General features: G+C 52.5%; 62 protein-coding genes, 4 tRNA genes and 3 rRNA genes (2 of these 69 running past the window's edge). 44 read left to right on the forward strand and 25 right to left on the reverse strand.

All coding sequences use genetic code 11. The annotated features are described in order from the left end of the window. Positions 1-1084, reverse strand: partial view of a RecQ family ATP-dependent DNA helicase gene (locus SYNCC9902_RS09290; protein ID WP_011360601.1) — the 5' portion only. Its footprint begins 377 nt before the window's first position; only the first 1084 of its 1461 coding nucleotides appear in the window; its start codon is at positions 1082-1084; the stop codon falls past the left edge of the window. Between the two features lie 69 nt (positions 1085-1153). Next, positions 1154-2116, reverse strand: a complete 963-nt coding sequence (locus tag SYNCC9902_RS09295) for a hypothetical protein (RefSeq protein ID WP_369776187.1) — start codon at positions 2114-2116, stop codon at positions 1154-1156. A gap of 178 nt (positions 2117-2294) precedes the next feature. Between SYNCC9902_RS09295 and SYNCC9902_RS09300 the strand changes: the two genes are divergently transcribed. Next, positions 2295-2504 (forward strand): photosystem I reaction center subunit IV, encoded by a 210-nt coding sequence (locus SYNCC9902_RS09300; protein ID WP_011360603.1) that lies wholly within the window; start codon positions 2295-2297, stop codon positions 2502-2504. A 5-nt stretch (positions 2505-2509) separates the two neighbouring features. Further along, a complete protein-coding gene (locus SYNCC9902_RS09305; RefSeq protein ID WP_011360604.1) occupies positions 2510-3346 on the forward strand; it encodes a DNA-formamidopyrimidine glycosylase in 837 nt (278 codons plus the stop codon). On the opposite strand, the gene mtnA is transcribed toward SYNCC9902_RS09305, so the two are convergent. Beyond that, positions 3343-4350 carry an S-methyl-5-thioribose-1-phosphate isomerase gene (gene mtnA / locus SYNCC9902_RS09310; protein ID WP_011360605.1) on the reverse strand — a complete coding sequence of 336 codons (1008 nt, stop codon included), beginning with the start codon at positions 4348-4350 and terminating at the stop codon, positions 3343-3345. The genes SYNCC9902_RS09305 and mtnA overlap by 4 nt on opposite strands. Positions 4351-4400: 50 nt before the next feature. Between mtnA and mtnB the strand changes: the two genes are divergently transcribed. Next, entirely contained in the window at positions 4401-5021 is a 621-nt protein-coding gene (gene mtnB, locus SYNCC9902_RS09315; protein WP_011360606.1) for a methylthioribulose 1-phosphate dehydratase, read from the forward strand. Next, entirely contained in the window at positions 5018-5755 is a 738-nt protein-coding gene (gene mtnC, locus SYNCC9902_RS09320; protein WP_011360607.1) for an acireductone synthase, read from the forward strand. Before mtnB ends, mtnC begins: the two co-directional genes overlap by 4 nt. Before the next feature lie 113 nt (positions 5756-5868). Here mtnC and rrf read toward each other — a convergent pair. The 5 genes from rrf to SYNCC9902_RS09345 all read right to left on the reverse strand — a co-directional run bounded on the left by rrf (position 5869) and on the right by SYNCC9902_RS09345 (position 11220). Further along, a 5S ribosomal RNA gene (gene rrf, locus SYNCC9902_RS09325) occupies positions 5869-5985 on the reverse strand. Positions 5986-6090: 105 nt separating this feature from the next. Then, positions 6091-8958 (reverse strand): 23S ribosomal RNA (locus SYNCC9902_RS09330). A 436-nt stretch (positions 8959-9394) separates the two neighbouring features. After that, positions 9395-9467: transfer RNA gene (locus SYNCC9902_RS09335), tRNA-Ala, on the reverse strand. Between the two features lie 9 nt (positions 9468-9476). Then, positions 9477-9550, reverse strand: a tRNA-Ile gene (locus tag SYNCC9902_RS09340). A 184-nt stretch (positions 9551-9734) separates the two neighbouring features. Beyond that, positions 9735-11220, reverse strand: a 16S ribosomal RNA gene (locus tag SYNCC9902_RS09345). The 16S, 23S and 5S rRNA genes sit together here with 2 tRNA genes alongside, the layout of an rRNA operon. Before the next feature lie 687 nt (positions 11221-11907). Here SYNCC9902_RS09345 and SYNCC9902_RS09350 point away from each other — a divergent pair. Next, positions 11908-13365 (forward strand): glycoside hydrolase 100 family protein, encoded by a 1458-nt coding sequence (locus tag SYNCC9902_RS09350; protein ID WP_011360608.1) that lies wholly within the window; start codon positions 11908-11910, stop codon positions 13363-13365. Positions 13366-13442: 77 nt separating this feature from the next. Here the strand turns inward: SYNCC9902_RS09350 and petD are convergent, their stop codons facing one another. Both petD and petB read right to left on the reverse strand, forming a co-directional pair. Next, positions 13443-13925 carry a cytochrome b6-f complex subunit IV gene (gene petD, locus SYNCC9902_RS09355; RefSeq protein WP_011360609.1) on the reverse strand — a complete coding sequence of 161 codons (483 nt, stop codon included), beginning with the start codon at positions 13923-13925 and terminating at the stop codon, positions 13443-13445. A gap of 39 nt (positions 13926-13964) precedes the next feature. Further along, complete coding sequence (gene petB, locus SYNCC9902_RS09360; protein ID WP_009789041.1) at positions 13965-14621, reverse strand: cytochrome b6; 657 nt, start codon at positions 14619-14621, stop codon at positions 13965-13967. A gap of 67 nt (positions 14622-14688) precedes the next feature. Here petB and ctpZ point away from each other — a divergent pair, with 67 nt between their 5' ends. The 7 genes from ctpZ to SYNCC9902_RS09395 all read left to right on the forward strand — a co-directional run bounded on the left by ctpZ (position 14689) and on the right by SYNCC9902_RS09395 (position 19404). Next, positions 14689-15978, forward strand: coding sequence for a carboxyl-terminal processing protease CtpZ (ctpZ, locus tag SYNCC9902_RS09365; protein ID WP_011360610.1), 1290 nt, complete (start codon positions 14689-14691; stop codon positions 15976-15978). Beyond that, entirely contained in the window at positions 15975-17252 is a 1278-nt protein-coding gene (locus SYNCC9902_RS09370; protein ID WP_011360611.1) for an HD domain-containing protein, read from the forward strand. Before ctpZ ends, SYNCC9902_RS09370 begins: the two co-directional genes overlap by 4 nt. Then, the gene (gene minC, locus SYNCC9902_RS09375) at positions 17249-17908 is read left to right on the forward strand and encodes a septum site-determining protein MinC (RefSeq protein ID WP_011360612.1); all 660 of its coding nucleotides are present in this window, start codon (positions 17249-17251) and stop codon (positions 17906-17908) included. The genes SYNCC9902_RS09370 and minC overlap by 4 nt, the downstream gene beginning before the upstream one ends. Positions 17909-17965: 57 nt before the next feature. After that, the gene (gene minD / locus SYNCC9902_RS09380) at positions 17966-18778 is read left to right on the forward strand and encodes a septum site-determining protein MinD (RefSeq protein WP_011360613.1); all 813 of its coding nucleotides are present in this window, start codon (positions 17966-17968) and stop codon (positions 18776-18778) included. A gap of 4 nt (positions 18779-18782) precedes the next feature. Continuing rightward, positions 18783-19070 carry a cell division topological specificity factor MinE gene (gene minE / locus SYNCC9902_RS09385; protein WP_011360614.1) on the forward strand — a complete coding sequence of 96 codons (288 nt, stop codon included), beginning with the start codon at positions 18783-18785 and terminating at the stop codon, positions 19068-19070. Positions 19071-19090: 20 nt separating this feature from the next. Continuing rightward, on the forward strand, positions 19091-19321 hold the full coding sequence (locus SYNCC9902_RS09390; RefSeq protein WP_011360615.1) for a response regulator transcription factor: 231 nt from the start codon (positions 19091-19093) through the stop codon (positions 19319-19321). Between the two features lie 11 nt (positions 19322-19332). After that, positions 19333-19404, forward strand: a tRNA-Thr gene (locus SYNCC9902_RS09395). Between the two features lie 12 nt (positions 19405-19416). Here the strand turns inward: SYNCC9902_RS09395 and SYNCC9902_RS12790 are convergent. From SYNCC9902_RS12790 to SYNCC9902_RS09415, 5 genes are read right to left on the reverse strand one after another with little or no spacing between them, the layout of a single operon-like run. Then, positions 19417-19587, reverse strand: a complete 171-nt coding sequence (locus SYNCC9902_RS12790; protein ID WP_011360616.1) for a hypothetical protein — start codon at positions 19585-19587, stop codon at positions 19417-19419. Beyond that, positions 19584-20192, reverse strand: coding sequence for an L-threonylcarbamoyladenylate synthase (locus SYNCC9902_RS09400; protein WP_011360617.1), 609 nt, complete (start codon positions 20190-20192; stop codon positions 19584-19586). Before SYNCC9902_RS09400 ends, SYNCC9902_RS12790 begins: the two co-directional genes overlap by 4 nt. Beyond that, positions 20189-21097 carry a peptide chain release factor N(5)-glutamine methyltransferase gene (gene prmC / locus SYNCC9902_RS09405; RefSeq protein WP_011360618.1) on the reverse strand — a complete coding sequence of 303 codons (909 nt, stop codon included), beginning with the start codon at positions 21095-21097 and terminating at the stop codon, positions 20189-20191. Before prmC ends, SYNCC9902_RS09400 begins: the two co-directional genes overlap by 4 nt. Next, positions 21082-22149, reverse strand: a complete 1068-nt coding sequence (locus SYNCC9902_RS09410; protein WP_011360619.1) for a DNA-processing protein DprA — start codon at positions 22147-22149, stop codon at positions 21082-21084. The genes prmC and SYNCC9902_RS09410 overlap by 16 nt, the downstream gene beginning before the upstream one ends. A gap of 28 nt (positions 22150-22177) precedes the next feature. Continuing rightward, on the reverse strand, positions 22178-22636 hold the full coding sequence (locus SYNCC9902_RS09415; protein ID WP_011360620.1) for an acyl-CoA thioesterase: 459 nt from the start codon (positions 22634-22636) through the stop codon (positions 22178-22180). A gap of 39 nt (positions 22637-22675) precedes the next feature. On the opposite strand from SYNCC9902_RS09415, the gene SYNCC9902_RS09420 reads away from it, so the two are divergent. Then, complete coding sequence (locus SYNCC9902_RS09420; RefSeq protein WP_011360621.1) at positions 22676-23524, forward strand: universal stress protein; 849 nt, start codon at positions 22676-22678, stop codon at positions 23522-23524. 3 nt (positions 23525-23527) lie between these two features. Here the strand turns inward: SYNCC9902_RS09420 and psbM are convergent, their stop codons facing one another. Together psbM and SYNCC9902_RS09430 are read right to left on the reverse strand one after the other, a co-directional pair. Next, positions 23528-23632 (reverse strand): photosystem II reaction center protein PsbM, encoded by a 105-nt coding sequence (gene psbM, locus SYNCC9902_RS09425; protein ID WP_009789028.1) that lies wholly within the window; start codon positions 23630-23632, stop codon positions 23528-23530. Positions 23633-23691: 59 nt separating this feature from the next. Further along, the gene (locus SYNCC9902_RS09430) at positions 23692-24168 is read right to left on the reverse strand and encodes a 2Fe-2S iron-sulfur cluster-binding protein (RefSeq protein WP_041425536.1); all 477 of its coding nucleotides are present in this window, start codon (positions 24166-24168) and stop codon (positions 23692-23694) included. A gap of 185 nt (positions 24169-24353) precedes the next feature. Here SYNCC9902_RS09430 and psbB point away from each other — a divergent pair, with 185 nt between their 5' ends. The 12 genes from psbB (at position 24354) to SYNCC9902_RS09490 (ending at position 34271) form a co-directional block, all read left to right on the forward strand. Further along, complete coding sequence (psbB, locus tag SYNCC9902_RS09435) at positions 24354-25913, forward strand: photosystem II chlorophyll-binding protein CP47 (RefSeq protein ID WP_011360623.1); 1560 nt, start codon at positions 24354-24356, stop codon at positions 25911-25913. Positions 25914-25934: 21 nt separating this feature from the next. Next, a complete protein-coding gene (locus SYNCC9902_RS09440) occupies positions 25935-26030 on the forward strand; it encodes a photosystem II reaction center protein T (RefSeq protein WP_011360624.1) in 96 nt (31 codons plus the stop codon). Positions 26031-26242: 212 nt separating this feature from the next. Next, positions 26243-26719, forward strand: coding sequence for a transcriptional regulator NrdR (gene nrdR, locus SYNCC9902_RS09445; RefSeq protein WP_011360625.1), 477 nt, complete (start codon positions 26243-26245; stop codon positions 26717-26719). Positions 26720-26833: 114 nt separating this feature from the next. Then, positions 26834-27937 (forward strand): 30S ribosomal protein S1, encoded by a 1104-nt coding sequence (locus SYNCC9902_RS09450; protein ID WP_011360626.1) that lies wholly within the window; start codon positions 26834-26836, stop codon positions 27935-27937. A 7-nt stretch (positions 27938-27944) separates the two neighbouring features. Then, a complete protein-coding gene (locus tag SYNCC9902_RS09455; protein WP_011360627.1) occupies positions 27945-28718 on the forward strand; it encodes an HAD family hydrolase in 774 nt (257 codons plus the stop codon). Between the two features lie 24 nt (positions 28719-28742). Continuing rightward, positions 28743-29969, forward strand: a complete 1227-nt coding sequence (gene metK / locus SYNCC9902_RS09460) for a methionine adenosyltransferase (protein WP_011360628.1) — start codon at positions 28743-28745, stop codon at positions 29967-29969. Positions 29970-29976: 7 nt separating this feature from the next. After that, positions 29977-31233 (forward strand): FGGY-family carbohydrate kinase, encoded by a 1257-nt coding sequence (locus SYNCC9902_RS09465; protein ID WP_011360629.1) that lies wholly within the window; start codon positions 29977-29979, stop codon positions 31231-31233. A gap of 148 nt (positions 31234-31381) precedes the next feature. After that, on the forward strand, positions 31382-32284 hold the full coding sequence (locus SYNCC9902_RS09470; protein ID WP_011360630.1) for a phycobilisome rod-core linker polypeptide: 903 nt from the start codon (positions 31382-31384) through the stop codon (positions 32282-32284). A gap of 246 nt (positions 32285-32530) precedes the next feature. Continuing rightward, complete coding sequence (locus SYNCC9902_RS09475; protein ID WP_011360631.1) at positions 32531-32800, forward strand: DUF2470 domain-containing protein; 270 nt, start codon at positions 32531-32533, stop codon at positions 32798-32800. Positions 32801-32852: 52 nt separating this feature from the next. Then, on the forward strand, positions 32853-33554 hold the full coding sequence (locus SYNCC9902_RS09480; RefSeq protein ID WP_232179213.1) for a ComF family protein: 702 nt from the start codon (positions 32853-32855) through the stop codon (positions 33552-33554). Positions 33555-33584: 30 nt separating this feature from the next. After that, a tRNA-Phe gene (locus tag SYNCC9902_RS09485) sits at positions 33585-33657 on the forward strand. A 416-nt stretch (positions 33658-34073) separates the two neighbouring features. Beyond that, positions 34074-34271 carry a hypothetical protein gene (locus SYNCC9902_RS09490; protein WP_041425180.1) on the forward strand — a complete coding sequence of 66 codons (198 nt, stop codon included), beginning with the start codon at positions 34074-34076 and terminating at the stop codon, positions 34269-34271. A 49-nt stretch (positions 34272-34320) separates the two neighbouring features. On the opposite strand, the gene SYNCC9902_RS09495 is transcribed toward SYNCC9902_RS09490, so the two are convergent. Beyond that, positions 34321-34554, reverse strand: a complete 234-nt coding sequence (locus tag SYNCC9902_RS09495; RefSeq protein ID WP_232179214.1) for a hypothetical protein — start codon at positions 34552-34554, stop codon at positions 34321-34323. A gap of 521 nt (positions 34555-35075) precedes the next feature. Here SYNCC9902_RS09495 and SYNCC9902_RS09500 point away from each other — a divergent pair. Further along, the gene (locus SYNCC9902_RS09500; protein WP_011360635.1) at positions 35076-35315 is read left to right on the forward strand and encodes a hypothetical protein; all 240 of its coding nucleotides are present in this window, start codon (positions 35076-35078) and stop codon (positions 35313-35315) included. 1 nt (position 35316) lies between these two features. Here SYNCC9902_RS09500 and SYNCC9902_RS09505 read toward each other — a convergent pair whose 3' ends face one another. Beyond that, entirely contained in the window at positions 35317-35760 is a 444-nt protein-coding gene (locus SYNCC9902_RS09505) for a hypothetical protein (RefSeq protein WP_011360636.1), read from the reverse strand. A 233-nt stretch (positions 35761-35993) separates the two neighbouring features. Between SYNCC9902_RS09505 and SYNCC9902_RS09510 the strand changes: the two genes are divergently transcribed. The 11 genes from SYNCC9902_RS09510 (at position 35994) to SYNCC9902_RS09555 (ending at position 44827) form a co-directional block, all read left to right on the forward strand. Continuing rightward, a complete protein-coding gene (locus tag SYNCC9902_RS09510; protein ID WP_011360637.1) occupies positions 35994-36638 on the forward strand; it encodes a TVP38/TMEM64 family protein in 645 nt (214 codons plus the stop codon). Between the two features lie 286 nt (positions 36639-36924). Beyond that, a complete protein-coding gene (locus tag SYNCC9902_RS09515; protein ID WP_011360638.1) occupies positions 36925-37350 on the forward strand; it encodes a hypothetical protein in 426 nt (141 codons plus the stop codon). A 9-nt stretch (positions 37351-37359) separates the two neighbouring features. Next, positions 37360-37932 (forward strand): phycobilisome polypeptide, encoded by a 573-nt coding sequence (locus SYNCC9902_RS09520; RefSeq protein ID WP_011360639.1) that lies wholly within the window; start codon positions 37360-37362, stop codon positions 37930-37932. A 72-nt stretch (positions 37933-38004) separates the two neighbouring features. Continuing rightward, positions 38005-38769 (forward strand): phycobilisome rod-core linker polypeptide, encoded by a 765-nt coding sequence (locus tag SYNCC9902_RS09525; protein ID WP_011360640.1) that lies wholly within the window; start codon positions 38005-38007, stop codon positions 38767-38769. A 7-nt stretch (positions 38770-38776) separates the two neighbouring features. Next, positions 38777-39481, forward strand: coding sequence for a pentapeptide repeat-containing protein (locus tag SYNCC9902_RS09530; RefSeq protein ID WP_011360641.1), 705 nt, complete (start codon positions 38777-38779; stop codon positions 39479-39481). 165 nt (positions 39482-39646) lie between these two features. Then, positions 39647-40531 carry a phycobilisome linker polypeptide gene (locus tag SYNCC9902_RS09535; protein WP_011360642.1) on the forward strand — a complete coding sequence of 295 codons (885 nt, stop codon included), beginning with the start codon at positions 39647-39649 and terminating at the stop codon, positions 40529-40531. A gap of 58 nt (positions 40532-40589) precedes the next feature. After that, entirely contained in the window at positions 40590-42230 is a 1641-nt protein-coding gene (locus SYNCC9902_RS09540; RefSeq protein WP_011360643.1) for a phycobilisome rod-core linker polypeptide, read from the forward strand. Positions 42231-42318: 88 nt separating this feature from the next. After that, a complete protein-coding gene (locus SYNCC9902_RS09545; protein WP_011360644.1) occupies positions 42319-43053 on the forward strand; it encodes a phycobilisome rod-core linker polypeptide in 735 nt (244 codons plus the stop codon). A gap of 302 nt (positions 43054-43355) precedes the next feature. Next, entirely contained in the window at positions 43356-43892 is a 537-nt protein-coding gene (locus SYNCC9902_RS12165) for a phycobiliprotein lyase (protein ID WP_011360645.1), read from the forward strand. A gap of 14 nt (positions 43893-43906) precedes the next feature. Beyond that, positions 43907-44521 carry a chromophore lyase CpcT/CpeT gene (locus tag SYNCC9902_RS12170; protein ID WP_011360646.1) on the forward strand — a complete coding sequence of 205 codons (615 nt, stop codon included), beginning with the start codon at positions 43907-43909 and terminating at the stop codon, positions 44519-44521. Beyond that, entirely contained in the window at positions 44522-44827 is a 306-nt protein-coding gene (locus tag SYNCC9902_RS09555; protein ID WP_011360647.1) for a hypothetical protein, read from the forward strand. Between the two features lie 2 nt (positions 44828-44829). Here SYNCC9902_RS09555 and SYNCC9902_RS09560 read toward each other — a convergent pair whose 3' ends face one another. The 3 genes from SYNCC9902_RS09560 to SYNCC9902_RS09570 are packed head-to-tail and all read right to left on the reverse strand — an operon-like array spanning position 44830 to position 45703. Beyond that, positions 44830-45051 carry a Nif11-like leader peptide family natural product precursor gene (locus SYNCC9902_RS09560; protein WP_011360648.1) on the reverse strand — a complete coding sequence of 74 codons (222 nt, stop codon included), beginning with the start codon at positions 45049-45051 and terminating at the stop codon, positions 44830-44832. 35 nt (positions 45052-45086) lie between these two features. Further along, on the reverse strand, positions 45087-45383 hold the full coding sequence (locus tag SYNCC9902_RS09565) for a Nif11-like leader peptide family natural product precursor (RefSeq protein WP_041425183.1): 297 nt from the start codon (positions 45381-45383) through the stop codon (positions 45087-45089). Then, positions 45383-45703: a hypothetical protein gene (locus tag SYNCC9902_RS09570; RefSeq protein WP_011360650.1), complete on the reverse strand. Its 321-nt coding sequence runs from the start codon at positions 45701-45703 to the stop codon at positions 45383-45385. The genes SYNCC9902_RS09565 and SYNCC9902_RS09570 overlap by 1 nt, the downstream gene beginning before the upstream one ends. A gap of 159 nt (positions 45704-45862) precedes the next feature. Here SYNCC9902_RS09570 and SYNCC9902_RS09575 point away from each other — a divergent pair, with 159 nt between their 5' ends. From SYNCC9902_RS09575 to SYNCC9902_RS09595, 5 genes are all read left to right on the forward strand, one after another. Then, positions 45863-47059, forward strand: coding sequence for a HEAT repeat domain-containing protein (locus SYNCC9902_RS09575; RefSeq protein WP_011360651.1), 1197 nt, complete (start codon positions 45863-45865; stop codon positions 47057-47059). A 191-nt stretch (positions 47060-47250) separates the two neighbouring features. Then, positions 47251-47787: a bleomycin hydrolase gene (locus SYNCC9902_RS09580; protein WP_011360652.1), complete on the forward strand. Its 537-nt coding sequence runs from the start codon at positions 47251-47253 to the stop codon at positions 47785-47787. A 43-nt stretch (positions 47788-47830) separates the two neighbouring features. Next, entirely contained in the window at positions 47831-48328 is a 498-nt protein-coding gene (gene mpeA / locus SYNCC9902_RS09585) for a class 2 C-phycoerythrin subunit alpha (RefSeq protein WP_011360653.1), read from the forward strand. Positions 48329-48564: 236 nt separating this feature from the next. Beyond that, positions 48565-49449, forward strand: a complete 885-nt coding sequence (locus SYNCC9902_RS09590) for a phycobilisome rod-core linker polypeptide (protein ID WP_011360654.1) — start codon at positions 48565-48567, stop codon at positions 49447-49449. A gap of 148 nt (positions 49450-49597) precedes the next feature. Further along, entirely contained in the window at positions 49598-50494 is an 897-nt protein-coding gene (locus SYNCC9902_RS09595) for a HEAT repeat domain-containing protein (RefSeq protein WP_011360655.1), read from the forward strand. Positions 50495-50500: 6 nt separating this feature from the next. Here the strand turns inward: SYNCC9902_RS09595 and SYNCC9902_RS12175 are convergent, their stop codons facing one another. Then, entirely contained in the window at positions 50501-51130 is a 630-nt protein-coding gene (locus SYNCC9902_RS12175) for a HEAT repeat domain-containing protein (protein ID WP_011360656.1), read from the reverse strand. Between the two features lie 68 nt (positions 51131-51198). Next, positions 51199-52365 carry a HEAT repeat domain-containing protein gene (locus SYNCC9902_RS09600; RefSeq protein WP_232179215.1) on the reverse strand — a complete coding sequence of 389 codons (1167 nt, stop codon included), beginning with the start codon at positions 52363-52365 and terminating at the stop codon, positions 51199-51201. A gap of 295 nt (positions 52366-52660) precedes the next feature. On the opposite strand from SYNCC9902_RS09600, the gene SYNCC9902_RS12180 reads away from it, so the two are divergent. Beyond that, on the forward strand, positions 52661-52936 hold the full coding sequence (locus SYNCC9902_RS12180) for a hypothetical protein (protein WP_011360658.1): 276 nt from the start codon (positions 52661-52663) through the stop codon (positions 52934-52936). A 10-nt stretch (positions 52937-52946) separates the two neighbouring features. On the opposite strand, the gene SYNCC9902_RS09605 is transcribed toward SYNCC9902_RS12180, so the two are convergent. Beyond that, positions 52947-53372: a DUF2656 family protein gene (locus tag SYNCC9902_RS09605; protein ID WP_011360659.1), complete on the reverse strand. Its 426-nt coding sequence runs from the start codon at positions 53370-53372 to the stop codon at positions 52947-52949. A gap of 92 nt (positions 53373-53464) precedes the next feature. Between SYNCC9902_RS09605 and SYNCC9902_RS09610 the strand changes: the two genes are divergently transcribed. Next, a protein-coding gene (locus tag SYNCC9902_RS09610) for a HEAT repeat domain-containing protein (protein ID WP_011360660.1) crosses the window boundary here: on the forward strand, positions 53465-54010 show its 5' portion. It continues 336 nt past the right edge of the window; the window shows 546 of its 882 coding nt (coding positions 1-546); its start codon is at positions 53465-53467; the stop codon falls past the right edge of the window.

A 54010-nucleotide genomic window follows, 5' to 3' on the forward strand; every position in this document is an offset into this window, starting at 1 on the left:
GCTGCTGAGCAAGATCAAGGCGTCGTCGCTCCTCTAAGGAGGGACTCGAGCGCCCGGAAGCCTGCATCGCCCAGCTCAACGTTGTGCGATCGCCTGGAGAGAACAACACAAGGCAACTAGCGGGTTGTCCGTCGCGTCCTGCACGCCCGGATTCCTGCAAATAGCCCTCAGGGGTCGCCGGTAGATCGAGATGGAGCACGAGGCCTACATCACCACGATCCACCCCCATGCCAAAAGCCACGGTTGCCACAAGAACCGGGCGCTTCTGCTCCAAGAAACGCGTCAGAGCCGTTCGCCGGGTGTCTGGGTCCAACCCAGCGTGGTACGGCGTGGCATCAACCTTCTGCTCCCGTAGCCGCTCTGCCCAGAGCTCGACGGAACGGCGTGTCCGGGCATAGATCAAAGCAGCCCCTCGGGATTGCTTAAGGGCCTCCAGTACCTGCGGCATTGGATCCCTGGGTCGACGTTGCATCGTGTAGTTCAAGTTGGCGCGCCGAGCCGAGCTCACCTGCACCAAGGGACTGCGGAGATCGAGCAAACGAAGGATGTCGGCCCGCACCCTCGGAGCCGCCGTGGCACTTAAGGCCAGCATCGGGACACCTGGGCAGAGTCGACGAATCATTCCCAAACGTCTGTAGTCAGGCCGGAAATCGTGACCCCAGGCACTAATGCAATGGGCTTCATCCACGGCCAATGCCACGAGACGCCCCTCAGATGCATGGTTTTCCAACATTTGGCGCGTCGCTTCTCCCTGCAAGCGCTCCGGCGCGATGTAGAGCAACCTCAGGGATTCATCCCGCAAACGCGCCATGGCCTGCTGCCGTCGGCCTGGATCGAGGCCTGCATGCAGACAGGCAGCTGTGATCCCACGTTTCTGGAGAGCCAATACTTGGTCCTCCATGAGCGCCACAAGCGGCGAAATCACAACCACTAGGCCATCACGCACCAACGCTGGGAGCTGATAGCAAAGCGACTTGCCTCCTCCCGTTGGCAACACCGCCAACGCATCTCGCCCTTCTAAGACGGCTTCAACAACGGCACGCTGACCAGCTCGAAAGCGATCCCACCCGAAGTGAGTCTGCAAAGCGCTTTCAAGAGAATCCAGGACACACCAGATCTAGTGGTCCCAGAATAACGAGCACAAGATCTGGTGTTAAGCCAAGGGGGGTGGATCCAGTTGTTCTGGGGATTCCTCCACCAATTGCAGCCGCACACGCTTTCCACCTGCCAATTCCCCCAACGACACCCGCATCGTGGCCCCACTCAAAGACTGCAAGGCATTGAGCACATCACGCAGGTAGGGCGTACTGCTGCCACTTTCCACCCAAAGGCGTTCGTGCAAACCGCCAAGACGTCTCCAGGAGGTGTGCAGCTTGAGTACCGCCGACTCCAGGGCCTGAGCCTGGCCCACCGCATCCGCAAGCAAGCCAAGAGCATCCAGACGTTGCGCCTCTTGCATCGCTTTGTCTAAATCGAGTTCCCCCTGCTGAAAAGCACGAACAGCGGCTCCGGATTCATTGGCCTTCGTAATCCAACGCGCCGTACTGGTGACGTCTTTAATGCGATCGAGCTCAGGTTCATCTCGAAGCACCTTGCGGAAATCCTCCTGTTGCGGCTCAGGCAACTTGGCGAGCTCCCGCACAAGAGGAGCTACAGCTCTTGGCGGAAGAAGGTTCTCTTGGGTGCGCTGACGAATCTCTTCCGGCAGCAGCGGACTCGTCGCCGCAGTGAATTCATCCGTTAATCGACGCACTTGCTTCCGCGTGATCTCCTGCCCTTCATTGGCAGCCTCCGAAATCATCAGCTGCACTTCTGGAACGGCCTGGGCCGTTTCCATGAAGGCGCGTTTTGAAAATTGATTGACGCTGCTTTCCTCAAGAGCACCCTCCGTGAGCATCGCGTCCGCCGCCTCAGCCAACTGAATCAAGCCATAGGCCCTTGTTTTGCTGATTTCATTTTCGCGAAGCCATTGAAGGAAACCTGCTCCACGCCCCTCACCACCTCTTTTTTCCCGGTCACGAACGGCTCCAAGAATGCGGCCGCGCCAAATTTCAGTTTGCAGATCAAAGCGATCACAGATGGCCCAGGCCTGCTCTAGGCGGGCCAGAAACTCCATGGTGCTGATGTCATCGCTCTCTGGATCTGGAAGGTCCAGCTGCAATGAGGGTTGATCAGGCACAACAGATGTGGTCAAGTGCAACGCCAAGGAGGAACCGACGACATTCTGTGACGTAGCGGTCTCTTGCCGCATCCAGCGAGATACGCTCAAAACTGCATCCCTTCTATGCACAGCGATGGCGATCTCCCGCGGCGCCAAGGTGCGCATCAAGCGTCCCGAGTCCTACTGGTTCAACGAAGTTGGCACTGTTGCCACAATCGACACGTCTGGAATCCGTTATCCGGTGGTTGTTCGCTTTGAAAAGGTGAACTACAGCGGCATGCAAGGCGTTGATGGCGGCATCAACACCAACAATTTCGCCGAGTCAGAACTCGAGTCCGCCTGAGGCCATTGCCTGAGCTACCTGAAGTTGAGACGGTTCGCCGAGGATTAGCGGACCGTCTTGAATCGTTTGAAATCGCTGAAATCGAAGTCTGCCGTGCGAGGGCAATCGCGAGTCCGGGCGGAGTCGATCACTTTGTGGCGGGCCTGAAGGGTGCCACGGTTGGAGCCTGGTCTCGCCGAGGCAAATACCTCATGGCACAGCTCGAGCCCAATCGAGGTAGCTGGGGCGTGCATCTGCGAATGACCGGCCAATTTCAATGGCATGCCACGCCAGCAGCACCATGCAGTCACACGCGCGTGCGTTTTTGGAATCAACACAACGAGGAACTGCGGTTTGTTGACTTGCGCAGCTTCGGAGAAATGTGGTGGATACCAGAAGGCGACGACCTCGACAGCGTGATGACCGGCCTTAAACGACTGGGGCCAGAACCCTTCAGCGATGCATTTACGGGTGCCTATCTCAAGCAACGGCTTAAGGGTTCAGCACGACCCATTAAAACCGCACTGCTGGATCAATCTCTGATTGCCGGAGTAGGAAACATCTATGCCGATGAGAGCTTGTTCGCGGCCGGAATTCCACCTCTCTCACCATCGGGGAAGCTCACGATCGAACAACTGATCCGACTCCGAGATGAACTGGTCAACGTGCTGCACATCAGCATCGGGGTTGGAGGAACAACCTTCAGCGACTTTCGAGATCTTGAAGGCGTCAATGGGAACTATGGGGGGCAGTCGTGGGTGTATCGCCGGAGCGGACAGCCTTGCCGCAAGTGTGGAACGCCCATCAGCCGTGAAAAGTTGTCGGGCCGGAGCACCCACTGGTGCCCGAGCTGTCAGCGCTAATTCGCAAACGGCAGTGAAGCTATGGACTCTCTCGAGGGAGATCGAATCACACCAAATTCAGTTATTAGACCAGTAATCAAGTGGGCTGGCGTGATGTCAAAAGCAGGATTCCAAGCACGCACACCCGAGGCACAGACAAGTTCACCCCGGAAATGAGTGATTTCATCCTCCGGACGCTCCTCAATGGTGATGGCATCACCATCAACGGTGGTGATGTCGATACTGCTGCTGGGAGCACAGACGTAAAAGGGAACCCCATGGGCTCGCGCAGCAAGGGCGAGGTTGTAAGTCCCAATTTTGTTAGCCACATCTCCGTTACCAGCAACACGATCACAACCGACCAAAACAACGTCCACCTGACCACGACGCATCAACAAACCACTCGCTCCATCAACAATCACGGTTGCTGGCACACCACAACAACCGAGTTCCCAAGCGGAGAGAGCGGCCCCCTGCAGGCGCGGGCGGGTTTCATCCAGCCAGGCATGCTTCACAATTCCTCTCTGATGGCCGGCCACGATCACACCAAGAGCCGTACCGACTCCAGCCGTGGCGACCGCACCGGTGTGACAGTGATGAAGAACACGACAATCCTCCGGCAAAACTCCAACGCCGTGATTGACCAAAGCCTGGGTGAGAGCACGATCCTCCGCTTCGATTGCGGAGGCGAGGCGCTCAAGTTGATGAACGTCAACCCAACCATTGGACTTAGCGGACGTTTGCATCCGATTAAGGGCCCAACTCAAATTGACGGCGGTCGGCCTGGACGCACGTAAGCCTTCAATGGCTTGATCAAGATCGTCTCCAGCCTTGGCTGCCAACACAACACCCCACGCGGCCGCAACCCCAATGGCAGGTGCACCACGAACAGCCATCGAACGGATCGCCTCGCTGACTTCGCGCCAATGGGTGAGCTGCCGATACACAACCGTGTGGGGCAGGCAACGCTGATCGAGCAAATCGAGGTGATCGCCAGTCCAGCGCAAACTCCGAGGAAGCGTCAAAACAGGGGGTTAGCTTCTACTTGTATAGAAGACAACACCACTCCGAAGGCGTGAACACGATCCAGGAGCTCCGCGAACAGCTAGCCAAAACGATTGGAGACTTGCATGGACGTAGATGGTGCGAGGGCACAGGCGGCAATTTCAGTGTTGTGGTTCAACACGATCCCATCCATCTACTCATGGCTCCCAGCGGCGTAAACAAAGGGCGGCTGGAACCAGCTGAACTCGTCATTGTTGACGAACAGAACAATGTGATTGAGGGACGGGGACGAGCGAGCGCAGAAACAACACTGCATTTAGAAATCATTAGGCAATTAAAATGTGGAGCAGTACTTCATACGCACTCCATTGAAACCACTGTCCTCTCAGCTCATTACGCAAGGGTCGGGACAATCCAATTAGAAGGATGGGAAATGCTCAAGGGATTAAAAGGAATTACATCCCATGAAACAACAATCGACATTCCAATCATGTCTAACAATCAAAACATAGAAGAACTCAGCCAGACGGTTCGGCCGTATCTCAGTAAAACCATTCCAGGAATACTGGTGGCAGGCCATGGCCTTTACGCTTGGGGCGATTCATTAGCAGAAGCTCAAAGACATGTGGAGATCCTAGAATTCTTATTCTCAGTCTTATTGAAGAAAAAACTATTGCAACTCAGCCAATGATTAGCCATATCTTACTCGACATCGAGGGGACAACATGTCCGGTTACATTTGTCACAGAGACCCTCTTTCCTTATGCACAATTAGCACTAAAAGACTTTCTAGAAAGACACAAAGATGATCCGTCTATAAGTCAACTAATCAACAATGCAGAAGACGAATGGATGCAGGATCAAGACAAACAAAGTGCCACACTCAGGCATTCATCCGAAGAAATACAACAACCTAAACATCTAAAGATCGAATCTTACCTTCAGCTTTTAATAGCATCAGACAAAAAATCAACAGCCCTTAAAGATATTCAAGGCAAGGTATGGAAAGAAGGATACACAACAGGCAAGATCACTTCAGAGCTCTTTGAAGATGCCTATGAAGGCCTAAAAAAATGGCATAAACAAGGATTTACGCTGGGCATATACTCTTCAGGAAGCGTCGAGGCACAGCGCTTGCTATACAAGTACACAAGCAAAGGAGACATTGAGAATCTATTTAGCCACTGGTTCGACACCCACATTGGCAACAAGAAAGAACAAAGAAGCTACACGGCAATTGCATCATCAATGGCTTGTAAGCCTCAAAATATTCTCTTCATTAGCGATAACAGCGACGAATGTGATGCCGCGAAGGGTGCTGGACTATTCACCCTTTACAGCTTGAGAGAAGGCAATCCACAACAAGAGCCAAGAGATCATCCCATAATTATCAATCTTGGAGACGTCGATCAGTGGCTCAAATAAAGACTGAAATCCAAGTGTAGGGGCACAAAAAAACCACCTCCGTGGAGGTGGTTTCTTCGTAAAAATAATCAGACCGTGATGGCCTTCAGATCATTTTTTTTTGAGAATGTTTTACCTGGCATTGAGCTATTTTCTCAGGGGGCTACCCCCCAAATATCGTCGCCGCTGATGCGTTTCACAACCGAGTTCGGGATGGATCGAAGTGGTTCCACACCGCCATGAACACCAGGATAGATACATTCTCAGAGGGTGAACCCTGAGAACTGCATAGGATTACAACTTACGTTGCGCGTCTGAATCAACAAAGAATTTGTCTTCAGGCAAGAACCAAAATGTTGGTCAAGCCCTCGGTCTATTAGTACTCCTCCGCTGCATCCATTACTGGACTTCCACGTAGAGCCTATCAACGGGTGTTCTTCCCGTGACCTTACTGGGTTACCCCATGGGAACACTCATCTTGAGGTGGGCTTCCCACTTAGATGCTTTCAGCGGTTATCCACTCCGCACATGGCTACCCAGCGTTTACCGTTGGCACGATAACTGGTACACCAGAGGTGCGTTCCTCCCGGTCCTCTCGTACTAGGGAGAAATCCTCTCAATGTTCCTACGCGTACACCGGATATGGACCGAACTGTCTCACGACGTTCTGAACCCAGCTCGCGTACCGCTTTAATGGGCGAACAGCCCAACCCTTGGGACCGACTTCAGCCCCAGGTTGCGATGAGCCGACATCGAGGTGCCAAACCTCCCCGTCGATGTGAACTCTTGGGGGAGATCAGCCTGTTATCCCTAGAGTAACTTTTATCCGTTGAGCGACGGCCCTTCCACTCAGAACCGTCGGATCACTAAAGCCGACTTTCGTCCCTGTTCGACTTGTAGGTCTCACAGTCAAGCTTCCTTCTGCTTTTGCACTCGTCAGCTGATTTCCAACCAGCCTGAGGAAACCTTTGCGCGCCTCCGTTACCTTTTAGGAGGCGACCGCCCCAGTCAAACTGCCCACCTGATACTGTCCGCTCCCCGGATAACGGGTGAACGTTAGAATCCTAGCTCTGAAAGAGTGGTATCTCACCATTGACTCCCTCGTACCCACGAGCACGAGATCAACATCTCCCACCTATCCTGCGCATTCAGAGCCCGGACACAATACCAAGCTACAGTAAAGCTTCATAGGGTCTTTCTGTCCAGGTGTACGTAGTCCGCATCTTCACAGACAATTCTATTTCGCCGAGCCTCTCTCCGAGACAGCGCCCTGATCGTTACGCCTTTCGTGCGGGTCGGAACTTACCCGACAAGGAATTTCGCTACCTTAGGACCGTTATAGTTACGGCCGCCGTTCACCGGGGCTTCAGTCGCCAGCTTCGCTTACGCTGACCGGCTTCCTTAACCTTCCGGCACTGGGCAGGCGTCAGCCCCCATACATCGTCTTGCGACTTAGCGGAGACCTGTGTTTTTGGTAAACAGTCGCCAGGGCCTCTTCACTGCGACCACATTGCTGTGGCACCCCTTCTCCCGAAGTTACGGGGCCATTTTGCCGAGTTCCTTAGAGAGAGTTACCTCGCGCACCTCGGTATTCTCTACCACCCCACCTGTGTCGGTTTCGGGTACTGGCAATCATGTCTTAACGGGTATAGAGCTTTTCTTGGAAGCATGACGTCACCAACTTCGCTGCCGTAGCAGCTCGTACTCACGCCTCAGCTCGGAACGTTTTCACCGCTCCTCAACGCCTCGAACGCTTGAACCAGTAACCAACATCTGGCTTGGCTAGCCTTCTCCGTCCCTCTTCCCAAAACATGACCGGTACAGGAATGTTGACCTGTTATCCATCGACTACGCCTTTCGGCCTCGCCTTAGGTCCAGACTAACCCTCCGCGGACGAGCCTGCCGGAGGAACCCTTAGGGTTTCGGTGCATGGGATTCTCACCCATGTTTTCGCTACTCAAGCCGACATTCTCACTTCTATGCAGTCCACATCCGCTCACGCTAATGCTTCGCCCCACATAGAACGCTCCCCTACCATAAAATCCGCAGCTTCGGTACAACACTTAGCCCCGTTCATTTTCGGTGCAGGATCGCTCGACCAGTGAGCTATTACGCACTCCTTTGAGGATGGCTGCTTCTAGGCAAACCTCCTGGTTGTCTATGCAATCCCACCTCCTTTATCACTTAGTGTTGATTTGGGGACCTTAGCTGGCGGTCTGGGCTGTTTCCCTCTCGACCATGGAGCTTATCCCCCACAGTCTGACTGCCTCGCTACACACAGGGTATTCAGAGTTCATCTCGATTTGGTACCGCTCTCGCAGCCCGTACCGAAATGGTGGCTTTACCCCCCTGCTGGAGCACGAGACGCTACGCCTCAACGTATTTCGGGGAGAACCAGCTAGCTCCGGGTTCGATTGGCATTTCACCCCTAACCACAGCTCATCCGCTGGCTTTTCAACGCCAGTCGGTTCGGACCTCCACTTGGTATCACCCAAGCTTCATCCTGGCCATGGTTAGATCACCCGGGTTCGGGTCTATAAACACTGACAAACGCCCTATTCAGACTCGCTTTCGCTATGGCTCCACCATTTCCGGTTTAACCCGCCAGTGCCTATAAGTCGCCGGCTCATTCTTCAACAGGCACACGGTCACCCTATGAGTAGGGCTCCCATTGCTTGTAGGCTCACGGTTTCATGTTCTATTTCACTCCCCTCCCGGGGTTCTTTTCACCTTTCCCTCGCGGTACTGTTTCGCTATCGGTCACACAGTAGTACTTAGCCTTACGAGGTGGTCCTCGCGGATTCACACGGAATTTCACGTGCTCCGTGCTACTCGGGATACAGCTAGCTCAGTTCAGTTTTCAGATACGGGGCTTTCACCCTCTGTGGCGTGCCATTCAAACACTTCTCCTAACATTCCTGATACACGTTGCTGTCCCACAACCCCGATGGTCGAAACCATCGGTTTAGGCTCTTCCCCGTTCGCTCGCCGCTACTTAGGGAGTCGTTTTTACTTTCCTTTCCTCCAGCTACTAAGATGTTTCAGTTCGCTGGGTTGGCTCGCGCCAGCCTATGTATTCAGCTGGCCGTATAAAAGGGTTGCCCCATTCGGAAATTCCCGGATCAAAGCGTGCTTCCAGCTCCCCGAGACTTATCGCAGGTAACCACGTCCTTCATCGCCTCTGTGTGCCAAGGTATCCGCCGTGAGCCCTTTGTAGCTTGACCAATTAACCTCTTAAACGCTTACTGCGGTTGAAAGCAGATTCTTCTGGTTTCATCAACAACTTTCGTTGCTCATAAAAACAAAATCAAACTCTGATTCGCTCGACACGAATCAAAGAACATCTAAGAGTCTCGGCTCTTGCTCAAAAGAATTTTCATTGTTCTAATTCTAAATTCCCTTTCGAGAATTCAGGCTTAAAACAATGCATCTGTAAGATGCTTTGTTTTTCCAGACTTACCTATGCAGTTGTCAAGGTTCTACTAGACATCAAATTAATCTTTCGATTAATCTGAGCCCAGCATCTTATCAACCAATCAAGCAAAAATTGCTTATCTGGCATGACAGGAAGCTGGGGTCCAATCTAGTGGACACATCTAAATCACATTCCCTCGAGTTCATCCTCCGGGTAACCGGACAATGGAGATTGAGTTCGGTCAGTGGAGGTTAGGAGACTCGAACTCCTGACATCCTGCTTGCAAAGCAGGCGCTCTACCAACTGAGCTAAACCCCCAACACCGAATGGGCCATCCTGGACTTGAACCAGGGACCTCACCCTTATCAGGGGTGCGCTCTAACCACCTGAGCTAATGGCCCAGGGGACTCTTCCCTTGCGGGGTGTGACCTAGACAAAGTTTAGGAACTGAACATCTCTTTCAATCTCTTGATGATTGCTCATCATTCTTTGAAAAAATGTTGAGGTACCGATCGACCTAAGGTGACAGGATTTCGGCCTAAGAATAAATTACTCAGACATCAAAATCATTGTTTTGTCTCCCTGTTAGGAGGTGATCCATCCGCACCTTCCGGTACGGATACCTTGTTACGACTTCACCCCAGTCATCAGCCCCACCTTCGACGTCCTCCTCCACAAGGGTTGGAGTAACGGCTTCGGGCGTGGCCAACTTCCATGGTGTGACGGGCGGTGTGTACAAGGCCCGGGAACGTATTCACCGCAGTATGCTGACCTGCGATTACTAGCGATTCCTCCTTCACGTAGGCGAGTTGCAGCCTACGATCTGAACTGAGCCACGGTTTATGGGATTTGCTTGTCCTCGCGAACTTGCTGCCCTTTGTCCGTAGCATTGTAGTACGTGTGTAGCCCAGGATGTAAGGGGCATGATGACTTGACGTCATCCACACCTTCCTCCGGTTTATCACCGGCGGTCTCTCTAGAGTGCCCAACTAAATGCTGGCAACTAAAGACGTGGGTTGCGCTCGTTGCGGGACTTAACCCAACATCTCACGACACGAGCTGACGACAGCCATGCACCACCTGTCACTGCGTTCCCGAAGGCACTCTCTCGTTTCCAAGAGATTCGCAGGATGTCAAACCCTGGTAAGGTTCTTCGCGTTGCATCGAATTAAACCACATACTCCACCGCTTGTGCGGGCCCCCGTCAATTCCTTTGAGTTTCACACTTGCGTGCGTACTCCCCAGGCGGAACACTTAACGCGTTGGCTACGACACCGAGGGGGTCGATTCCCCCGACACCTAGTGTTCATCGTTTACGGCCAGGACTACAGGGGTATCTAATCCCTTTCGCTCCCCTGGCTTTCGTCCATGAGCGTCAGTGATGGCCCAGCAGAGCGCCTTCGCCACTGGTGTTCTTCCCGATATCTACGCATTTCACCGCTACACCGGGAATTCCCTCTGCCCCTACCACACTCAAGCCCCTCAGTTTCCACTGCCATGATGGAGTTAAGCTCCACTTTTTAACAGCAGACTTGAAGGGCCGCCTGCGGACGCTTTACGCCCAATAATTCCGGATAACGCTTGCCACTCCCGTATTACCGCGGCTGCTGGCACGGAATTAGCCGTGGCTTATTCATCAAGTACCGTCAGATCTTCTTCCTTGATAAAAGAGGTTTACAGCCCAGAGGCCTTCATCCCTCACGCGGCGTTGCTCCGTCAGGCTTTCGCCCATTGCGGAAAATTCCCCACTGCTGCCTCCCGTAGGAGTCTGGGCCGTGTCTCAGTCCCAGTGTGGCTGATCATCCTCTCAGACCAGCTACTGATCGATGCCTTGGTGAGCCATTACCTACACCAACTAGCTAATCAGACGCGAGCTCATCCTCAGGCGAAATTCATTTCACCTCGCGGCATATGGGGTATTAGCAGCCGTTTCCAGCTGTTATCCCCCTCCTGAGGGCAGATTCTCACGCGTTACTCACCCGTCCGCCACTAACCCGAAGGTTCGTTCGACTTGCATGTGTTAAGCACGCCGCCAGCGTTCATCCTGAGCCAGGATCAAACTCTCCGTTGTAGATCAACCCCTTTTGGCTTTCACCTCAGATTGACTTGCTTCACCCACACATAAGCACTGGCGTACTTACTGCAGTTGTCGCCACCTTGTCTTCTGACAGATCAAGGGTTCTTAAGAGTGCACTTCTGATTTCTCATCGTGACTTTCCAGGATCTCAGATCCGGTCGTTGCTCCACACTGCGCACACCGACAACGCAAAGGCTCGTGAAAACCTCCTTGTTGTAAGCGCAATGCTTCATTGCAACTTAAATTTTTGACGGGACCTCACACCTTTATCGCAATTTCATTTGAATCCAAATCACATCTCGCGACGCGACTCAAACTCAAACGCGATAAAAGCGTCAGTTCCTAAACTTTTCAATTGTCCAGGTGCGACCAACTCGTATCACTCCCTCTCGGAAGCTGACGGCTGATCAACGCGGTCGTTTCCAACCGCTTTTGAAACTTACAACACCGTCGGATTTCTCCCGCGGCCTCGTAAGCCGACCTCAGAACATCTAAAGGCCTTCGCCTTCAGCGCTTCGGTCTTGCGCGCTCGTCTCTCGACTCCCGCGCAAGACAAAAACATAACACCCCTCGCACCCTCAATGCAACTGCTTGGCAGTGGAAGCATCTCCAGACTTGCTTCCACTGGCGGAACCCTTTGCCATCACTAGGTTTCAAGAAGAAGCCTGCACCTGGAGTGCCATGGGGACGCGATTTACAGAAGAGAGTCAGCGATTTCGTCCCAGTTCCAAAGAAGACCAAGTGGTCCAAAAGGCCCAAGAGCACTTCGAACGCACCCTCATATCGATTCAGGGACAACTCGCCGGAAGCGTTGCAGCTCTTGAAAGTAGTTACGCCGATTCGGAGCTGAACTACGGCGAAATCTTTGTCCGAGACAACGTCCCGGTGATGATTTATTTGCTGGTACAGGGACGCTTCGCGATCGTGAAGCAATTTCTGAAGGTTTGCCTCGACCTCCAGAGCACGAGTGTCCAAACCCGTGGGGTTTTTCCGACAAGTTTCGTTGAAGAAGAGGGGAATCTGGTTGCTGATTACGGCCAGCGCTCTATTGGGCGGATCACCTCTGTGGATCCAAGCCTGTGGTGGCCGATCCTTTGTTGGATTTACGTCAAAAGAAGTGGCGACACTGATTTTGGGCGGAGCCCAGAAGTGCAGCGCGGAATCCAACTCCTTCTTGATCTGGTACTGCACCCCAGCTTTGAAGGAACACCTGTGCTGTTCGTACCGGACTGCGCCTTCATGATCGATCGTCCGATGGACGTTTGGGGCGCACCACTGGAAGTGGAAGTGTTGTTGTACGGCGCACTACGAAGCTGCGTTGAACTCATGGAGCTTTGCCAACGCCACGACACCAGCGCACTCCTGGCAGAGCGTCTCCGCCTAAGTCGCAAATGGACCCATGACCTGCGGCAATTTCTGTTGAAGCACTACTGGGTCACCAGCAAAACCATGCAGGTTCTCCGGCGTCGTCCCACGGAGCAATACGGAGACAACCAGCACCAAAACGAATTCAATGTTCAACCTCAGGTGATCCCTGATTGGCTTCAGGACTGGCTTCAAGATCGAGGTGGATACCTCATCGGCAACATTCGAACTGGCAGGCCGGACTTCCGTTTCTACAGCCTGGGCAATTCGCTCGCCTCGATGTTTGGACTGCTCACGGCACCACAACAACGGGCCTTATTTCGGCTGGTGCATCACAACCGTGATCACCTCATGGCACAAATGCCAATGCGAATCTGCCATCCCCCAATGGCAGGGGTGGAGTGGGAAAACAAAACGGGGTCCGACCCTAAAAACTGGCCTTGGAGTTATCACAACGGTGGGCATTGGCCCAGCCTGCTTTGGTTTTTTGGATCATCAATCCTTCTCCATGAACGGCTGCATCCCAATGCTGACGTGTTGTTAATGAGTGAAATGACCACACTCCTCGACGAGTGCTACTGGAGCCATCTCAACCAACTCCCGCGGCAACAGTGGGCTGAATATTTCGATGGGCCAACGGGAACATGGGTGGGACAACAATCAAGGACATTTCAAACCTGGACCATCGTGGGGTTCCTCTTAACCCACCATTTCCTCCGAGTGAATCCCGATGACGTCTTAATGCTGAATCTGGATGCTGGCCTCGGCCGCTAATGCAGAGACCCAAAAGGTCATAAAAAAGCCCCCAGCTCCTGCGAGCTGGGGGCTTTAGTGATCCGTTTAAGTACGGCTCAGAACAATCCGAGTGTGAGTGACTTATCGATTGGCATCGCAGCACCAATACCCAAGTAAATGGTGGTGAAGGTTCCAAACAGGAACACAGTCATGGCCACTGGACGGCGGAAGGGATTTTGGAACTTGTTGAAGCTCTCAATAAACGGTACAAGCATCAATCCCAAGGGGACCAAGGTTTGTAGAGCAATTCCAAGAAGCTTGTTTGGAACAACACGCAGAATCTGGAACACCGGATAGAGGTACCACTCGGGCAAAATCTCTAGTGGTGTAGCGAAAGGATCTGCTTTGTCGGCCAACATTGCAGGGTCGAGGACTGCCAGTCCAACAACACAAGCGATTGTGCCCAAGATGACGACCGGGAAAATATAGAGAAGGTCGTTCGGCCAGGCGGGTTCACCGTAGTAGTTGTGACCCATGCCCTTGGCGAGCTTGGCCCGCATTTTGGGATCGGAGAGATCAGGCTTCTTGAGAATGTGCATCAGTTAATCCAAGTGTTGAAAGAACGGAAGGAACAACGATCACAAGGGACCGGAAATACCTTGCTTACGGATCATCAGGAAGTGCATGAGCATGAACACCGCGAGGAGCCAAGGCATCACGAAGGTGTGAAGGCTGTAAAAGCGAGTCAGAGTCGCTTGACCAACGCTTTCTCCACCGCGGAGTAACTCAACCATGAAGTCGCCAACCACGGGAATGGCCGCAGGAACGCCGGAGACAATCTTCACAGCCCAGTAACCAACCTGATCCCAGGGAAGGGAGTAGCCAGTAACACCGAACGAAACCGTGATCACAGCCATGGTGACACCAGTCACCCAGGTGAGCTCACGAGGACGCTTAAAACCACCGGTGAGATAGACCCGGAACACATGCAAAATCAGCATGAGCACCATCATCGAGGCACTCCAACGGTGCACCGAGCGAATCAGCCAGCCGAAGCTGACATCAGTCATCAGATACTGAACAGAGGTATACGCCTCAGCAACTGTTGGCTTGTAATAGAAAGTCATCGCGAACCCTGTCGCGAACTGGATCAGGAAGCAGACCAGCGTGATGCCACCCAGGCAATAAAAGATATTGACGTGGGGGGGGACGTATTTTGTGCCGATGTCATCAGCAATGTCCTGGATTTCCAGACGTTCCTGGAACCAGTCGTAAACGGGCGAAGAGTTCGCCATGCACAAGCGGGCTCGGGTTGCGAAAGTCTACGGAGCACGCTTCAACCAACGAGGCGAAAGGACTGTGATGTATCCAACTGTTAACAACTTCTCGCATCGTCTGCGGCGCAACACATCTCCCATGGCCAAAAAGCTCATCACTCAACTGATTGCGGCCTGCATCGCGTTTGGACTGGTGTTCGTGCCTATTTCGGGGGTCTACGCCCTCAGCGATACCCAGCAACTCGTCGTGGATAGCTGGCGCCTGGTGAACCAGGGCTACTGGAACCCGGAACGACTTGATGACGTGCGATGGCGACGCCAACGTCAAAAAGCCCTCGAAAAAACAATTCAGAGCAGCGACGACGCCTACAACGCCATAGAAGAGATGCTCGGGGAACTCGGCGACCCCTACACACGACTCCTACGGCCGAAGGACTACGCAGCGATCAAAAACAGCACCAGTGGAAATCTCAGTGGTGTGGGGCTGCAACTTGGTCCTGATGACCAGCAAGACCAAGTAGTCGTGATTTCAGCTTTGGACGGATCGCCCGCTGCGGACGCCGAAATCGCTAGCGGGGCGTACCTCCTCGCTGTCGATGGGCAACCCATCTCCGATCTCGGCCTTGAAGGCGCCGCCAATGCGCTTCGCGGTGAAGTTGGCACCCAGGTGGTTCTGACATTGCAGCAAGGAAGCAATAGTCCTGAAGAACTGTCCTTAGAACGCCGCAGCGTCGACCTTCGTCCGGTGCGGACACGGCGGTTGCGCACCGAATCCCACACCCTGGGTTATTTGCGTATTACCCAGTTCACAGAGGGGGTTCCCATGCAAGTGCTGGAGGCACTCGCTGAACTCCAAGACAAAGGCATCGAAGGATTGGTGTTGGACCTCCGCAACAACTCTGGTGGGCTTGTGAGTTCTGGATTAGCCGTTGCGGACGACTTCCTCAGCGGGGGAGCCATCGTTGAAACCCGCAACCGAGAAGGCATTACAGACAGCATTCAGGCCGGGACTTCAACACTGTTTGACGGACCCATGCTCACCCTGGTGAATGGCGGCACGGCAAGCGCTAGCGAAATCCTTGCGGGTGCCTTGCAGGACAGCGGCCGCTCAACCCTGCTGGGCAATCGAACCTTCGGGAAAGGGCTCATTCAAACCCTCACGAACCTGAGTGATGGCAGTGGTCTTGCCGTCACCGTGGCGGGCTATGTCACCCCCAGCGGACGGGATATTCAGGATGCAGGGATTGAACCCGATCGCCTGCTTTCCGATCCCGAACCTCTCAACCCAGGAGGCGAAGGAGACCGCTGGCTGAATGAAGCAGAGCAATGGATGGCGTCGTTGCTGGAGCTCGACAACAGCACCTCCATCCCATGAGGCAACGGACGTACAACGACCCACTGCATCGAGAAATCGGCCTGGAGCAGAACGCTCCTTGCGAGGCCATGGTGATGGAACTCATAGACACAGCGCCATTTCAACGCCTGCGTCGCATCCGTCAGCTCGGTCCAGCCTTCCTGACTTTTCATGGTGCTGAATCAAGCCGCTTCACCCACTCGCTAGGGGTCTTTCACCTGGCCCGTCGTGCGTTTAAGCGCATGGTGGAGCAAGCACCAGAACTTGAGCCCCACCGGCCTGTTTTGTATGCGGCAGCACTGCTTCACGACTTAGGTCATGGCCCCCTAAGCCATACGGGGGAAGAAATGTTTGGCGTGCGTCATGAGTCCTGGTCTGCACGGATCATCCGCGACCACACCGAGATTCGCGAATGCCTCGAAAACGAGCGGGCCAACACTGCCGATTCCGTGGCCGATTTGTTGGAACACGGCATCAGCCCCCATCCCGTGATCCAACGGCTGGTTAGCAGTCAGTTGGATTGCGACCGACTCGATTATTTGCTTCGCGATAGTTACAGCACTGGCACGCGCTACGGCCAACTCGACCTCGATCGGATTCTGGGGGCGTTAACTCTTGCGCCAGACGGCGACATCGCCATTCACCCCAAAGGGTTAATGGCCGTGGAGCATTACCTGGTGGTTCGCAATTTGATGTACCGCAGCGTGTACAACCACCGACTCAATGTGGTGTGCAACTGGCTGCTGGAACGCCTCGTGCAATTGGTACGAGATCTTGGTCCCAAACAAGTCTGGGCTGACGAGGTAATGGCCCAGTGGCTGTGGAACACCGACCAAATCAACCTTGATCTTTTCCTGGCCAACGATGATGTGCGGACTGGTTATCACCTGCAGCGCTGGAAAGAGGGAGGGCCTTCAGCAGTGGCAGAACTCAGCGCTCGCTTTCTCGACCGCAACTTGTTGAAAGCGACGGCAGTTGATCATTTGAGCCGTGAGAATCAACTCAAATCATTAGCGATCGCAACGCGTCTAGCCGAAAGCCAAGGCCATGAGCCTCGCAACAGCTGTGGACTTCGCCATCAGCAAATCCGCGGCTACCACCCCTATAGAGGGGGATTAAGACTTTGGGATGGAGCCAATCTTCAGGCGCTTGAGCAAGCCTCTCCCCTCGTTGAAAGCCTGACCCAACCTGCCGCAACATCATGGCTCATTCATCCCGGTGACATCAGCGCTGAGCTGCGTCAAACCATGGCTCTTGAATGGACAACGCGATCGAACTGGAGCGCAGAAGAATGAAACTAAAACTCCCAAACCATCGCGACCAGCACTGGAAGGACGCGATCCAAGACTTGCTTGTTGCTGCAAACACGGAGTGTGTTGATCTCGACTGCGGGGACTGGCTTCTGACTTACACAGACATCCAAGACCTCATGGTCCAAGTGGATCAGAACGGGCGACGGCTTGATTCGTTGATCAGCAACGTTCCCGCCACTGTTGTGAGTGCCAGAGCATTTGGTGTTGAAGCAAGGCTTCAACAGTCCGAACCATTCTGCTCAAGGGAGCTCATTAGCCAGGAACTCCCAAGCGACACACCACCGACACAGCCGACAGGCGTGATGTTTCATGAGGGCACATTGCGCTCCGGTGACTACCTGCAAAGCGATCGGAGCATTTTGATTTATGGAGATGTCAATCCTGGAGCCACGGTCAGCTCGTGTGGAGACATTTTGATCTGGGGTCGATTAAGGGGTGTGGCCCATGCAGGCGCCGATGGATCGACCCAAGCGCGGATCATTGCGCTGCAACTTCGCCCACTTCAGCTCCGAATCGCCGATGCAGTGGCGCGAGGACCGGACGACCTTCCCCAGCCAGGGTTAGCGGAACAAGCCTCCCTGCGTAACGGTGTGATCAAAATCGATCCAGCCGAGGTGTTGAGCTTCCGACAGGGTTAATCGGAGTTGTCACGACGGATCTGGAGCTTATCCTGATCAAAACAAAGCGGAATCCCGGTGTCGACGACCCGAACGATCCTGATCTGCTCCGGCAAGGGCGGCGTCGGCAAAACCACCACAACAGCCAACCTCGGCATCGCCCTCGCCAGGCTTGGGGCGAGGACCGTCGTGCTTGATGCCGATTTCGGCCTTCGCAATCTCGACCTTCTCCTAGGCCTCGAAAACAGAATTGTTTTCACGGCCCAAGAAGTGCTTGCCGAGACGTGCCGATTGGAGCAAGCCCTCGTGAAACACAAGCAGGAGCCCAACCTGGCCCTATTGCCCGCTGGCAATCCTCGAATGCTCGAATGGCTGACGCCAAAAGACATGAAAGCAATCGTGTCATTGCTTGAGGAGCAATTTGACTACGTCCTGATCGACTGCCCTGCCGGTATCGAAGACGGCTTCAAAAATGCTGCCGCTGCGGCTCGTGAGGCTGTTGTTGTGACCACTCCTGAAGTCGCCGCAGTGCGTGATGCAGATCGCGTTATTGGTCTGCTCAACACCCAAGGGGTCACCCCTGTGCAACTCGTCTTAAACCGAGTGCGGCCCAAGATGATGTCCAATCAAGAGATGCTGACTGTCGACGATGTCACCGACATCTTGGCTCTCCCACTCCTGGGTTTGGTCTTTGAAGATGAGCAGGTGATTGTGAGTACCAATCGTGGGGAACCACTGACGCTGGGGGAGAGCGGCTCTCCTGCAGCCAGGGCTTACAACAACATCGCCAGGAGGCTTCAGGGAGAAGACATTCCACTAATGGACCCTTCTGAAGCACGCAAAGGGTTCCGAGCCCGAGTGCGCCAATTAATGCAAACCAGACTTTTTTGAATCGATGACCGTCAAAGATTTCATCGACAAGCTTTTAGGCCGTCAAACCTCCAGTGCGAGTACAGCCAAACAACGGTTGCAACTCGTTCTGGCCCACGACCGCAGCGACCTCAATCCCGAGCTTCTGGCCCAAATGCGCCGAGAAATCCTCGAGGTTGTTGCTCGTTACGTGGAGATCGATATCGAGGAAGGAGACGTCAGTCTTGAAACCGAAGACCGCATGACGGCTCTTGTCGCCAATCTGCCCATTCGTCGATCAATCCAACAGTCACCGAACGGGGGAACTCTTTAAGCAGTCGCCTCGCTCCGATTTTGACTGCTGTCACACCGCTCACTCCATCGGAAACCCGTGTAAGCGCTCTCCTATTGCAGGGCCTTACGAATCGCGCCATTGCAGATCGACTGGTCATCAGCCTTAGAACCGTTGAATGTCATATCAGTCGTGCCCTGTCCAAAACAGGATGCCGCACTCGGCTTGAGTTGGCCCTTTGGATGATGGAACGACCGTTCAATCTCCAAGACTCGAGAACCACTCATCAGTAGAATCAATTAATGCCGGCTTAGCTCAGTGGTAGAGCAGCGCTTTTGTAAAGCGAAGGTCATCGGTTCAAATCCGTTAGCCGGCTTTTAAGAGAGTCTTAGGGGCTGTTTTTGTTAACTGGGGCAGCAAATAACCACACCCCCACCACCAACAAAACCCAAGGGATCAAATTGAATTGAAGAACTGGGGTTAAGACGAATTCCAGCGGCTCCAACACCCAGTGCAGAAACGTCATCACGGCCAAACAAAGGCCAACAAGAATGATCATTCCGCTGCATTGATGCCCTCCGGCATCACAGCACCACGGCGAGCAATGCGCCAACAGCCAACACTCCTCCAGATCAACACGGTGCTGGCCTGCCCGGAATGCCTTGGCCAAGGTTGAGGTCCGAGCTGCGCGAGATCAGGAAAGAGCTCAGCCGCTTCAAAGGCCGTCGTGGCAGCTGACTGACCAGAAGGATTGGCACTACTGGTCGCGAGCGGACCGCTGATTGAAAGGAGATTCTGGGTGATCGCACAGGCTGGGATCCGACAACCAATGTTGGATCCACCGGGATTGAGGTAGTCCACATAAATTCCCCGAGCCGGCAAAACCAGCGTGATTGCACCAGGCCAATGCTTGGTTGCCATGGTTTTGGCGTCGTCATGACAACAGGAATCGACACCCTCTAACAACGCCTCAACCGTGGCCCCCATCAAAATCAGTGGCTTATCAGCTGGCCGCTGCTTCAGCGTCCATATGGTGTTGGCGTTCTGGGGCAAAACAGCCAAACCCGGCAACGTATCCGTCGGAATGATGACCGCTTCAGAGGCTTGCAAACGCCGCGCTACTGCCGCCCCAGAGAGCACCAACGGACTTCTAGGCACAGTCATAGGGCTGATGTGAGAGCCCGCTGACCCTGAGCGAAACGGGCTATCCCCTCAAGATCGTTCGCAGAAGAGACGTTCACCAGCCCAGCTGCACGCATTAAATCTTGAACGTTCTCACTTTGGTCATGGTGATGTTCCAAGAACAGAACGCCACCTGGGGCAAGAGCACGCGGCGCATCCATCAATAAAGAGCGAATGGCCTCGAGACCATCCTCCCCAGCAAGCAACGCAACATGCGGTTCATGCTCCCGCACCACAGGATCCAACTCCCCAAGCAATGGGCTGGGGATGTAAGGAGGATTACTCACCACGATCTCAAGCTGTCCCCAAAAGGCCTGCAGGGGAAGCCACCAAGATCCATGGTGCAGCCGACAAGATTGTTGTGGGGCAAGGGCCTTGAGGTTTTTCTCAGCCAGTGCCAACGCATCGACACTCAAATCCACGGCATGCCCCTCAGCCTCGGGCCATGCGCGACACAAGCTGACGGCGATTGCACCAGAACCCGTACCTAAGTCGGCCCAAGAGCGGGGAGGGCGTCCCCCCGCAAACGACAAAGCCAAATCCACCAAAAGCTCGGTTTCTTGCCGGGGAATTAAGGCCGCGGAGGACACCTCGATCAGGAGATCTCGCCAAGGACAAACACCAACCAAGTACTGAAGCGGCATGGACCGCTCTAAATGGAGCAGCCAAAGCTTTTCGAGCTCCTCCAATGACTGATCAATCTTGATCCTTCCCTGGGAATCAATCAGGAGTCGCTGCAATTCCGACCAGGACACGCCACCGCCAAGATCGAGCAGCCAATCGAGATCAACGGAGCGTCCACCGCGACGAAGTTGGCGACGGCGCCAAGCCAGCAGGTCGTTGCCAGCAAGGAACTGCTCGGTCGTCACGTTCAGCGCCGCCGCCAAAGATGGCCAGCCTCACACACCACCTGTCCCTCACACTCAAGGGCTAAAAGCCGAGAGGACAGCTGATGACCCCTCGGCCCCAAGCGCCGCTGAAGCGTCTCGATGGATGCACCATCTCCGATCGCCGCGAGTAACGCATCCTGAGCGACACTCGCGGAAGCAGAGATCAACGGTCCTGCTCCCAGGTGATCGGCCAGATCAGCTGCCGTCAGGAGCGGAAAGGCTTGGTTCCGAAGAAGCGCGTTGCTCCCCCGCGACGACCAGCGACGTGCATCCCCAGGAACAACCCAAACAGGACATTGAAGTTGAGACGCGAACTTGGCCGAAATCAACGCCCCACTGCGCTCAGGACATTCCACAACAACGAGGGCTTTCGCAAGCGCCACGATCAACCGATTGCGTTCAACGAAAGAGCCTCGATTCATGGATGTTCCTAGAGAGAACTCGCTTAGCAACAGCCCATTGCGACCGACTTCAGCCTGGAATGTCTCATGGTGTCGTGGATAAACACGCTCTAACGAGGTCCCCAAAACCGCCACCGGACGTCCACCCACGTTCAAACAGCCCCGATGAGCAGCCGCATCAATCCCCTCAGCCAAACCACTGATCACTGGCCAGCCCATCGACGCCAGCGTGCGGCCCAAATCCTCAGCCACTGCGAGGCCATGGGCTGAAGCGGCCCGAGTCCCCACGACGGCAACCGCCTGCTGTTGCCGCAGCTCGTAAAGCAGCGACGGGTCACCACAGTGATGCAACACAACGGGGGGACGATCAAGACGATCCACCCCCTGCGGCCATTGGCGATCCCCTGGAAGGAGCACATTGTCAGGGACATTGATCTGGGGAGCTTTGCCGTGCAATCGACGAAAGCGTTCCAGGCTCGACCAACAGGATTCGGGCCAAGAAAGCAGCGTTCGAAGCCGTTCCGCTGGCCAGCTCCAAAGCTCAGCGGGACCCACCGACCACTCACAGGCAACGGAACGGAGAGCGCGCATCCGAGCCGAACCAAGCCCAGGGCATTGACTCCACAACCACCACCAGCGACGGTCCATCTCGATGGCTTAGTACACACGCACTAATTCAAGCATCCGTAATTGTGGGGCCTTGGCGCAGCCGGTTCATCACAACCTGCAGGTGGCCGGGTGGGCGTCGGAGAACACGACCTTCGCTCACCATGACGAGCTCAACCGATGCATCGGCCATGAGCTGGCCATTGCAAAGCATCTGACAACGCCAAGGCCAGCGGACGCCAACAGGGAGGCTGCTGATGCTTTCCAGCACGACCATGTCGCCATGACAAAGGGCCTGTCTGTAGTTGATTTTTAAAGACACCACTGGCATCTCCACTCCCAGCATCGTCATCTCGGCATAGCTGAGGCCAGCAGCAACCAAAGCCTCAACCCTGGCTTCTTCCAGCCAAGCCACATAGGACCCGTGCCACATCACACCCGCGTGATCAGTGTGTTGAGGCAAAACACGCTTCTGCAACCTCCACGGCGTTGGCGTAACGCTGTCCGTCAGCTTGTTCGTCAACACCATTCCTGCCCATAGGCTTCTCCAAAGGCTGCCGCATCAATCATGTTTAGGAACCTGCTCATTGCCGATTCGGGCAAGGGCCATGTGGAAGAAATGATCCGCATGCTGCAGGACATCCCAAGCTTCAAAACTGCACGCGTCAACCTGTTGCACGTGGTGCCAGAACAAAGCAAAGCCGGCTCCGAAGGACACCGAGACAATGCGCAATCGATGCTCGATGGCGCTGCCAATCGCATGGGTCTTGATCCCAGCTCCGTTCAGAGCATCGTTCGCGATGGCGACACCAAGCAAACCGTGCTCAAAGTGGCCGAAGAGCTGAATGCTGACTTGATCGTGATGGGATCACGGGGACTGGGGCGCCTTCAATCGATCCTTGCCAACAGCACAAGCCAATACGTCTTTCAACTCTCAACGCGGCCCATGCTGCTCGTCAGAGATGACCTCTACGTTCGGCATGTCAATCGCGTGCTGGTAACCATTGACGGGACTGGTGTGGGTGACGACGCGCTAAGAACCGCCTGCGAATTGGTGCGAGACATCCCAGGAGGAACGCTGACCGGCCTGCACGTGGTGCGGCAAGAATCAGCACCTTCGCGCGGAGGACGTACGAAAGCAGATGAAATCCTGGACGCTGCGGTTCAAAGGGCACGCAGCTTTGGCGTCGACCTCAAAACCGTTCACACCGAAGGGAAAGATATCGGTCGAAGCGTTTGCGCAGTCGCCGAAGACATCAATGCCGACATGCTCGTGATCGCGTCACAAGATCGTCGACCCCTCGTAGCGCGTGGACTCGTCGATCTTGACAAGCTGCTCGGCGGATCCGTGAGCGATTACATCCGTGTTCACGCTCCCGCCCCAGTGCTGCTTGTTCGGGAACCGGAGCGCGCGTAGATCTCAGGCTTCGCTGCGATTCGTGCCGATATAAAGCACGATCAAGAAGATTGCTGGAACCAAAATGAACATGAGGCTGGCAACAAATCCGAGATCGTTGGTTTCCATGGCCGCTGGAGGGATCCCCGCGAAGGTATCACCGACAAGCGGCCAACGTCGCGGTGAACTCAGCCCTCTTCATCGGCAGTAGCAGCCGAGCCCTTGTCCAGGGTGGGCTCGTCACTGAGCTCGTCTTCGCTTTCCAGTTCCTCGTCGGGAACAGAAGGCCAAGCCGTTGGGCCCACGGGCAGCGGAGCCTGACGCGCCGCGGCAAGCCTGGTTTCGGCTTCTGGCAAACGCATCTGAGGCCGAGTTAGCACCATCACTGATTTTTCAACTAGGGCCTGACAGGCCAAACGCCATTCCTGGGGACGGCGACGCAACTTGCTGTCCTCCACTGGAGTGCGCACCGTCAAAGCATCGGCATTGTTTTCATCTACGACTGAAACAAAGCAAGTACTGCACTGACCGCATCCGCCACAGTTACCGAGCTGTCCTTTAAGGCCATAGAGCTCAAGGCGCTCCCGCAAAGCCACCTCCCGCAGATTTTCTCCGGGATAGCACTCCACATCACGGCCTTCGCGAACAAATCGGATCACTGGCATGGGTCCAAAGGGCACACAGACCCCCATCATGCGGCGAAGGTTTGCGTTTTGTGAACGGTTTAAGCGATAAACCGTGTCACTGGAACGTTGCAGCCCTGTCGTGATTCAACCAACGACCTGGCGGAAGCCCTTACGATCTCCCTGTCTGGTTGCGCGTGCGCAGCCTTGTCCCCCGAACCTGTCCCATGGGATTGCCCTGGTATCGGGTGCACACCGTCGTCATCAATGACCCGGGTCGCCTTTTGGCGGTGCACCTCATGCATACAGCCCTCGTTGCCGGCTGGGCCGGCTCCATGGCTCTGTACGAATTAGCGATTTTCGATCCATCCGATGCTGTCCTGAACCCCATGTGGCGTCAGGGCATGTTTGTGATGCCCTTCATGTCTCGCCTGGGAGTTACCGGGAGCTGGGGTGGTTGGAGCATCACTGGTGAAACCGGGGTTGACCCTGGCTTCTGGAGCTTCGAAGGTGTTGCCGCCGCCCACATTATTTTTTCAGGCCTGCTGATGCTGGCCGCCATCTGGCACTGGACCTACTGGGATCTTGAGATCTGGCAGGACCCCAGAACCGGAGAACCAGCCCTTGATCTTCCAAAGATTTTTGGCATTCACCTTCTACTAGCTGGCCTTGGCTGCTTTGGATTCGGTGCTTTCCATCTCACTGGTGTTTTTGGGCCTGGCATGTGGATTTCTGATCCATATGGAATTACTGGTCACCTAGAGGCTGTACAACCGTCTTGGGGTCCGGAAGGATTCAATCCGTTTAACCCCGGTGGGATCGTTGCCCACCACATTGCAGCTGGAATTGTCGGCATCATCGCTGGCATTTTCCACATCACCACGCGACCGCCCGAGCGCCTCTACAAGGCTCTCCGGATGGGCAACATTGAAACTGTCTTAGCGAGTGCAATCGCGGCTGTTTTCTTTGCTGCTTTCATCGTTGCTGGAACCATGTGGTACGGCTCAGCTGCTACCCCAGTCGAGCTTTTCGGCCCTACTCGTTATCAGTGGGATCAGAGCTACTTCAAGACGGAGATCAACCGTCGCGTTCAAACCGCTATGGACGACGGTGCAAGCCGTGAAGAAGCGTTTGCAGCCATTCCAGAGAAACTGGCGTTCTACGACTACGTGGGCAACAGCCCTGCCAAGGGTGGATTGTTCCGAGTTGGCCCGATGGTGAACGGTGACGGCCTTGCCACTTCATGGCTGGGTCACGTTGTGTTCACCGACAGCAATGGTCGTGAGTTGCAAGTTCGTCGTCTGCCGAATTTCTTCGAGAACTTCCCAGTGATTCTGGAAGACGAGCAAGGCATTGTTCGTGCTGACATTCCTTTCCGCCGTGCGGAAGCGAAGTATTCCTTCGAACAACAAGGCGTTACTGCTCAGGTGTTTGGCGGAGCCTTGGATGGTCAGAAGTTCACGGATCCTGCTGATGTGAAACGTTTGGCCCGCAAGTCGCAGTTGGGAGAAGCGTTCGATTTCGATCGCGAAACCTACAACTCTGATGGTGTCTTCCGCAGTTCACCTCGCGGTTGGTTCACGTTCGGCCACGCCACCTTCGCGCTGCTCTTCTTCTTTGGACACATTTGGCATGGGGCACGCACCCTGTACCGCGATGTGTTTGCTGGTATCGATCCAGACCTTGGAGACCAGGTGGAATTCGGCCTGTTCGCCAAGCTGGGCGACAAGACCACACGTCGTCTTCCAGAGGGCTACGTGCCCCCTGCAGGAACGCCTCTCAACTGATCGCCTCCTAGGAAAACTCAGATGGAAAGCTTCGCTTACGTCCTCATCCTCACTTTTGCGATTGCCACCTTGTTCTTTGCGATCGCCTTCCGCGATCCACCAAAGATCGGAAAGTAATCCATTCACTCAAACCCCGCTTCGGCGGGGTTTTTTCATGCTTTTCCAAGCAGCCAAACCGGCTATTTTTGATCAGATCGATTGATTAAAACGTGAACAAATCGGCTCAAATCTTCCGATCAGTCATGGGGAAAAAATAGATATCGCCTTACCACCCTTTTCAAGTCACTAATCAATGCTTAAAGTTGATGCATATTTGATTGTGATTGGGCGTGCAGTGCCCCTCCTGCCAAAACACAGATAGTCGCGTTCTGGAATCCAGAGCTGCTGATGGTGGTCGCAGTGTGCGTCGTCGTCGGGAATGTCTTAACTGTGATTTTCGCTTCACCACTTACGAACGGGTCGAGACCGTTCCGATCACAGTGATTAAACGAGATGGTTGCAGGGAACTCTTCAACCGCACCAAGGTTCTGCATGGCTTGAGTCGAGCATGCGATAAAACCGGTCTCGATGCTGCACGGCTTGAAACGGTCGTTGAGAATCTCGAACTTCAACTGCAACAACGCACTGCAAAAGAAGTTGCAAGTTCTGAAATCGGAGAATTAGTTTTAAAGGAGCTCAAGCAAATCAGCGAAGTCGCCTACATCCGTTTCGCATCGGTGTACAGACAATTCCGAGGAATCGACGATTTTGTGTCCACCTTGGAAACGATGAACACAGAGCAGGAACATCTCGCAGCTGTCCGCTAAAAACGAGAATTAAGGCTGGGTCATCTGTAGAGTCACACATTCTCCGTTCAACGTCGGCGGGCGTTGGACGTGAATCCTTCGTACTACCCACCTGAGGTAGACCGCCAACCCCCCATGGCCGCGACGCCCACAGAAGAGCAAACCCCAGACACCAGCACAGCAACACCAGCAGTAGAAGCATCTGCCACCGCAGAAGCTGGTGCCTTAACAGCTGAGCAAGCCTTTGAAGCCGAAGATCTCGGCATTCCCGAAGACGTTCCGACCGCTGACGATCCCAGCAGCAGAGCAAACCGGAACAACCTCGAGGAAGCCGGTTTCACCATTGATGACTTCGCGGCCCTTCTAAGCAAGTACGACTACAACTTCAAGCCTGGCGACATCGTCAACGGCACTGTCTTCGCCCTGGAATCAAAGGGCGCAATGATCGACATCGGCGCCAAGACAGCCGCGTTCATGCCCTTACAAGAGGTATCGATCAACAGGGTTGAGGGCCTGAGCGATGTGCTCCTGCCTGGTGAGATTCGTGAATTCTTCATCATGAGTGAAGAGAACGAAGATGGTCAGCTGGCGCTGTCGATCCGACGGATCGAATATCAACGTGCCTGGGAGCGTGTGCGCCAGCTTCAGAAAGAAGATGCCACGATTTACTCCGAGGTGTTTGCCACCAACCGTGGTGGTGCTCTGGTTCGGGTTGAGGGATTGCGTGGATTCATCCCTGGCTCCCACATCAGCACGCGCAAGCCGAAAGAAGAGTTGGTTGCCGACTTCCTCCCGCTCAAATTTCTTGAAGTGGATGAAGAGCGCAACCGCTTGGTCTTAAGCCATCGCCGTGCTCTGGTTGAGCGCAAGATGAATCGCCTGGAAGTTGGCGAAGTGGTGGTTGGCACCGTCCGCGGAATCAAGCCCTACGGAGCCTTCATCGACATCGGCGGTGTCAGTGGATTGCTGCACATCTCTGAAATCAGCCATGAGCACATTGAGACTCCTCACTCTGTGCTCAATGTGAACGATCAGATGAAGGTCATGATCATCGACCTGGACGCTGAACGAGGCCGTATTTCCCTCTCTACCAAAGCACTGGAGCCCGAACCCGGTGACATGCTCACCGATCCTCAGAAAGTGTTTGAAAAAGCTGAGGAAATGGCAGCTCGGTACAAGCAAATGCTTCAAGAGCAGGCTGAGGAAGGAGATGAGCCCATCGCATCAATGATGATTTGAGCCATCCATGGCCACGTTGCTGCTGAGGGGACAACCCATCGGCTCCATTCGCGGGGTGCTGTTCGATAAGGACGGCACCCTTTCTCATAGCGAGCCACACCTTCTCGATCTTTTCGAGCGAAGGCTCACTGTGATTTGCGATCTCTGGCGTGAAACCAAAGGTGCGAGCCATCTCAGTGAACTCAACATCACCCTTCGGCAAGCCTTTGGGATTCGCGACAAGGCACTCCATCCAGGTGGAACCCTTGCGGTTGCTGCACGCCAAGACAACCTCACCTCCACAGCCACAGTGTTCTGCATTTTTGGTTGCAGCTGGCCCGAAGCCCTGGCACTCGCCGACACTTGCTTCCAACGAATCGATCAACAATTCAGCGACGACGGATCTTCGCGCCCACTTCTCGATGGTGCCAAGAGGTTTCTTGAAGACCTCAACAAGGCAGCGATTCCCAGCGCTGTGATCAGCAATGACACAACAAAAGGGATCCATACATTTCTGGATCACGAAAACATCAGCTCTCTGGTGGTCGATTGTTGGAGTGCAGATGATCAACCCAGGAAGCCAAATCCGGAAGCAGTGCATCAGCTCTGCAAACGCTTGCAACTGTTGCCTCATCAATGTGCCTTGATCGGAGATGCGGAAACAGACCTCCAAATGGCAAGGGATGCTGGAATCGGCTGCGTGATTGGTTATCTGGGCGGATGGGAAATACGCCCAGACTTACCGACCGCCGTGCATCAATTTGAGCATTGGAATGAGCTTGAACTTGAAGCCGACCCGTAAAGTCGTTTCAAGCCATTGATCTGCATGAGTCGTTACGTCTTCACCTCGGAATCCGTTACCGAAGGACATCCAGACAAAATCTGTGATCAAGTGAGTGACGCAGTCCTCGATGCCTTGCTGGCACAAGATCCTGCAAGCCGTGTGGCCTGCGAGACCGTTGTCAATACAGGGCTTTGCATGATCACCGGCGAGGTGACCTCCAAAGCCAAGGTGGACTTCATCCACCTCGTTCGTGACGTCATCAAAGAAATTGGCTACAGCGGCGCTCGCGCCGGCGGTTTTGATGCAAACAGCTGTGCAGTTTTAGTTGCTCTTGATCAGCAATCACCTGATATTGCCCAAGGCGTCAATGAAGCTGATGACCATGCTGGCGATCCGCTGGACTTGGTCGGAGCTGGAGACCAGGGGATCATGTTTGGCTACGCCTGCAATGAAACCCCGGAGTTGATGCCGCTGCCCATCAGCCTGGCCCACCGTTTGGCCCGCCAACTCGCTGAAGTTCGCCACAACGGAACCCTCGACTATCTCCTGCCCGACGGCAAGACCCAAGTGAGCGTGGTCTATGAAAACGACCAGCCCGTTGCGATCGACACGATTCTGATCTCAACCCAACACACCGCAGAAGTGGGGGGAATGAGTGATGAGCAAGGCATCCGCGAACGCATCACTGAAGATCTCTGGACCCACGTCGTCGAGCCCGCCACCGCTGACCTCAACCTGAAACCCAGCCGGGAGGGCACCAAATATCTGGTGAACCCCACGGGCAAATTCGTTGTGGGTGGACCTCAGGGAGATGCGGGTTTAACCGGACGCAAAATCATCGTTGACACCTATGGCGGCTATGCACGCCACGGCGGTGGTGCCTTCTCAGGCAAAGATCCCACCAAGGTGGATCGTTCCGCTGCCTATGCCGCCCGCTTTGTGGCGAAAGCCCTTGTGGCATCAGGTTTAGCTGGCCGTGCCGAAGTGCAGTTGAGTTATGCCATCGGTGTGGCAAAGCCCGTTTCAATTTTGGTGGAATCGTTCGGCACCGGAACGGTGTCGAACGAAGATCTCACAGCCCTTGTGCAAGAGCATTTCGACCTGCGCCCAGGCGCCATCATCGAAAACTTCGGACTCCGCAATCTGCCTCAGGCACGGGGTGGTCGCTTCTACCAAAACACTGCGGCCTACGGTCATTTCGGCCGGAACGACCTCAATCTCCCTTGGGAAGATGTGGCGGCCAAGGCCGAGGAACTGCGCAAGGCCTGATTGAGTGATGACGTCTCTGGTGCTCGGTATTGATCTGGGCACCAGTGGCGTTCGCATTGCCGTACTGGATCAAGGGCATTCCATCCAGCACTCGGATTCGATTCCTTACAAGCTTGGACTCCATAGGCCCGATGACTGGACGCGGGCCTGCTCCACGTTGATTGCTGGAATCCCTGCAGAGCAGCGGTCCAACATTCGGGCGCTGGCTGTTGATGGCACATCAGGAACATTGCTCGCCTGTGATTTAGAGGGACGGGTCCAGGGTGAAGCGCTGCTGTATTCAGAGGTTTACCAAGGCTTTGAGCAACAGCTGCATCAGCTTCTACCCGAAGGTGGACCAGCCTCCAGCAGCAGTGGAAGCCTGGCGCGGGCACTGCAACTCACAAAGTTGTATGGCCCGACGACCCTCCTGCGTCATCAGGCGGACTGGATCAATGGTTGGTTTTTAGGGGATTGGAGTTGGGGAGAAGAAGGGAACAATCTGCGGCTGGGGTGGAACTTGGAACGCGAATGCTGGCCAGCGCTGCTCACCCAGGCACCGTGGAAAAAACGACTCCCCGTCATTCGCGCCAGTGGAGATCAACTTGGCCAGATCTCAAAACGTCGAGCGAAGGAGCTCGGCTTACCCAGCGATGTTCAAATCATTGCTGGAACAACAGATGCCAATGCGGCGGTGCTGGCGACTGATCCTGGCGATGATGACGGAGTCACCGTGTTGGGCACCACGCTGGTGATGAAGCGCTTCACAACAGTCCCGATCAGCGGACCAGGCATCACATCTCATCGCGTCGGAGGACGCTGGCTCTGCGGCGGCTCATCCAATGCTGGCGCTGGGGTGCTGCGTCAATTCTTCAGCGATGAACTGCTCACTGAACTCAGCCGGCAAATTAACCCAGACACCAATAGCGGCCTTGCATTTCGCCCATTGCCGCGACCTGGCGAGCGGTTCCCAGTAGATGATCCGTCCTTGATGCCCATCCTCGAGCCACGGCCCGTCAGCGATGCCTTATTTCTCCAGGGCTTATTGGAGGGACTTGCCGACATCGAAGCGCAGGGATGGCACACCTTGACGGCATTGGGAGCAAAACCACCCAAACGACTGATCAGCATCGGGGGTGGCGCACGAAATCCTCAATGGCGACGCATCAGGGAACGTCGTCTAGGCGTGCCAGTGATCACATCCCAACAGCAGCCAGCAGCGGGAGTTGCCCGGCTCGCTCTCGCCTGGCTCGATGCATCCAGACCATCGACTCAGCAAGGCTGAAGAGAATCAGCTGTTAGAGGTCATCATTTCAACGAAAACGGGCTAAAAAAATTAAGTGGCAAACATTTTGTTGCAAGCCTGGGGTATCTAGGGCCTAAATAACTTCATCGCTTTATTCTCACGCCACGAATCCTTGTAAGGCTCATTAATGGTCGTCATCAAGCCGACACGCGATTTCACCAGTCTTGACCGCGTTTCCTACGTTGCGAACAACGCTGCGAAGCCCAGACAAAACACCGCGATCAATTTGTATCGCAGCGAGCAGGAAAGCGGCGGTCTGATTCCTAGGAAGGGCCTTGTTGGCAAAACTCCTCTTGAGTACAAGGAAAATCTTTGCAGGGCGACTGGAATCGGCATTGGCCCGCGAATTCATAGTGAATGTCCGTTTAGCGCCGTTGCGGATGAATTCGCCTCAACAGGAAGTGAAGCTTTAGCAGCAACGATTACGGCGGCTTATCGCCAAGTCTTTGGGAATCTTGGGCCAACCGAGAATCAGCGTTGCACCGAGCTGGAGTCCCAGCTGATGAATGGAGATATCTCGGTCCGTGATTTTGTTGCAGGTCTTGCCAAATCAGACCTCTACAAACAGAACTATTACTTCAAGGTGTCGCCAATCCGTGGCATCGAACTGAACTACAAGCATCTATTGGGACGTCCGCCGCTCAACCAGGCCGAAGTGAGCGCAGCGATCACCGTGATTGCTGAGCATGGATTCGATGGTCTTGTCGAGAAGCTCACACGGTCGGGTGAATACTTGGAAGTGTTCGGAACCGATACCGTTCCCTATCTACGCGCTTGGACCTCAGCAGCAGGTGCTTACTGCTCCACCTTCGTGAACCTCGGACGCGTCACGCCAGGGAATGCTGCTTCAGACACCACGATTGAAGGGCGTAGCCAACTGGTGATGGAATTCACGAATGCCAGACGCCTGAGCACAGCGGAGGGTGGCTACGACGTTTCAAGCTTCTCCTACTCACGGGCGATGAACGATCCAACATCTAGCTCTTTTGCCAGAATGTATGGCTCAAAAAATGCCAAATCCTGGACCTAAATAGGGAGTCCTAAATGACTCTCTGAAGGTCTTCATTCAAACGATTATCACCAAAGCATCGAGACCCTCCGGTTTCGATGCTTTTTTGAATTTTATCCCCATGGCCATGCCAACAAAACCCCAAGAGGTCCTCTCCCTGCTGTTGTTTGTGGCGCTGTCGTGCTACGTCGCATTTAGCGGCATCCGACTTGGAGCCCTCCTTTGGCAACGGTTTAGCTAAGACAAAAACTTTTTAGACAACTCACCATGCCTGCCGATCCCCTCACCACCGCTGTAAGTACTCGCATTTGTACTCACATGAACGATGACCACGCTGAGGCTGTTTTGGATTACGCCCGCCACTACGGCGGCATCGAGTCCCCTGAATCAGCTCGAATGGTGGCGGTGACGCCGAATTCCATGGAATTGGAAGTGGATGGGAGCAGCCTGCAAATCCCCTTCGACCACACCCTCACCGACAGCGAGGATGCTCACCGCACATTGGTAGCCATGTTGCGTGCCATGCCAAAAGCCTGATCTGCACGGGAGCGGGGAACACTGATATCCCCCGTCAGAACCACAGTTTCCAATGCACTTTGCTGAAGGCACTGGATCAAGCGGCGCAGTGATTCAGGCACTACTCCAGGCTGCTCAATCCTTCCTGATTCAACCGTCTTGTCCCATCTGCCGAGCGAGTCTCGGGGAGGGCCATCCGCCCATGGTCGCTGCCGAGCATTGGCCATGCTGCCTTTGCGCCGAGGAGTACGCCCTCGGCGGATCAGATACCAGCGGAACTGAGCCTCTTCCATGGAAAGCACTCGGCACCTATCAAGATCGGTTCCGACAACTCGTGCTGAAGATCAAACAGCAGCCTCAAAGCCGCACTGGTCGGGCAGTGATTCAGCTGCTTGCCAAGGTTCACCCTCTCCCAAAAGGAGTTCTCTTGGTCCCGATTCCAAGCTGGAAAAAGAAGCGTGGCAACCCTCTCCCAAATCTGATTGCTGCAGGCTTTGGGCAGCCCAGCACAATGCTGCTGCACCGGACTCGGGCTGGACTTAGTCAGCATCACCTCAATCGATCCATGCGAATGCACAACCTGAAAGGCGCCTTTCACGCAGCCCCCGCCCCACAAACATCCCTGCAGTCGAAAACAACGGTTTGGCTGGTGGACGACATTCTCACGACTGGTGCAACCGCCTTGGCTGCTCAAAAAGCCCTGAACAAAGCCGGACATCCGGTCGGAGGAATCATCTGTTTAGGACGTACACCAGCGAAACGCCTCGGGCGGTGATTTAAGATTGCGACGTCGCGAAAGCGGCTAGCCGGGATAGCTCAGTTGGTAGAGCAGGCGACTGAAAATCGCCGTGTCCCCAGTTCAAATCTGGGTCCTGGCATTTCCCTAAACGCCATGCAAGGCACGTCATCGCAACAGAATCGTTGTGATGACGTGCCATTGCTATTTGGCATCCTTCGACAAATCCGCCAATTGGGTAGGCGCTGGAGGATTGTTCAAGAGTCTTCAATCACAAGAGAAACCAGAACTCCCCGACAAGCACAAAAAAGGGAGGCCTCCCCAGACCTCCCCAAGTTCGACGCATCCCCGTTCCCAAGGACAGTTCAATTGTTGTGTATCACCAAGAACTTTTTTGTAGGGACGGACACCTGATGACTTTCATTCCAAATCATCCATTCATTCATGTTCGTACCACTTGGGCATGACTGGTCCGAACTGAGAACAAATCCGGACGTCTTTGAGTCCGGTAAAAATCGTTGCTGATTCTCAACCAGAGCGCACCTATACAGGCATCAGATGGTTGTTATCACAATGGATCAGAGCGATACGAAGCATCTCCAGAAGACCCTCAAGCGACAACTCTGGAGCGAAGCAGGTCTATGGATGCAAGACAGAGCGCAAACTCTTTGGGACAGCGGGATGCCTGATGAAGCCGCGGCGCTCTACTCAGAGTTTGCCCGAGGCCCCGCGATGGAACAAGCATCCGGAAAGTGACCATCCTCCGACGACCCAGGTTTGGCATGTCCCTAGAGCGCTCATCTCGTTAATCGATTTCAGGTCGACGACGTCCAGCATGAATCGTTGCCACCTCAGTGATCGACTCGATCACCAAATGCTTTCTCCAATCCTGGGAAGCATTGAGCAACTCATCGAAATCCTCAGCGGTCAACTTCTCTGCAAGGCCACCAAGAGTGCCCTTGATGGCGCACTTGAAGATCACTTCCTGCTCATAGTTCATTGGGCTATCGCTGCTGCTTCCATTCTGTCGAGGAAGCATTCAGCCAACCTCGTAAGCCCAAAAAAAAGAGGCCCCCTCCCACAGGTTCCTCTTAAAACGTCTTTAATTGGCGATCCCGTCCAAGGAAACGCTTCACACAAGTTAATGGCAGTGTTACAAATCATTGAGGCTTTGTGGTCCAGTGACGCATCTGGCTTTAACCGAGCAACTCACGGTTGCTTCCCAGGCAAAACCGACAAAGTATCAGCCTCTTGAAAACTTGCGACCCTCGCTTCCCCTGACCTATCCGACGAGGGGGAATCATGGGCGATGTCCTGATGTTTGATGGCGCGCATTCAAGCGAGGAATAGAGTCATGGCCCCGTGTCACCCTCCAGGAGTGACCGTACGACTGCTCGGCAAACCTCAAGGTCTGACCCTGCGGCCTAAAAGCAGCCAGACAACGCCCTCCAAGGTGTTTTCTGTACAGCTTCTAAACCGATTTGAATGCTTTAAGGGCGAAATTGTCGTAGAGCCCTAGTTCAAATCAGGTTCCTGGCACCAAATGATGCTGAATTAATTGTGTCCTTCGTGGCGGCCAATGCAGATAGCGACCGCGTTTTTAATAATGCGGACAGCTTCGCCATGGTGTTTGATCGCACCTGGAAAAGGTTGAGTGATTCCAGCGACGCATCAAGCTCGCCGGATGAACGGATCAAAGCTGTGCTCGAAGCTATGGCTGATCATCCGTTTGTGATTAGCTCCCCTGAGATGGCCCAACAGGTCGCCATCTTCAGGATTCGTTTGCTGGATTTGTCTTAATTCAAGCGGACAACAAATCAATCTGAGGATCATCCACATATTCCATCTCGTCGTCAGAAGCTGCCTCGATTGGCATCTCACCGGACGGTAAGACTGCTTCGATGGACTGATCTTCAAACGACTGATCTTCAGATGGTTGATCATCGGTGCGCTGACCTTCAATTTTCTCCTCGATGACGGCCTCAGGCTTGAAAGGCACGACTGTTGAAGGAGTCAACCGGTTACGGAGCGAACGCACTTTCAACTCACTGGCAGACAACAATTCACCAGCCTGCTCAGCGTGCTCGAAATCTGTCTCTGCATCGAGTTGCTGACCTTCGAGCAACTGCAGACGCTCTTCCAAGTCCAGGACTCGTTCCACTAAAACTTCAACCACTTCGCTAAGACCCAGCAGCTGGACGCAGAGCTGCTGTTCGAACTCGGACCGCAGGGAGGACTTAGCCACCAGAGACAACCTCGTTTCGAGTATTTCGCTGATGGTATCGATGATGAACCTACTGTCCACGCCCACTGGCAGAACAAGTTCCCGATAACGGGCAACACATCAACGAGTCGTCACGCCTTCTTCTGAACTTTTGTATCTCTGAAGTGAAGTCGTTGATTGAATAAAGCGTTACCAATCAGTGGAACGTCTACCCAACTGGCCTACAGTCATTACCAAAAGATATAGACCGACCGATGCCAAGGATAAAGACCGGGATAAAAATAGCCTTGATCACTATATTATTGATTCTAATAGTATATTATCTACAAAAATATGGGATTGAGCCCCTTAAAGAAGCAGTGCAGAGTATGGGCATTTGGGCCCCACTCGGAATAGCACTTCTTCGCGGGATTAGCATCGTTTTACCGGCATTACCCAGCTCGGTTTATTCCTTACTCGCCGGCTCATTACTGGGATTTGAAACTGGCTACCTAACTATTATTTTTGCCGATCTTGTGTTTTGCAACGCAGCATTTTTTATTGCGAGAATTTGGGGACGTTCTCCCGTAAGTCGCCTGGTAGGCCACAAGGCTATGGAGCGGATTGATGGGTTCAGCCAGAATCAACTGGAAGGGAATTTCTTTCTCATGACAGGCCTATTAATGACTGGCTTGTTTGATTTTTTAAGTTATGCGATTGGCATCAGCCAAACCCGTTGGAGAATTTTTGCTCCAGCCCTTGTGATCAGCGTATTAATCAGTGACTCAATCCTAGTTGCCGTCGGTGCTGGGGTTACACAGGGAGCAAGCGTGATGCTGGGCATTGCCTTGCTTGCCATGTTTGCCTTGGCAACACTCACGGGATTACTAAAGAAGAAATCAGTCGAAACAAACGATTGACGAGGGAAACAATCATCAATCCCGACAAGCAAGATTCGCGAAATCGTAAATTTCCCAAAAATTATTTTGAGAGAAAATATGGAAGCTTTATCAATATGAGTTGCCATCATTCGTCACCCCAATAAATATCAAAAATTACTTTCCACGAAATACCGTTGGGCAAGTACTTCCTCAGATAAAGACTTCAATCACACCAAGCCATTGACCCACCGCGATTTGTAATGCGACAAGTTCAAAGGGAAAGCCCCGCGGCACTGGTTAAATGAACGACTTCTGATCAGTGCGGATGAGCTGTCTCGCAGATCCAAGAATCGAGGCACTTCAAGAGCATGCCGATGCCAACGGAGAGCTGAGTTTCCCTGCAGGTCCTGACTGCTTTCGCATCAACTTGCGAGACGAAAACATTGAGCTCTGGCAGGAAACATTTGAACAAATCATCAGTCCAGCCAACCTTCTGCTGGCCTGCGCAGACAATGAAGGTGATCTCTTTGATACGACGCTTACCTGGGTCGTGGGGTCTGCAATCCGTGGCACCAGCATCGGTTCCGCAACTGAAGCGCAGCAACTCCTGAAAGCCATGGGATTGTCCAATGAAGTGGCGCAGATCGCGATCGAACATTGCCCAGGATTAGGGGAAAACCTTGTCTGGGCTTTTTATCTAGAGCGGCAAGGTGGGCTCATTGCCACTCCCGTTTCGTCCTTTCAGGCCTGATCAAAGACGATGCCAAATAATCTGGAGCTGAAGCAGTTGATCGCATCAGCTCAGGTGTTGGGTCTACAGAACGATTCTTCTCTTCCAGCTTTTGATCGCCAAATTTTGCGAATGGCGGATGAAGAGAAACGCGCCCTATCACCCACAGAAATCCAACACATTTGTCAAACCTCGAAGGTTGATGCTCAGCTCATCGAGCAGCTCCAGAGCCAAGCCAATCACCTGGTGCAGCAAGCACGTGAGTTCCTTGTAAAAGAGCAGCCGCATCTCGTTCAATCGGGCGGTGCGCTTTTCCCATCAGAACGGGCTGAGGCCTGCTGGAGAGACTGCTGGCAGTTCTTTCGCGTGATCGTTTATGCCATTGCGTGCAAACGCCCCCTGTTCACAGACGCAGAAGGAATGGGAGCTTTGCGTGCCCTATACGCCCACGTCGGGGTGCCGATCGAAGGTCTCAATATTGCCCTCAAACAGCTGAAAGTCCTTTCAAGACAGGAGATTTCAGGCGCAATCGAAGCTCCACTCCTTAGCGAATCATTTGGGCACTTGCTCGAGGAACTCAACAAAACTGGCGTTAAGTCCTGATACGAAATTCGTTCAAATCCCGGAGAAAGGAACGAAGATCGCCAACGAGTATTTTTACCCATCGTCATTTCAATGGCAGTGCCCCTGCAGGTGTATCCCCTCACAACACAAAACGCACGGGTGAGCAATCTGGCGGGGGATAGCAGCACGGTTCGCACGGAGCTGACGGGTTCTTCTGCGGGCGGCGCTGATGCATATCGCTCCGACGTCGACAATTTGATCGAGCAGGCATATCAGCAGATTTTTTTCCATGCGATGCGAAGCGATCGTGAGCCGTTTCTGGAATCGCAGCTGAGAAGCGGCAACATCACGGCTCGAGATTTCATCCGGGGCTTGCTGCTCTCTGAACGGTTTCAGCAGGGCTATTACCAATGCAGCTCGAACTACCGGATGGTGGATCAAGTCGTAGGGCGTGTGCTCGGCCGCCCCGTCCATGGCGAGGCTGAGCGCTTGGCCTGGTCGATCGTGATTGGGGAGAAAGGATTCACCACCTTTGTGGACACACTCCTTGACAGCGATGAATACATGAGCAGCTTCGGCTACGACCTTGTGCCGCAGCAACGATCCCGCGTCCTGCCAGGACGCTCACTCGGCGAGAGACCGATTTATCAGAGCTTCCCCCGCTACGGAGCGGACTGGCGCGACTCTCTGCAAGAGAGAGCTCCCAGTGCTCAGTTTGACGATATGCAAGGCCAAACTTTGCAAGCCTCTGCGCTGTGGGTTAACGGACAACCACCGGCATGGCTGCTCAAGGTCTGGTTGGGTCTCTTCGTTGTTGGAGGCTTCGAGATCACCAGGGTGCTGCTTACGATCGCGATCTCAATGGTTCGCAGCTGACTCTCTGATGGTTGGAACGGTGGCTCTCAATCTGCGCACCTGGGTTGCACCAGAAACAGTTCGTCCACAACAATTCGAGGGCGAGTGCATCGATGCACGGGGGGCCAACTGGAGCGAACAAGATCTTGGCGAGCAAGACCTTCGCAACGCCAATTTATGCAGATGCGACCTACGAGGCAGCAACTTAAGTCGCTGCCAACTGGAGGGAGCAGACCTGAGGCTTGCTCGTTTTGACAATGCCACGACAGTGCCCAATGGTTTTGACCTATTCACCAGCGGAGCCGTCGGCCCGGGAGCCAAGCTCAATGGGGCATTTCTGAACAATGCCGATCTACGCGGTGTTGACCTACGGGGAGCTGTCTTAATGGGGGCCTACCTCAGCGGTGCCGACCTGAGTGGTGCACTGCTCGATGGTGTGTCTTTAGCTGGATCCGACCTTCGTTTCGCCACTCTTCGCGGCGCGATGTGCCGGGCGACCCGGTTTGGCACGAGCCAACTTGATCTCGCTGATTTCCGTGGTGCTGATCTCCAAGACGCTGCTCTAGACAGCGTTGAATCCATCAAAGGGGCTGACTTCAGCCATTGCTCAGGGCTCAATGCTCAGATCACCAACCTGTTGAATCGATCGGCAATGGAACTGGATCACTGGAATCCGTTAACGCGCGGCACTACACGAACAAGCCTGGAATCGCTTCTCAGCCCCCAGCGCTGAACGAACTCAAACCACTCACCCCAAAAAGGCAGCCAAAGCCCTTGCGAGGGCAAGAAATTGATGCGTCACGCAACACTTGGCAATACTTGATTGAGGTTTATAAAGAAGCTGTTCTACATCAGCACTTCTGACTGAGTATTGCCTGGTGCTAACGCGAGAAAATTCATGCCTTTTGGACCTGCCTCGCTTCTGGGGGTAGAACGCTTCTCCGAAGAAAGTGAAGCGCCACTAGAACTTCTCCCAGGCGATGACGACGCCAAGAAGGAGCAGATTATTCGCGCTGTTTATAAGCAAGTGCTTGGCAACGCCTATGTGATGGAGAGCGAGCGTCAGCTTGTTCCCGAATCGCAATTCAAGCTTGGTGAGATCAGCGTTCGGGAATTCGTGCGCCGGATCGCCAAGAGTGATTTGTATCGCAGTCGTCTCTTCGAGACATGCGCTCGATACCGCTACATCGAGTTGGCATTCCGTCATCTCATGGGTCGCGCACCCATCGATTTCCAGGAGATGCGCGACCACTCCGAACGGCTTGATGCCAAGGGATACGACGCAGATATCGATAGCTTTCTGGATTGCGACGACTACCAAAACGCATTCGGAGAATGGATCGTTCCCTACCAACGCGGCTGGAAAACTGAAAGCTGCACCACCCTTCAAGAATTCACCTGGAGTTTCCAACTTCTGCGGGGCAACAGCAGCAGCAGCCTGAAAGGTGATCTCGCCGGCATCAGCAGCAAGCTTGGCGGTGCTGCTTATCAAAACCGCCCTCTTGCGGTCGTTCCACCATCCTCCAGCGAAACCTCAGGCTGGAGTTTCCGTCCGTCCCGCAATCTCCAGGACGCTCCAACCCGTCTTGGCGTGGGCGCAGGCGAAGAAGGCATGACCTACCGCGTCGAAGTAACGGGATACAGCGCAAACAATGTGCGCCGCATCTCCCGCTATGTGCGCAGCAACCGCGTTTATTACGTGCCCTTTAACAAGCTCTCTGAGCAATTCATTCGGATTCACCGCGAAGGCGGAAAAATCGCAAGCATCACTCCGGTGACCTGAACTGTTCAGGATTTTCTTCGACGTCACTTTCCCCAACCATTCCCCCCTCCCCTGAACCATGGACACAACTCAAGCTTCAAAAGGATTCGGCGCAGAAACCAAATGGAGCAGCCCCGTCAGCTTTGAGCGCAAAGGAGTCAGCAAAAAACCTGCTCTCACAATTGGTGAGTTCCTCAAGCAGTCATGCGATCAACTGGCGATCGGGGTTGGACCTCGCAGTCATGCCGATTGCCCTCACCGCGTCACCGCAGAGTGCTACAGCCCAGACGACTCGGCATCGCTGAGTGACGTCATCTCTGCCGCATACCGACAAGTCTTTGGTAATGCCCATGTGATGGATTTCGAACGTTGCGCCGAGCTTGAAGCTCAACTGCGCAATGGAGACATCGACGTTCGCAATTTTATTCGCGGACTTGCCAAATCAAGCTTTTACAAAAGCCGCTTTTTCTTATCCGTTGCCCCTCAACGCGGCATTGAGCTGAACTTCAAACACCTGCTAGGGCGCGCACCGCACTCCCAAGCAGAAATGTCAGCAAAGATCTCCCTGCAAGCAGAGCACGGGCAAGCAGCTGTGATCGACAGCATCGTCGATTCGGCCGAATACCTCGAAGTCTTTGGGAGCAACGTGGTTCCCTATGCACGTTCATGGAGCTCCCCCGCAGATCTCTCAACAGCGGCATTCCCCATGCTGGCCGCTCTGGAGAAAAGCTTTGCGGGAAGCGACAGTGCGCGCGGCGGTAGCAGCTCACTCACGACAAGCCTGGGCCGTGGCATGGCTCCCCGGATCAGCGTCCCGTCACAACCATTTGGCGTCCGCCCATCTGCAGGGGGCGGTGCTCGCTTCGCAAGCAAAGCACCTGGCGTGACCAGCGGGAAAGACAATGCACCGATGAGGGGCGATTCCTACGTGTTCTTCGGCCTAGGCCAGCGCGAACAAGAAACCTACCAACGCTGCCCCGGCGACAGCCCCGATCAACTCGCAGCATTGATTCGCGCGTCTTACAAACAAGTGATGGGCAACCCCCATCTGATGGAATTTGAGCGTGCCATCTCAGCGGAAAGCAAATTCATCGACGGCTACTTGAGCACCCGTGAATTTGTCCGTGCCATTGGACTGTCGGCTGAATACAAGCGCCGTTTCTTCGAAACGAACGCTCCATATCGCTTCATCGAGTTGAACTTCAAGCACTTCCTCGGTCGGGCTCCGAAGTCCCAAGCTGAAATCAGTCTGCACACCAAAATCCTGGCCGAAGGTGGCTACGACGCAGAAATCGCAAGCTACGTCGATTGCGAGGAATACCAGAGCACCTTCGGGGAAGACACCGTTCCATTCGCCCGGATCCTGTCTGAAAACGGACGCTCTCAAGTGGCCTTCAACCGTCACCTGAAACTGGCTGAAGGCTTCGCTGCTAGCGACACCGTTCAAACCAGTTCTTCCCTCGTAACGTCCGTGGCAACTGGAACGGTTCCTGGAGGCTGGAGTTCCACAACCACACGGATTAACCGGACTGGTACACAGTCTGGTGCGCCCGATCCCACCAAGAAGCGTTTCCGGATTGTGGTTGGTGCTCAAGCAGCCCGTGGACGCCAACGCACTGCAGGGAACACGTATTTGGTATCCGGCAAAGACATGTCGAGCCAGATGAAATACATCCATGCCCGTGGCGGCAAGATTGTTTCCATCACTGAAGTGATGTAACTGACGCATTGATCTTGCATTTCATTCAATAGCCTCTCAATTCAATGGGGGGCTAAAGCCAACACTTTCCCCCCACTTTCATCAGACAATGACGGAAACCAAAACACTGGTCGCGCCTGCCAATACTGACCTCGGCCATGCCGATGAGGTTATTCAGTCGATCTACAAACAGGTTTTTGGCAACCGTCATCTGATGGAGCTAGATGTGAATAAATCACTCGAAGCCTTGTTCATGAATGGTGATCTAACCGTTCAAGGTTTCGTCACAGCCTTGGCACAATCAGAAACCTACAGAAAGCTATTTCTTGAGCCAAACAGTCCTTACCGCTTTGTTGAGCTCAACTTCAAACACATGCTTGGACGAGCACCGCATGATCAAGCAGAACTGATGGCGCACGTTCGTTTAATGAACGATCAGGGATACGAGGCTGAAATTGCCAGCTACACCTATAGCGATGAATATCTGCAAGTTTTCGGTGTTGATCAAGTACCCCACAACAGATCAACTCAAACCGTTAGCGGTGCCAGAACAATTAATTTTCCGCGTGCCGCAGCTGTTGACGCTGGCTATGCAGGGTTTGATGGTGCCACTAAGGGATCAAAACTACTGAACAGCCTCTCAACAGGAAGTTCACCAGACATCATCAACCGCAAGAGCGTCGGCAATGCCAATGCCCTCAGAATCACATGGACTTCAGGGCGGCAAATTGGCGCCAACCGGCGGGCTGTTCAGAAGTCGGTTGTAAGTCAGACCTCCATGTCGGCAACGATCCAAAGCATCCTTAAGCAGGGTGGACGGATTTCTTCTATTTCGAAGGCTTAACGAACCGAGCCTTTATCGGCCACATGCCAAAGAGATCGGCGATGATTTGGCATAGGCCTAGCAAGTCGATTCCCTACCAGGTTTCGATCTCTCAAGCATTTCGTCAAACGTCCTCTTAATTTTTAAAATGCCCATCCTTAGCCACAACACAGGACCACAACACAATCAAAGCGCAGCCTTTAATGAATCTGTGTCATCGGTACCAATGGCCATGTCGATGATGGTCGACTCTTTGGTGAACATGATGCAAAGCAATCTGCCCAATACACAACACGACAACAGTCGATCAGCCCTCCATCAAGATGAATATTGAGCAATTTGTTGCTCAAAGCCTGGGCGAATGGCGATCGATGAGATCTGGACATTCATTGGCTTTTCAACAGTTCGAAGATGTTCTCAGCGAGATCACCATTACGCAATTCGATACGGATAACAAAGAAATCAAAGAGGCGATAAAAAATTCATCTCAGCCAGATGACAGCACTTACATTTCTCCATTTAAAATGGAATGGAATGCAGAGAGTGACTGGGAACCGGATGATCCAACAGCTGTATCCTCAGGTTCGTGCATTATCATCCCGATCCCTAAAGATCAAACATCAGGACATCTTCTAAGAAGCGTAGGGTATGCAGAATCATTTCCTGCAGAATCCAGCTATCGATTTCTCAATGATGGAACATTCATTCTAGAAACTAATTACGAGCAATCTATTGCTCAAGAAAGGATTTGGTTCGTATCCGAGCATGTTCGTTGTCGCTCTTCCGTATTAAAGACATCAGAAGGATCTGGAATCCTCCAATCATCTTTCGCATCAGAAGTTCGAAGAATTAAAGTTTAGAAAGAGGTTGAATCATGAAAATAGAACAGCAGCTTAGATTTGCCAGAACACTCGCAGGAATTTATGACAATTACGAGCAAGCACAAGTTAATCCAAAAGATTTTGCTCGCATAAATATAGTATTTCGTCCATTACCCTGGGAAATCTTTGAAGGACCTGGATTTTATTCTGAGCAGTTCTATGATTACGCCAGATGGAACCCTTATCGCCAAGGGATTCATCGACTAAAAACAAAAGATGATACCTTCGTTGTTGAAAACTTTGATTTTGCCAATAAGGACCGATTGGCTGGCTCCGGAAGCAATCCTGAATTACTTGAATCCCTTGAAAAAACAAGTCTTAAAAGCCGTTGCGGATGCGCAATGCATTTCAAAGAAGAAAGCGACGGAAAATATATCGGATTAGTAGAACCCGGAAAAAAATGTTTAGTCCCTAGAAATGGGACTCTTACTTATTTAGTAAGCGAAGTCGAAGTTGATGCAAAAACCTGGATCAGCCGTGATCGTGGCTTTGACCCTGCAACCGATCAACCACAATGGGGTTCTGAGCATGGACCTCTTCGGTTCAAACGGATCGAGAGTTTTTCTGAACTCATTTCATCTTCCTGGATAAACCAGAAGGAATCGTGAATGCTTGATTATGGGAAGCAAATTAAAGCCTGGATTCGCTCGCAGCATTTGATATGCGACGGGACTGATTTTATTTTTGAGACTGTTGATCAAACACAATTAGAAAAATTTGAACTTTGTATTGAATCTATGGGGGGAAAAGTCCGCGCAATCAAAGCTGTTGGCAATTGGCCAATGGGTCTAAATCGATCCTTCAAAATCTTAAGAGCAATAGCCAGTGTTCCACGCCCAGGCGGAGAAGAGTTCGTTACGTATTGGGCGAAAAAAGGAAACCATCAAACGCGTTACTCGGAAATCAACAGCTGATTTTATTCATCAAACCATCCCATCCATGTTGGTTTTGCAAAGTCGGTGTGCTTGCTCCATTTTCTTAGAATTGCCAAAGAATCCACTGCAAAACCATGACGTGCTGCAATGGAAATCACCTCATCTTGATTTAAGGCACCTTTGATTTCATCGCGAAGATTGTCATCTGTTCTAGCCAAGGCAATGAAACGCTCGAGGAGTTGATCTTGTTCTAAATCAGACATAAGAACAAATAACTAGTTTGCAAAGATCGCTGGCTTTAGGCACTTCCATCGCCAGCACCATCCATCAGCATAGCCCTCCAAACTGTGTGTTGTCGAAATGCCCACGACCAGTGAGCTGGGTTCGCAGACAGAATTGATTGCTGAATTAAGTCTGACTGAAGCTCAAAATCCTGATTAATAAGGGTATTCCACTCACTCTCGGTGAAATCAAACCCTTGGCTTTGGCCAAAAGCAATAATCTGATCATGACTAGACAGTGCTTTGAGTCCTGTCGCTAACTCATGAAATCGGACCACATCATTTAAAAAACAATTTAAAGCCTCGATTGACATCAACAACTCTCTATCCAGATCGCAAAATTAGCCTTCTTACAGATAAGTTGCAAGACCAATGGGCCACCGGTACAACGCAACAAACGCCAAGGCATTGCCTGAGCTGCCACACCGGAATCTACGAGAATCTTTGGGGGTCTTGTCGCTTGTTCAAGGGGAATTAATGCTGCCCCTGTGAGTGAAGACTCGACAGATTGAACAACAACACGCAGCTTCTCTAAATCGTCAACATCATTCAAATCATCCTGAACCTGAGTATTACCACACATGGTGTCAACGAAGCGTGACAGTGCCAATTCAGCTTCAGCTCCGACAGGCATCTCATACCAGCTGTTGGATAGAGATTAACAGATAAAACTCTTCCGCATTCATCACCTCAGAAAAATGAAATGCGACTGTGTCCACACCAAGGATCTGTTGTGGCGAAAGGGCCTTTCTACCTGAAGTGCTAATTTTATACACTGGATTCGGTGATGGTCATGTCTGAGAGATTTGACATTTTGTTTGAAGGAATGCCAGAGGAAAAAGCATTATTGTTATTAACGACAAACCCTGACGATCTTCCCAATCCTGTTGACAAATATATGGCGGCAACCAAGCTTGCTGCTTGCCAAAGCGAACGCTCTTTAGAGGGATTGATTGCAGCCGTACAACTCGATCCTGAAAACCTCATCAACAGAATCACACGCAGAAAAGCTCTGGAAGCGCTCGGCCGCAGGAAAGACGAGAAAGCGCTACCGAGCTTATTCAGTGCGCTGCGTTTCAATGACGAACCTTCAGTGATCAACGCGCTTGACTCGATCGCGCAGATCGGATCCCCACTCACCGCAGACCAAAGCGATCAACTCCTTGAGGCACTGCAAAGCAGTGACAACCAAAAGCGATCGGCGATCCAAGCTCACACTCGGCTCAAGCTTTCAACGGGGGAAAAAGCAATCTCAGCCTTTGAGAACGATGAAAATCCCTTGGTCGCTGGAGCAGCCCGGGCCTACACCGCCAAAGTTCTTGGGAAGGTTGAATCCCTTGAGCCGCTAGTCAAGCAACTCACTGATCCCGTCGCGGGACGACGACGATCAGCTGTGATCGACCTTGGCGACGCTGGAGATGCCAGCTTGCTGCGTCATCTGGTCACTTGCCCAGTCTCAATGCCGTTGAGGGCAAAAAGCGCCTTTCAGCTGGTCGATCCCGAGAAGAGTGGTCTAATCCCTGACGACTACATGGGCCTCCTAGAGCAACTACTACGAGACGACCCTTCCACGCTCGCTTTACAGAACGATTGGATTTGTGAGGGGGAAACTATTGAGATCGAAAAGAATCTGCAACATCGCGATGAAGGCAAGCAATACGGCGGTGCACTAAGCCTGATGAGGATGCAGAAGCAACAACAAATTGATGCGATTGAACAGATTCAGACCAAGCATTGGAGTGATTACGGCGCGAACTACCTCTTGACATCGGTTATTGGACTTCAGAAAGTTGATGAACACAGCAATCTGGTCCGGACAGCACTTGCTGAAACACTGCCGCAGTATGCAAAGTCGAGGGTTGCAGCGGCCTGGGCTTGTCTGAGCCTGAACCTCTCAGACCAAGTCGACTTACTCAGGGAGATCCAGATCGAGAGCAAATGGACACCCCTTAGATGGAGCTGCGAACGGGTACTTCAACAGTTGTCATAAACGCAAATTCCCAATCAAGCCAGGACTTCTTGAGTAAAAGCGAGATCATTTCGCTTTAATTCATATTTTATTCAGATTTAGCGAATGCAAACTTTCTTGTCCACACATCTGCATTGAGCTGGGAGGCAAGAAACCAGGGTTACTGTCAACCCGATGCGGATTCGCATTCCCCCAACAACACTCCCACAACCATGCTCGACGCATTCTCCAGGAAGGCCGTATCGGCCGATTCCAGCGGTGCTTTCATCGGCGGAGGCGAGCTGGCCTCTCTGAAATCCTTCATCGCTGATGGCAATAAGCGCCTTGACGCAGTGAACGCTATTTCTGGCAACGCCGCTTGCATCGTCTCCGACGCTGTTGCTGGCATCTGCTGTGAGAACACCGGCCTTACCGCTCCTAACGGTGGTGTGTACACCAACCGCAAAATGGCTGCTTGCCTGCGCGACGGAGAAATCGTCCTTCGCTATGTGAGCTACGCCCTTCTTGCTGGCGATGCTTCTGTTCTTCAGGACCGCTGCCTGAATGGTCTTCGTGAGACCTACGCCGCTTTGGGCGTTCCTACTGGTTCCGCTGCCCGCGCAGTCGCCATCATGAAGGCCGCTTCTAGCGCCTTGATCACCAACACCAACAGCCAGGCCAAGAAAGCTGCTGTCACCCAGGGTGACTGCGCAAGCCTGTCTGCTGAAGCAGGTAGCTACTTCGACCAGGTGATCAGCGCCATCAGCTGAGCCACGTCTTTATTAAACGTCCACACCTACTTACTTCCTCAAAATGAAGTCCGTCATCACCACCGTGGTCGGCGCAGCCGATAGCGCTTCCCGCTTCCCTTCTTCCTCCGACATGGAGTCAGTTCAGGGTTCAATCCAACGTGCTGCTGCACGTTTGGAAGCCGCTGAAAAGCTCTCCCAGAACTACGACGCCATCGCCCAGCGCGCTGTTGACGCCGTCTACGCCCAGTACCCCAACGGTGCAACTGGCCGTCAGCCACGCCAGTGCGCAACTGAAGGTAAAGAGAAGTGCAAGCGTGACTTTGTTCACTACCTGCGTCTGATCAACTACTGCTTGGTCACCGGCGGCACCGGCCCCCTGGATGAGCTGGCTATCAATGGCCAAAAAGAGGTCTACAAGGCGCTCAGCATCGACGCTGGCACCTATGTGGCTGGTTTCTCGCAGATGCGCAACGACGGTTGCGCCCCTCGCGACATGAGCCCACAGGCTCTGACCTCCTACAACACCCTGCTTGACTATGTGATCAACTCACTGGGCTGATCATCAGCTTGGTTGTTGTTAAAACACAGCAAACAAAGGGGTGGGCAATGCCCACCCTTTTTTTTACCAGTTGCAAAGCAACAATCAAACATTAAAAGTCTGCACAATTTTATTTAGCCGACAAACAAAGATTGAATCTCTAGAGAACGTCACTTTGACCAAAAGGTTTTTACAAGACCTGTAATTCCTTCAGGGAGATGTGACGAACCGTCCACAACATCACCCCCTCACAAATCATGCTCGGCACAGAAACCAGCCGGAAGTCTCTCACTTCGGCTACTCGAACCGGACCCGCTGCTTACTCCACAAAAAACAAAGCCGGTAAAAACACATCACACAGAACAGTCGCAGGAGTTCGCGCTGAATACAAGCGGCAACACTGTGCATCAATGGGGATTGGGATTGGACCCCGGCTGCACGCCGAATGCCCCTTCGGATCAGTGTTCGATCAGTACAGTCCCGACAATGCAGAAGCTCTTGAACGAGTGATCGCGGCTGCTTATCGTCAAGTACTTGGGAACCTACACCCCAGAGAAAGCCAAAGAGAAACGTCACTTGAGGCACGTCTATTGAACGGTGAAATCACAGTTCGTGATTTCATTAATGGATTGGCCAAGTCGGATTTCTATAAGGCTAATTTCTTTCATGCCGTTGGAGCCCAACGTGGCATCGAACTGAACTTTAAACACCTTCTTGGCAGATCTCCTCTGAACCAAGGAGAAGTTCAGGAGCATATCAAACTTCAAGCAGAACAAGGCTTTGATGCTCTGATTGACAAGCTGACCGACTCTGCTGAATACACAGAGGTTTTCGGTTCAGACATCGTTCCTTACGAAAGAACTCACGATTCTTACGCAGGAATGTTCACACGCTCCTTCAATCTGATGCGGGAACTTGGCGGCACAAAGGTTGCCGTCAGCGACAACGCACAAGGCCGCAACAGCCGAACCATCAATCCCCTTGCCATTGCAGCACGGGAAAATGTAAAACCTGCCTCCTTCTTCAGCTACGCGGCAATCACTCGGGTTCCTGCCAAACTTCCTCAACAGAAGTACACAGGGCACAACACTCCGAAGATGACGGATTACGTACCTTTCCGCCCATTTGGTTGTCACTTCTGATCTGTTAAAGGTCAAGAGAAAGCAATCACACACCCTCAACCCTTCCATTTAAATGGAAGGGTTTTTTATGGACGTCGTTCATTACAACAAAAGAGTTCGGCCTTAAAATGATGAACTAGATTGAGTCAGAACGCCAATCAAGGGGACTGTGGCCGCAGAAGCATCTAGTCATCCAATCAATGCGGTAGAGCAACTTACAGAGCAAGAAGCGTACGAACTAGCCGAAGAGTTAAAACTGAAACTCGCAGAGCAGATAGTACCAAGTTCAGATCAAGAATCAATCCAAAAGATGGTGGCTGGGCTCGGGGATCCACGAGGTGCTCTCCGCCTCACCTTTGCACAAAGTCTTGGGAATATCGGGGCAGCAGCTATTCCCTTACTTTGCGATTCCCTAAAGAACAGCCCCAATATTTTAATCCGACGCGCATCTGCAAAAACACTGAATATTATTGGCAGTAAAGTAGCATTGCCAAATCTAATTGAAGCATTTCGAACAGATGACGACCCTGTCGTACAAGGCTCATCAGCTGGCGCAATGGCAACTATTGGGGAACCTGCGATTGAACCACTACTAGAAATACTGACTGATAACAAGTGCAGCGCATTTCAGGTTGGCCTGATTAACCTTGCCTTGAGCTTTGCCGGATCAAAAGCTCCTAATGCATTCAACCAAGCCGCCCAATCAAATAATCCTGAGATAAGAATAGCGGCCCTTACAGCACTGGCCGAACAAGTGCATTCAGGCACGAATGATCATGCCAAAGAACTACTAATTCGAGCCTTAAATGATGACGCAAGTGAGGTACGTGCTGAGGCTGCAACAATTACTGGGAAGACTCTGGAGCTCGAGGAAATAATTAATGAACTCTGCAGGCTACTGAAAGACGAAGACAGTCAAGTAAGAATTAACACAGCCTTAGCCTTAATGAAAACAGAGGCAGTATCTTCGATTAGCAACTTACATGAAGCCCTTTCTTTAGAGGGCAATGATCAAGCCAAGTCAGTGATCAAAGTTGCAATCAATCAACTCGAAAAGATTGGATAGCAAGAATTAAGCTAAATTGAGACTCTCTCGCCTTGCAAGACTAGCCTGTGCAACTTCTCGAATAAGTGGATCTTTTGATTCATCGAGTGCCAACTTCTCTAAACATTCAGATACTAGAGGGGAATCGAGCTCCGCCAAAGCCATGGCAGCACCCTGCACATGTGCAATATTTGAGCGATCACAAGCTTGCACTAGTAGAGGTACTACACGATTTTTTTCCAAATCATTTTTAGACAAATATCCAAGGGTCATCAATGCTGACTGAGCTACAACTGGACTAGAGTCATCCAACGCTTTTTCTAACATTGGAATTACATCTGATGGGAAAGCAATTTCAGGGTAATTAACGGAAATTTGAACGAGCGCTTTAATACAACATGCTCTTATCGTTCCATTATCAGACGATTTGAAGAGTTGGATTAAATCAGGCAGCGTGCAATGACCAAGCGTGCCAAGACCCTTTACAGCAGTGCGATACACCGCTGGGTCAGGATCATGCAAAAGAGTGAAGAGATAGGGCATCGCCAGCTCTTGATAGTTCTCGGCCATCAAGACACATGCTTCATCTTTTATATTCGGATTTGGATGCTTAAGATCTTGAACTAGAGAATCAAAGGATCGTGATGAAGAGCTCATATCTTCAGCTATTTAAGTTATTTAGACTTTAGCAGCATGCATCATGGCCATGCCTCACGCCTACCTCATCAGTCAGTTGAGTTAGCCAACGATTTGGCAGCTCGAGCCCGAACAAACGGATCAGAGTCTTCAATAAAACGATTAAAAATCTCTTCTTTCACAACTTTATCAACACCAGAAATCCTATCAACACACATTACAGTCGCATAACGGCAATCCCAGGGTGGATCTAACTTCTCATCAAGAAAATGAGGGAAGGAATCGATGAATAGATCAGGGCAAAGATTCTGAAAAGCCTGAATCGCAGCAGCACGACTTTTCCGAAATTGGGGCCTACGGTTAGCTATAGATTCCTTGACGATCTTAAGAACATGATCAAAGACTGGTTGTGGCCAATCTGAACGTGATCCCAACAAGTGCATAAAAAAATAATGGGCTCCATAATCATTATGAGCTTCGCGCTCCCACGATTCCTCAATGAGTGGCCATAGATCCTCGGAAGGGCATTCACGCAATCCCATCAAAGCCAAATAACAACGACTGAAGTCTGTATTAAACAAATCATTCAGCAGGAAATCACAACCAGGCATCTGATCATACTTATGTACAATATTAATACAAGAGGGATCATCTACTAAAATACTATCAACCAAAGACAAAGTTGATGCATCTAAAAATTCCGAATCTGTATGACCTAACATTTTGCGAAAAGCTCGCATGCGAAATGCTGGAGAGATTGGCGCCGAAGCGATCGAAGCGAGAAAGCCTGAGGCACCTATATCAATCAGATCTTGGACAGCACATTGACGATCCATCTGATTAGGGAGAGTCAACTGTTCGACAATCTTAAAAACATTTGATTCATCATTCGCAAGTTGTACAATTGAAGCAATTGCGGCTCCACGAACTCCTGGAATTTCAGATTCTTGAAGAGCATTTATTACATCGAGTGCACACACAACTTTCAAGCCTGTAAGGCATTGAATTAAAACACGTTGATTTTGTTTTTCGTCTGCAAGAAGGGTAAGCAACTGAGCAATTAAAGCAGGATCATCACAATTCAGCTGCTGAAGAGCCCAAACAGAGTTTTCAACCAAATAAATATCGTCAGACCACAGGCAATGCCCTATCGCTGACATAGCAGAAGAGCAGCCAAGACGTGCTAGAACTTCTACACTTTTTCGCTTCGCAATTCTCACAGCCTGCTCCTCAGAAGTATGGCGAAGCACGGCCATAAGAGCCAACTCTGTGCGACTCCCAGGGCAATTAATTAAGTGAGATGCGGCTGTATATAGATCGCTCTGCGACTCAAGCTGTTCGATTGGAGTAGCTAAAATCTGAAGTGCATGATTACACGTGAGCTCAGGATGAATATTGTCAAAACGACCAACCATCAAGATATAAGCTTATGTATGAATTTACTCAATCATAGCAAAATAAAGCTTTAGCAATCGCAAGGTGATTAATAAAGGTAACACTTTCTGTCTGCCACCAAATAAGCCATAAAATTATCAAAATTCAATCTGGAAGATGGGACCTTTTTCCGGGACACAGTTTACCGTTCAAGTCAGTGCTTTGAACCGGTCAAGACCATCATTAGCAACACATTTCAAAGTTCCTTTTAACAATCTCAGTAGTGGCATGCGAGTGATGCATCGCACTGGTTTTCGCATTAACAGTGTTTCGACAGCCACCCAACTTGCGGCTCCTGAGGTAAAAGAGTCAAAAAAAGTTCAACCTGCTCAACAAAAAAGAGAATCAAGCAAAAAACCCGCATCTCGCCGTCGTCAACGCAAGAACTCTTGATGCCGAAGATTTAGTATTTCACCTCAAACACTGCATCAGAAGGACGTCCACCTTTTAAGGCATTCCAATTAATACTCTCTAAAAACGCATCGGGATCACCACATTCAACGACATCAACACCCCAACTGCCAGCCACAAGTGGTGATCCAGGACTGCCCTCTGTATCTTTCCTTCCCCCCAAAGCCAACCAATGATGCTCGGTGGAATGACCTTGGTTTAAACGATATTGCTTCCACGCCTTCACGAGTTCATTCGCCATTTCATCCGCTGACAAAGCAGATTCGATTCTCACCAACCAATGTGGATGACTCAAAGCATCCGCTTTCGTGATCAAGCTGGAGCTACCTAAAAGGCCTTGCGCCAAATCCTCAGCAGAAATCGAGGGAACAACAGCTGACTCAAGCTGGAGATTGTGAGAGAGGACAAAAATTGTCATGGCTAACGACTAAGGTCTGTGAAGGTAGAACAACTTGATCAAAAGTGGCAATAGAGCCAACCCTGAATTCGAAACAAGAGCTTGAAACTCAAATGGAGTCCGAAATACCGAATGGTGAACTGCTGAGTGAAGATGAGGCACTGGATTTAGCGTCTCATCTCAAAGAGAAATTGAAAGCGGGATTGGCGATCGAGTCAGATCCAAATTCAATTTCGTTGATGGTAGCTGGACTCGGTGATCCACGAGGTCTACTACGCCTTCGGTTTGCAGACAGCCTTGGCTCGATTGGGAAGGTCGCTGTCCCTGCTCTATGCCAGGCGATGAGAAAGAGTGACCAAGTCACCGTCAGAAGAGCCGCAGCAAAGACGCTGACATTAATTGCAGATCCATCAAGCTTGCCAGACCTTGTTGCGGCTCTTCTCTCAGATCCTGATTCCGTTGTTCAAGGATCCGCTATGGGAGCAATGGCTGCTATTGGAGCAGAAGCGGTAGGAGAAATCCTAGCAATATTGGAAAATCCTGAAAGCTCAGAGATGCAAATAGGGCTGGCAAATTGGGCTCTGGCATTTATTGGAGATCGCGCCCCTGATACACTTCGCGAGGCTGCATGTTCAGACAATAATCGTATTCGCAAAGCC

This window comes from Synechococcus sp. CC9902 (assembly GCF_000012505.1).
Classification (GTDB): Bacteria; Cyanobacteriota; Cyanobacteriia; order PCC-6307; family Cyanobiaceae; genus Parasynechococcus.

Bases quoted from the DNA above. Each gene is read 5' to 3' on its own strand.
- SYNCC9902_RS09295 (WP_369776187.1), bottom strand. From the start codon at position 2,116: ATGGAGTTTCTGGCCCGCCTAGAGCAGGCCTGGGCCATCTGTGATCGC.
- SYNCC9902_RS09300 (WP_011360603.1), top strand. From the start codon at position 2,295: ATGGCGATCTCCCGCGGCGCCAAGGTGCGCATCAAGCGTCCCGAGTCC.
- mtnC (WP_011360607.1), top strand. From the start codon at position 5,018: ATGATTAGCCATATCTTACTCGACATCGAGGGGACAACATGTCCGGTT.
- SYNCC9902_RS09350 (WP_011360608.1), top strand. From the start codon at position 11,908: ATGGGGACGCGATTTACAGAAGAGAGTCAGCGATTTCGTCCCAGTTCC.
- petD (WP_011360609.1), bottom strand. From the start codon at position 13,925: ATGCACATTCTCAAGAAGCCTGATCTCTCCGATCCCAAAATGCGGGCC.
- petB (WP_009789041.1), bottom strand. From the start codon at position 14,621: ATGGCGAACTCTTCGCCCGTTTACGACTGGTTCCAGGAACGTCTGGAA.
- ctpZ (WP_011360610.1), top strand. From the start codon at position 14,689: ATGTATCCAACTGTTAACAACTTCTCGCATCGTCTGCGGCGCAACACA.
- SYNCC9902_RS09370 (WP_011360611.1), top strand. From the start codon at position 15,975: ATGAGGCAACGGACGTACAACGACCCACTGCATCGAGAAATCGGCCTG.
- minC (WP_011360612.1), top strand. From the start codon at position 17,249: ATGAAACTAAAACTCCCAAACCATCGCGACCAGCACTGGAAGGACGCG.
- minE (WP_011360614.1), top strand. From the start codon at position 18,783: ATGACCGTCAAAGATTTCATCGACAAGCTTTTAGGCCGTCAAACCTCC.
- SYNCC9902_RS12790 (WP_011360616.1), bottom strand. From the start codon at position 19,587: ATGATCATTCTTGTTGGCCTTTGTTTGGCCGTGATGACGTTTCTGCAC.
- SYNCC9902_RS09400 (WP_011360617.1), bottom strand. From the start codon at position 20,192: ATGACTGTGCCTAGAAGTCCGTTGGTGCTCTCTGGGGCGGCAGTAGCG.
- SYNCC9902_RS09410 (WP_011360619.1), bottom strand. From the start codon at position 22,149: ATGGACCGTCGCTGGTGGTGGTTGTGGAGTCAATGCCCTGGGCTTGGT.
- SYNCC9902_RS09415 (WP_011360620.1), bottom strand. From the start codon at position 22,636: ATGGTGTTGACGAACAAGCTGACGGACAGCGTTACGCCAACGCCGTGG.
- SYNCC9902_RS09420 (WP_011360621.1), top strand. From the start codon at position 22,676: ATGTTTAGGAACCTGCTCATTGCCGATTCGGGCAAGGGCCATGTGGAA.
- psbM (WP_009789028.1), bottom strand. From the start codon at position 23,632: ATGGAAACCAACGATCTCGGATTTGTTGCCAGCCTCATGTTCATTTTG.
- SYNCC9902_RS09430 (WP_041425536.1), bottom strand. From the start codon at position 24,168: ATGCCAGTGATCCGATTTGTTCGCGAAGGCCGTGATGTGGAGTGCTAT.
- psbB (WP_011360623.1), top strand. From the start codon at position 24,354: ATGGGATTGCCCTGGTATCGGGTGCACACCGTCGTCATCAATGACCCG.
- SYNCC9902_RS09440 (WP_011360624.1), top strand. From the start codon at position 25,935: ATGGAAAGCTTCGCTTACGTCCTCATCCTCACTTTTGCGATTGCCACC.
- SYNCC9902_RS09450 (WP_011360626.1), top strand. From the start codon at position 26,834: ATGGCCGCGACGCCCACAGAAGAGCAAACCCCAGACACCAGCACAGCA.
- SYNCC9902_RS09455 (WP_011360627.1), top strand. From the start codon at position 27,945: ATGGCCACGTTGCTGCTGAGGGGACAACCCATCGGCTCCATTCGCGGG.
- metK (WP_011360628.1), top strand. From the start codon at position 28,743: ATGAGTCGTTACGTCTTCACCTCGGAATCCGTTACCGAAGGACATCCA.
- SYNCC9902_RS09465 (WP_011360629.1), top strand. From the start codon at position 29,977: ATGACGTCTCTGGTGCTCGGTATTGATCTGGGCACCAGTGGCGTTCGC.
- SYNCC9902_RS09470 (WP_011360630.1), top strand. From the start codon at position 31,382: ATGGTCGTCATCAAGCCGACACGCGATTTCACCAGTCTTGACCGCGTT.
- SYNCC9902_RS09475 (WP_011360631.1), top strand. From the start codon at position 32,531: ATGCCTGCCGATCCCCTCACCACCGCTGTAAGTACTCGCATTTGTACT.
- SYNCC9902_RS09480 (WP_232179213.1), top strand. From the start codon at position 32,853: ATGCACTTTGCTGAAGGCACTGGATCAAGCGGCGCAGTGATTCAGGCA.
- SYNCC9902_RS09490 (WP_041425180.1), top strand. From the start codon at position 34,074: ATGGTTGTTATCACAATGGATCAGAGCGATACGAAGCATCTCCAGAAG.
- SYNCC9902_RS09495 (WP_232179214.1), bottom strand. From the start codon at position 34,554: ATGCTTCCTCGACAGAATGGAAGCAGCAGCGATAGCCCAATGAACTAT.
- SYNCC9902_RS09510 (WP_011360637.1), top strand. From the start codon at position 35,994: ATGCCAAGGATAAAGACCGGGATAAAAATAGCCTTGATCACTATATTA.
- SYNCC9902_RS09515 (WP_011360638.1), top strand. From the start codon at position 36,925: ATGAGCTGTCTCGCAGATCCAAGAATCGAGGCACTTCAAGAGCATGCC.
- SYNCC9902_RS09520 (WP_011360639.1), top strand. From the start codon at position 37,360: ATGCCAAATAATCTGGAGCTGAAGCAGTTGATCGCATCAGCTCAGGTG.
- SYNCC9902_RS09525 (WP_011360640.1), top strand. From the start codon at position 38,005: ATGGCAGTGCCCCTGCAGGTGTATCCCCTCACAACACAAAACGCACGG.
- SYNCC9902_RS09530 (WP_011360641.1), top strand. From the start codon at position 38,777: ATGGTTGGAACGGTGGCTCTCAATCTGCGCACCTGGGTTGCACCAGAA.
- SYNCC9902_RS09535 (WP_011360642.1), top strand. From the start codon at position 39,647: ATGCCTTTTGGACCTGCCTCGCTTCTGGGGGTAGAACGCTTCTCCGAA.
- SYNCC9902_RS09540 (WP_011360643.1), top strand. From the start codon at position 40,590: ATGGACACAACTCAAGCTTCAAAAGGATTCGGCGCAGAAACCAAATGG.
- SYNCC9902_RS09545 (WP_011360644.1), top strand. From the start codon at position 42,319: ATGACGGAAACCAAAACACTGGTCGCGCCTGCCAATACTGACCTCGGC.
- SYNCC9902_RS12165 (WP_011360645.1), top strand. From the start codon at position 43,356: ATGAATATTGAGCAATTTGTTGCTCAAAGCCTGGGCGAATGGCGATCG.
- SYNCC9902_RS12170 (WP_011360646.1), top strand. From the start codon at position 43,907: ATGAAAATAGAACAGCAGCTTAGATTTGCCAGAACACTCGCAGGAATT.
- SYNCC9902_RS09555 (WP_011360647.1), top strand. From the start codon at position 44,522: ATGCTTGATTATGGGAAGCAAATTAAAGCCTGGATTCGCTCGCAGCAT.
- SYNCC9902_RS09560 (WP_011360648.1), bottom strand. From the start codon at position 45,051: ATGTCTGATTTAGAACAAGATCAACTCCTCGAGCGTTTCATTGCCTTG.
- SYNCC9902_RS09565 (WP_041425183.1), bottom strand. From the start codon at position 45,383: ATGTCAATCGAGGCTTTAAATTGTTTTTTAAATGATGTGGTCCGATTT.
- SYNCC9902_RS09570 (WP_011360650.1), bottom strand. From the start codon at position 45,703: ATGCCTGTCGGAGCTGAAGCTGAATTGGCACTGTCACGCTTCGTTGAC.
- SYNCC9902_RS09575 (WP_011360651.1), top strand. From the start codon at position 45,863: ATGTCTGAGAGATTTGACATTTTGTTTGAAGGAATGCCAGAGGAAAAA.
- SYNCC9902_RS09580 (WP_011360652.1), top strand. From the start codon at position 47,251: ATGCTCGACGCATTCTCCAGGAAGGCCGTATCGGCCGATTCCAGCGGT.
- mpeA (WP_011360653.1), top strand. From the start codon at position 47,831: ATGAAGTCCGTCATCACCACCGTGGTCGGCGCAGCCGATAGCGCTTCC.
- SYNCC9902_RS09590 (WP_011360654.1), top strand. From the start codon at position 48,565: ATGCTCGGCACAGAAACCAGCCGGAAGTCTCTCACTTCGGCTACTCGA.
- SYNCC9902_RS12175 (WP_011360656.1), bottom strand. From the start codon at position 51,130: ATGAGCTCTTCATCACGATCCTTTGATTCTCTAGTTCAAGATCTTAAG.
- SYNCC9902_RS09600 (WP_232179215.1), bottom strand. From the start codon at position 52,365: ATGGCCGTGCTTCGCCATACTTCTGAGGAGCAGGCTGTGAGAATTGCG.
- SYNCC9902_RS12180 (WP_011360658.1), top strand. From the start codon at position 52,661: ATGGGACCTTTTTCCGGGACACAGTTTACCGTTCAAGTCAGTGCTTTG.
- SYNCC9902_RS09605 (WP_011360659.1), bottom strand. From the start codon at position 53,372: ATGACAATTTTTGTCCTCTCTCACAATCTCCAGCTTGAGTCAGCTGTT.